37 protein-coding genes and 2 tRNA genes are annotated in these 42,007 nt (G+C 53.4%); 13 read left to right on the forward strand and 26 right to left on the reverse strand.

Features of this window, described 5'->3' with window-relative positions; all coding sequences use genetic code 11:
* Positions 1–709: 709 nt before the first annotated feature.
* The 7 genes from L2I46_RS25540 to aspA all read right to left on the reverse strand — a co-directional run bounded on the left by L2I46_RS25540 (position 710) and on the right by aspA (position 8,709).
* A tRNA-Phe gene (locus tag L2I46_RS25540) sits at positions 710–785 on the reverse strand.
* A 115-nt stretch (positions 786–900) separates the two neighbouring features.
* Positions 901–2,988 (reverse strand): DUF1176 domain-containing protein, encoded by a 2,088-nt coding sequence (locus L2I46_RS25545; protein ID WP_236948314.1) that lies wholly within the window; start codon positions 2,986–2,988, stop codon positions 901–903.
* A gap of 67 nt (positions 2,989–3,055) precedes the next feature.
* Positions 3,056–3,631, reverse strand: a complete 576-nt coding sequence (locus tag L2I46_RS25550; RefSeq protein ID WP_032429251.1) for a transcriptional regulator — start codon at positions 3,629–3,631, stop codon at positions 3,056–3,058.
* Between the two features lie 35 nt (positions 3,632–3,666).
* Positions 3,667–5,463: a protein-disulfide reductase DsbD gene (locus L2I46_RS25555; protein WP_048336472.1), complete on the reverse strand. Its 1,797-nt coding sequence runs from the start codon at positions 5,461–5,463 to the stop codon at positions 3,667–3,669.
* Positions 5,439–5,762, reverse strand: a complete 324-nt coding sequence (gene cutA / locus L2I46_RS25560) for a divalent cation tolerance protein CutA (RefSeq protein WP_004206404.1) — start codon at positions 5,760–5,762, stop codon at positions 5,439–5,441. Before cutA ends, L2I46_RS25555 begins: the two co-directional genes overlap by 25 nt.
* Positions 5,763–5,856: 94 nt before the next feature.
* Positions 5,857–7,158, reverse strand: a complete 1,302-nt coding sequence (locus L2I46_RS25565) for an anaerobic C4-dicarboxylate transporter (protein ID WP_080901621.1) — start codon at positions 7,156–7,158, stop codon at positions 5,857–5,859.
* A gap of 114 nt (positions 7,159–7,272) precedes the next feature.
* Positions 7,273–8,709 (reverse strand): aspartate ammonia-lyase, encoded by a 1,437-nt coding sequence (gene aspA / locus L2I46_RS25570; protein WP_004177762.1) that lies wholly within the window; start codon positions 8,707–8,709, stop codon positions 7,273–7,275.
* 337 nt (positions 8,710–9,046) lie between these two features.
* Between aspA and L2I46_RS25575 the strand changes: the two genes are divergently transcribed.
* Positions 9,047–9,523: an FxsA family protein gene (locus tag L2I46_RS25575; protein WP_085551715.1), complete on the forward strand. Its 477-nt coding sequence runs from the start codon at positions 9,047–9,049 to the stop codon at positions 9,521–9,523.
* Positions 9,524–9,573: 50 nt separating this feature from the next.
* On the opposite strand, the gene yjeH is transcribed toward L2I46_RS25575, so the two are convergent.
* Positions 9,574–10,824, reverse strand: a complete 1,251-nt coding sequence (gene yjeH, locus L2I46_RS25580; RefSeq protein ID WP_085551714.1) for an L-methionine/branched-chain amino acid transporter — start codon at positions 10,822–10,824, stop codon at positions 9,574–9,576.
* Between the two features lie 233 nt (positions 10,825–11,057).
* Here yjeH and L2I46_RS25585 point away from each other — a divergent pair, with 233 nt between their 5' ends.
* The 3 genes from L2I46_RS25585 to L2I46_RS25595 all read left to right on the forward strand — a co-directional run bounded on the left by L2I46_RS25585 (position 11,058) and on the right by L2I46_RS25595 (position 13,648).
* On the forward strand, positions 11,058–11,351 hold the full coding sequence (locus tag L2I46_RS25585) for a co-chaperone GroES (protein WP_004152420.1): 294 nt from the start codon (positions 11,058–11,060) through the stop codon (positions 11,349–11,351).
* A gap of 37 nt (positions 11,352–11,388) precedes the next feature.
* Entirely contained in the window at positions 11,389–13,035 is a 1,647-nt protein-coding gene (gene groL / locus L2I46_RS25590) for a chaperonin GroEL (RefSeq protein WP_023291693.1), read from the forward strand.
* Positions 13,036–13,294: 259 nt separating this feature from the next.
* A complete protein-coding gene (locus L2I46_RS25595; RefSeq protein WP_004152419.1) occupies positions 13,295–13,648 on the forward strand; it encodes a DUF4156 domain-containing protein in 354 nt (117 codons plus the stop codon).
* A 211-nt stretch (positions 13,649–13,859) separates the two neighbouring features.
* On the opposite strand, the gene yjeJ is transcribed toward L2I46_RS25595, so the two are convergent.
* From yjeJ to L2I46_RS25635, 8 genes are all read right to left on the reverse strand, one after another.
* Positions 13,860–14,717, reverse strand: a complete 858-nt coding sequence (yjeJ, locus tag L2I46_RS25600; protein ID WP_032454613.1) for a YjeJ family protein — start codon at positions 14,715–14,717, stop codon at positions 13,860–13,862.
* A 19-nt stretch (positions 14,718–14,736) separates the two neighbouring features.
* On the reverse strand, positions 14,737–16,863 hold the full coding sequence (locus tag L2I46_RS25605; protein ID WP_032454615.1) for a peptidase domain-containing ABC transporter: 2,127 nt from the start codon (positions 16,861–16,863) through the stop codon (positions 14,737–14,739).
* Positions 16,856–18,142 (reverse strand): HlyD family secretion protein, encoded by a 1,287-nt coding sequence (locus L2I46_RS25610; protein ID WP_236948315.1) that lies wholly within the window; start codon positions 18,140–18,142, stop codon positions 16,856–16,858. The genes L2I46_RS25605 and L2I46_RS25610 overlap by 8 nt, the downstream gene beginning before the upstream one ends.
* Before the next feature lie 158 nt (positions 18,143–18,300).
* Positions 18,301–18,666 (reverse strand): hypothetical protein, encoded by a 366-nt coding sequence (locus L2I46_RS25615; protein ID WP_032454617.1) that lies wholly within the window; start codon positions 18,664–18,666, stop codon positions 18,301–18,303.
* A gap of 343 nt (positions 18,667–19,009) precedes the next feature.
* A complete protein-coding gene (locus L2I46_RS25620; protein ID WP_071997582.1) occupies positions 19,010–20,029 on the reverse strand; it encodes a fimbrial protein in 1,020 nt (339 codons plus the stop codon).
* A 16-nt stretch (positions 20,030–20,045) separates the two neighbouring features.
* Complete coding sequence (locus L2I46_RS25625) at positions 20,046–22,571, reverse strand: fimbria/pilus outer membrane usher protein (protein WP_236948316.1); 2,526 nt, start codon at positions 22,569–22,571, stop codon at positions 20,046–20,048.
* A 30-nt stretch (positions 22,572–22,601) separates the two neighbouring features.
* Positions 22,602–23,294 (reverse strand): fimbrial biogenesis chaperone, encoded by a 693-nt coding sequence (locus L2I46_RS25630; protein WP_236948317.1) that lies wholly within the window; start codon positions 23,292–23,294, stop codon positions 22,602–22,604.
* A gap of 51 nt (positions 23,295–23,345) precedes the next feature.
* On the reverse strand, positions 23,346–23,909 hold the full coding sequence (locus L2I46_RS25635) for a fimbrial protein (protein WP_032454619.1): 564 nt from the start codon (positions 23,907–23,909) through the stop codon (positions 23,346–23,348).
* A gap of 477 nt (positions 23,910–24,386) precedes the next feature.
* On the opposite strand from L2I46_RS25635, the gene L2I46_RS25640 reads away from it, so the two are divergent.
* Complete coding sequence (locus L2I46_RS25640) at positions 24,387–25,031, forward strand: winged helix-turn-helix domain-containing protein (protein ID WP_032429255.1); 645 nt, start codon at positions 24,387–24,389, stop codon at positions 25,029–25,031.
* 129 nt (positions 25,032–25,160) lie between these two features.
* On the opposite strand, the gene epmB is transcribed toward L2I46_RS25640, so the two are convergent.
* Complete coding sequence (gene epmB, locus L2I46_RS25645) at positions 25,161–26,189, reverse strand: EF-P beta-lysylation protein EpmB (RefSeq protein WP_053810858.1); 1,029 nt, start codon at positions 26,187–26,189, stop codon at positions 25,161–25,163.
* A 41-nt stretch (positions 26,190–26,230) separates the two neighbouring features.
* Between epmB and efp the strand changes: the two genes are divergently transcribed.
* The 4 genes from efp to sugE all read left to right on the forward strand — a co-directional run bounded on the left by efp (position 26,231) and on the right by sugE (position 27,767).
* Complete coding sequence (gene efp, locus L2I46_RS25650) at positions 26,231–26,797, forward strand: elongation factor P (RefSeq protein WP_004206421.1); 567 nt, start codon at positions 26,231–26,233, stop codon at positions 26,795–26,797.
* A gap of 73 nt (positions 26,798–26,870) precedes the next feature.
* The gene (locus L2I46_RS25655) at positions 26,871–27,002 is read left to right on the forward strand and encodes an entericidin A/B family lipoprotein (RefSeq protein ID WP_004206422.1); all 132 of its coding nucleotides are present in this window, start codon (positions 26,871–26,873) and stop codon (positions 27,000–27,002) included.
* A gap of 157 nt (positions 27,003–27,159) precedes the next feature.
* Complete coding sequence (ecnB, locus tag L2I46_RS25660) at positions 27,160–27,306, forward strand: lipoprotein toxin entericidin B (RefSeq protein ID WP_004206423.1); 147 nt, start codon at positions 27,160–27,162, stop codon at positions 27,304–27,306.
* A 143-nt stretch (positions 27,307–27,449) separates the two neighbouring features.
* Positions 27,450–27,767 carry a quaternary ammonium compound efflux SMR transporter SugE gene (sugE, locus tag L2I46_RS25665; RefSeq protein WP_004206425.1) on the forward strand — a complete coding sequence of 106 codons (318 nt, stop codon included), beginning with the start codon at positions 27,450–27,452 and terminating at the stop codon, positions 27,765–27,767.
* On the opposite strand, the gene L2I46_RS25670 is transcribed toward sugE, so the two are convergent.
* The 5 genes from L2I46_RS25670 to frdA form a co-directional block, all read right to left on the reverse strand.
* Positions 27,764–28,297, reverse strand: a complete 534-nt coding sequence (locus L2I46_RS25670; RefSeq protein ID WP_049013722.1) for a lipocalin family protein — start codon at positions 28,295–28,297, stop codon at positions 27,764–27,766. The two genes, sugE and L2I46_RS25670, sit on opposite strands and share 4 nt — an antisense overlap.
* A 113-nt stretch (positions 28,298–28,410) precedes the next feature.
* Entirely contained in the window at positions 28,411–28,770 is a 360-nt protein-coding gene (gene frdD / locus L2I46_RS25675) for a fumarate reductase subunit FrdD (RefSeq protein WP_002885526.1), read from the reverse strand.
* A gap of 10 nt (positions 28,771–28,780) precedes the next feature.
* Positions 28,781–29,176, reverse strand: coding sequence for a fumarate reductase subunit FrdC (frdC, locus tag L2I46_RS25680; RefSeq protein WP_002885530.1), 396 nt, complete (start codon positions 29,174–29,176; stop codon positions 28,781–28,783).
* A 10-nt stretch (positions 29,177–29,186) separates the two neighbouring features.
* The gene (gene frdB, locus L2I46_RS25685; RefSeq protein WP_004177729.1) at positions 29,187–29,921 is read right to left on the reverse strand and encodes a fumarate reductase iron-sulfur protein; all 735 of its coding nucleotides are present in this window, start codon (positions 29,919–29,921) and stop codon (positions 29,187–29,189) included.
* Positions 29,914–31,704 (reverse strand): fumarate reductase (quinol) flavoprotein subunit, encoded by a 1,791-nt coding sequence (gene frdA / locus L2I46_RS25690; RefSeq protein WP_032454622.1) that lies wholly within the window; start codon positions 31,702–31,704, stop codon positions 29,914–29,916. Before frdA ends, frdB begins: the two co-directional genes overlap by 8 nt.
* A 274-nt stretch (positions 31,705–31,978) precedes the next feature.
* Here frdA and epmA point away from each other — a divergent pair, with 274 nt between their 5' ends.
* Entirely contained in the window at positions 31,979–32,956 is a 978-nt protein-coding gene (epmA, locus tag L2I46_RS25695; RefSeq protein ID WP_004206428.1) for an elongation factor P--(R)-beta-lysine ligase, read from the forward strand.
* 187 nt (positions 32,957–33,143) lie between these two features.
* A complete protein-coding gene (yjeM, locus tag L2I46_RS25700; RefSeq protein WP_032454623.1) occupies positions 33,144–34,646 on the forward strand; it encodes a glutamate/gamma-aminobutyrate family transporter YjeM in 1,503 nt (500 codons plus the stop codon).
* Between the two features lie 37 nt (positions 34,647–34,683).
* Here yjeM and mscM read toward each other — a convergent pair whose 3' ends face one another.
* The 3 genes from mscM to rsgA form a co-directional block, all read right to left on the reverse strand.
* Complete coding sequence (gene mscM, locus L2I46_RS25705) at positions 34,684–38,013, reverse strand: miniconductance mechanosensitive channel MscM (RefSeq protein ID WP_017900929.1); 3,330 nt, start codon at positions 38,011–38,013, stop codon at positions 34,684–34,686.
* Between the two features lie 23 nt (positions 38,014–38,036).
* On the reverse strand, positions 38,037–38,999 hold the full coding sequence (gene asd / locus L2I46_RS25710; RefSeq protein ID WP_032454624.1) for an archaetidylserine decarboxylase: 963 nt from the start codon (positions 38,997–38,999) through the stop codon (positions 38,037–38,039).
* Positions 39,000–39,159: 160 nt separating this feature from the next.
* Positions 39,160–40,221 (reverse strand): small ribosomal subunit biogenesis GTPase RsgA, encoded by a 1,062-nt coding sequence (gene rsgA / locus L2I46_RS25715; RefSeq protein ID WP_023291707.1) that lies wholly within the window; start codon positions 40,219–40,221, stop codon positions 39,160–39,162.
* 94 nt (positions 40,222–40,315) lie between these two features.
* Here rsgA and orn point away from each other — a divergent pair, with 94 nt between their 5' ends.
* Entirely contained in the window at positions 40,316–40,861 is a 546-nt protein-coding gene (gene orn, locus L2I46_RS25720; RefSeq protein ID WP_004206435.1) for an oligoribonuclease, read from the forward strand.
* Between the two features lie 43 nt (positions 40,862–40,904).
* Here orn and L2I46_RS25725 read toward each other — a convergent pair whose 3' ends face one another.
* Complete coding sequence (locus tag L2I46_RS25725) at positions 40,905–41,636, reverse strand: arginine ABC transporter substrate-binding protein (RefSeq protein ID WP_032454625.1); 732 nt, start codon at positions 41,634–41,636, stop codon at positions 40,905–40,907.
* Between the two features lie 294 nt (positions 41,637–41,930).
* On the opposite strand from L2I46_RS25725, the gene L2I46_RS25730 reads away from it, so the two are divergent.
* Positions 41,931–42,006, forward strand: a tRNA-Gly gene (locus L2I46_RS25730).
* Position 42,007 lies beyond the last annotated feature (1 nt).

Below are 42,007 nucleotides of genomic sequence, written 5' to 3' on the forward strand. Positions count from 1 at the left end.
CGCAGCGCCGCCGGGCGATATACATCAGACGCCGTACCCGCGGTTGTGCCGGATGGCGGCATAAATGCCTTATCCGGTCTACGGGTCCTCCCGCAGGTTCAAACAGCGTAGGCCCGCGCAAGTGCAGCGCCGCCGGGCGATATACATCAGACGCCGTACCCGCAGTTGTGCCGGATGGCGGCATAAATGCCTTATCCGGCCTACGGGTCCTCCCGCAGGTTCAAACAGCGTAGGCCCGCGCAAGCGCAGCGCCGCCGGGCGAGTTACATCAGATGCCGTACCCGCGGTTGTGCCGGATGGCGGCATAAATGCCTTATCCGGCCTACGGGTCCCCCCGCAGGCTCCAACAGCGTAGGCCCGCGCAAGCGCAGCGCCGCCGGGCGATATACATCAGACGCCGTACCCGCGGTTGTGCCGGATGGCGGCATAAATGCCTTATCCGGCCTACGGGTCCTCCCGCAGGCTCCAACAGCGTAGGCCCGCGCAAGCGCAGCGCCGCCGGGCGATATACATCAAACGCCGTACCCGCGGTTGTGCCGGATGGCGGCATAAATGTCTTATCCGGCCTACGGGTCCTCCCGCAGGCTCAAACAGCGTAGGCCCGCGCAAGCGCAGCGCCGCCGGGCAGGGGATCATAGAGTGGAGTTCGATGAAAAAGTCCGGATGCAGAAAAGCAAAAACCCGCCTTTTGGGCGGGTTCTTTAAATAGTGGTGCCCGGACTCGGAATCGAACCAAGGACACGGGGATTTTCAATCCCCTGCTCTACCGACTGAGCTATCCGGGCAACGGGGCGCATTAAACCGTAATCCGCCCACCCCGTCAACCAAATTTCTTAAATTACTTGTCGATTGCTTATCTTTGCGGCAATTCCGCGTTCAAAGGCGCATTTTGACTCAATATCACTGCATGCCGTTATCGCCTTCACGGCTTTTCCAGCCGCTGGTGACGGAGATAACGTGGCGCAACCCGGAGATCAGGTAATCACCAATGACCTCTTCATCTTCCCGCGGCGAGCTCAGCGTAATTTCCGCATCCACGCCGTGACGATAGGCGCCATGATGGCTGAAAATGGTGCCGATATAACATTTTCCGTTTAGCCAGACCGGAATATAGGCCACCGTCTCATAGATATAGTTAACGGCAACGCCGCTGTAATAGTTGTCCGCCTCGTCGGCGGAGGCGCCGGGCGGAATGGGGCAGATCGGCGCATCGTTGTCGCTGGCGGGTTTGTCTTTCAGCAGGTTGCCCTGCATCACCTCCAGCGAGCGCAGCAGATCCGCTTTATCGCTGTCGCTCAGGCTGGGGGTCAGCGGTTGGTCTTTCTCCGGGGAGCGGATGCTGTTCAGCGTATAGCGATAGCGAACCGTCACCGCGGGCGTCTGGCTGGCGGTGCTGAACGGGCGCAGCAGATAGAGATTATCTTCGCCAAACTGGCCGTTGTACCACAGGGCATACACCTGGCCGTTGATTTTGACCCAGTGGTTCCATTGGTTGGCCCCGCGGCCATTGATCGAAAAGAGGGCGCCGGGTACCCCGGCATCGAAATCATCGCCGTTATCACTGTCGCTATCGTTGACGGCGGCAAAATCATCATCGCCGCGCCGGAGCACCCCGGTGTAGCTGAAGAGCCCGGTGCCGCCCACGTAGCTATCGATGATCAGATCGCGTTTGCCGTCGCCGTCGAGGTCGATAAGCGTAAAGCTGACTTTACCGTTTTCTGAATCTGCGCTAATTGCGGAGCGCAGAAACGCCTGCCACTCGTCATCGCTGATATCCGGGGACGGTTTGCTGGTCGTCACCAGGCTGTCATCGGCGTAAGTGAGCGTGAAGTCGGTAATATGGCCGGTTAACGGAAACTGCTCGGCGACCCGGTTCAGCGCCAGTTCCGGATCGCTTTTTTGCGCTTTCAGCACCGCGTTGTACAGCGTTCGCAGGGCCAGGTTATCCGCTTCTTTCTGCTGCTTCGGGATCACCTGGCTGACAAAGGTCGGCAGCATCCAGGTGCCGCCCGGGGTGATTTCCCGGCACATACCGGTGCTGTACTTCAGGCTGGGAACGAAGGTTTTACCCTCCCAGACGCGAGTCTCGCCGGTTACGCAGTCGGCCATGCCCCGCTCTTTGTGCAGGAAGACCAGCGTGCCGTTGGCGTAGCTGGAGGCCTCGGTAGTGAGCAGCCGCGGTTTGCTCAACTGGGCGTTATCGACCAGCCACAGGGCATAGCCATCGTTATAGGGCGCTCGCCAGCAGAGCGCCTGCGCCAGCGAATGGGTTTTATCCAGCGCGGTGAGGGTGATCTGGCGCTCTGCCGCCGGAATGGCCGGGTTCTGCCAGTCTTCACAGCGCTGGTTCAGCAGCGGCGTCAGGGCGGGCAACAGCTTCTGGCGCTGGAGCATGCTCAGCGGTACAGGTTGCGCGTTGTGGATCACCGGCGCGGCGATGATTTCCGGGGCGGGGGCTGCGGGCAAAATGGCATCGTCGCCCGCGTCGCCTTTATCCAGCAGCGCGTCGGCGGTGCCGGTTCGTCGCTGAAACACATCCATTTTACTCAGCACCTCGCGGCTACCGGCGCTGGAAAGCGGCAGGTGCTGGCCGTTAAGCGTGAATTCGATTTTGCTCTGGTTCGCCAGGGCCTGCAGCACGGCGGAGGTCTGATCGCTGTCCAGACGGAAGTGGCTGTCATCCACGGCATCCAGCGAGCCGAGGTCCCGGTCGTCGATCAGCAGGCTGGCGGTGGAGTCGGCGGGGATATCGTGTTCGATCTGCGCGAAGGTGGCCGTGGCGGTGAGGTGCTGTTCGCTGCCGGCGTTGCGGGTCAACAGCACGCTGACCTCGCCCATGCGGACGCCGTAACCCGCCGCCCGGCAGGTGCCAGTGTTATCGCAGGCGAGCTCCCAGTCTTTTTGCGCAAAGGAAAAACCTTGCAGGGGCGCCGCCAGCAGAGGTGTGGAGCACAGCCCCAGCCAGGCAGCCCAGAAGAACGCGCGCATATCAATCCCTGTCAGCAATCAGTGAGGGGGAAATTATAGGCGCGACGTGGCGGTTAGGATATCAGAATCAGGTTAAGGCCCCGCCCATACGGCACTGGGCGAAGCGCAGAATATCTTCTGCCAGCCGCCGCGCCGTATCGACATCCGTCTGGCTACGCTTGATCAGCAGACGGCTCAGACAGCCCTCGACAATCAGCTCCATCTGCTTGGCGACCATTTCCGGATCATCCACCTCCAGCTGGGTCAGCAGCTCATGGGTGTAGGCCAGCGAAGCCTGCTTCTGCTGTTCCGCCAGCTGGTGGATCGGGTGCTGGGCATCCGGATAGAAGGTGCAGGCGGCGATAAATAAACAGCCGGGGTAGCGCTGGTTGCTGACGCAGGTGGTAAGCGCGCTATAGCGCGCCAGCAGCTTTTGCTCTGCGCTTAAGGTGTCGTCCAGCAGCAGCTGACGGCGCCAGGCATCCACCTGGTGGCTCAGATAGCGAAGCGCGTCGTAGAGCAGCGCTTCGCGATCGGGCCAGAAGCGTTTCAGGTCGCTCGTCGGACAGGACACGCGCTCAGCGACCATCTCCAGCGACGTGTTGGCGATACCTTCAATTTCAAGAATTTTAATGGCTTCTGCCAGGACGTCTTCACGTAGCACGGTGTTCTCCTCCATCTTTCCTCCTAAAGTGTCGCTCACGCTTGCCAATCGCGCAAATGGGCGCTGAATGCCGCAGCATCCATAAAGCCGGTGACCCGCCGGTCGGGTTGTTCCTGGCCCTGCGCGTTGAAGAACAGGATCGTCGGCAGACCGAGCACCTGCAGGCGCTTCAGCAGCGCGGCGTCTTGCGGACTGTTTTTTGTCACATCAACCTGTAATAACACGACGCCTTTCAGCGCCTGCTGCACGTCAGGTGAACGAAAGGTGTATTTTTCAAACTCTTTGCAGGCTACACACCAGTCGGCGTAGAGATCGAGCATCACCGGCTGGCCTTTTGCCTGCGCCAGCGCCCGATCAAGCTCGGTCACCGAGCTGACGCGGGTGAAGGCCAGATGCGCCTGCTGCTCGGGCGCCGGGGCGCCAAACGCCCAGTCCTGCAGCGGACGGGCGCTGACCAGCGCGGCGGCAAGAAGAATGATTTGCGCCAGCCGCATCCACGGCCGGGTCGCGCCCAGCGAGGTGATAAACGCCCAGCTGAAGAAGGCGACGCCAAGCATTGACCACAGACGTAATCCCCACTGGTCGCCGAGGATGCGCTCCAGCAGGAAAACGGGCAGAGCCAGGATCACGAATCCGAAGGCGGTCTTCACATGGCTCATCCACGGGCCGCTCTTCGGCAGCAGACGGTTGCCAAACACGGTGACGAGAATCAACGGCAGGCCCATGCCCAGCGCGTAGAGGTACAGCGTGCCGCCGCCCAGCCACAGATTACCGCTCTGGGCGATATATAACAGGATGGCGCTCAGCGGCGCAGTGGTGCAGGGGGAGCAGATCAGCCCGGCAATAGCGCCCATCGCAAAGACTCCGCCGGGCGAGCCGCCCTGGCGTTTATTGCTGAGCAGCGCCAGTCGGGTCTGCAGCGAGGAGGGCAGCTGTAGCGTGAACAGGCCGAACATGGAGAGCGCCAGCAGTATAAACACTGCCGACAGACCCACCAGCACATACGGGTGCTGCAGGGCCGCCTGGAACTGCAGCCCGGCGGCGGCCACCACCAGCCCCAGCGCGGTATAGGTTAAGGCCATCCCCTGGACATAAATAAAGGCCAGCAGCAGGGCGCGCGCGGTGGAAAGCCGCTGTTTGCCGCCCAGCACGATGCCGGAAATCAGCGGGTACATCGGCAGCACGCAGGGGGTGAAGGCGATACCAATGCCTATCAGCAGCGCCCACAGGGCGGTGAAAGGCAGGCGGGCGGGGGCGTCAGCGGGCGGCGCTGAGGCAGGCGCAGGCGAAGTGGCGACCTCCGGGGCCGGACGCGGCTCAACCGGCAGCGGCGGGTTGAACGCCGGACGGCTGCTCGCCGGCGGCGCAGGGGCAATGGTGGTCGCCCGGCCATCTGCCGAAGCCGCCAGCACGGCGCTCAGCGGGATCACTTTGGTCTCCGGCGGATAACAGAATCCGGCATCGGCGCAGCCCTGCCAGGTGACGGTGAGGGTGGCGTCTTTGTCCGCCTGCTTCACCGTCAGCGGGACGGTCAGGCGCTGGCGAAAGATCTCGCTTTTGCCGTAAAACTCATCCTCATGCCACTCGCCCGCCGGCAGCGCCGGTTCGGCGATCGTCGCCCCGGCGGCGCGGAAGGTAAACTGTTGACGATACAGATAGTAACCATCCTTGATTTGCCAGCTCAGGTTGAGGTCATGCTGTTGCTGCTGAAAGTCAAAGGCGAAGGCCTGGTCAGCAGGCACAAAGTTCGAGCGCCCCGGCGCGTCGAATAACCCGGCGGTGGCTGACGCGCTGCACAGCAGCAGGATCAGCGTAAAGATGCGGTAAGCCATGAGAGGTAATCGTTGTCTCCATACGTGACGGGCAGAACCAGCAGTTCAGGGGTTTGATACGGGTGGTGAGACTTCAGGCAGTCCAGCAGCGCCTGCTGATGGGCAAGATCGGTTTTGAGCAGCATCTGAACTTCATACTCCTGCTCCAGCTTCCCTTCCCAGTAATAGAGCGAGGTGGCGCCCGGCAGGAGCGTGGCGCAGGCGGCCAGCTTTTCGGCCAGCGCTTTTGCCGCCAGATCCTGGGCGGTCGCTTCATCCGGCGCGGTACAGAGCACAACAACAGCATCAGGCGTAGTCATCATGAACCTCGTATCAGCGAAAAGAGGCACTATAGCACGCAAGGTGGGGAGGATTAACGAAACGGGCCAGGATCTGGCCCGAATTTGAAGAGATTTACAGCATGATGCCGCCAAAAATAAACCCGAGGATCACGCACAGCGTAATGGCGATGACGCCGGGGATCAGGAAGGCGTGGTTGAAGACGTATTTACCGATGCGGGTGGAGCCGGTGTCATCCATTTCGACCGCCGCCAGCAGGGTGGGGTAGGTCGGCAGAACGAAAAGGGCGGAGACGGCGGCAAACGAGGCGATGGCAGTGAGAGGGCTGACGCCCAGCAGCAGCGCGGCGGGCATCAGCGCTTTGGTGGTAGCCGCCTGCGAGTAGAGTAGTGTGGCGGCGAAGAACAGCACCACCGCCAGCAGCCACGGGTAGTTATGCAGCAGGTCGCCGGCCACGGCCTGGATATCGCTGATATGCGCTTTAACGAAGGTATCCCCCAGCCAGGCGACGCCGAGCACGCAGACGCAGGCGCTCATGCCGGACTTAAAGGTGCTGGCATTGAGCACTTCGCCGGTGTCGATTTTGCAGGTGATGCTGATCAGCGTGGCGATGGTCAGCATAAACACCACGATCGCCTCGTTACGCGGTAGTACCGGGTTTTTGATCAGACCGACGGTATCGCTGATGGCCGTGGCGTAGAACATCACCGCCACGATGCCGATCAGAAACAGCAGAACGGAACGTTTGGCGTGCGGCTTCAGCTCAAACACCTGGCTGCCGCGCAGTCTGACCTCACCCTTGGCCAGCCGCTCCTGGTAAACCGGGTCGTCTTTCAGTTCGCAGCCGAGAAAATTGCAGACGATAGCGGTGAGCATCACCGCCAGCAGGGTGACCGGAATACAGATGGCCAGTAGCATCAGGTAGCTAACGCCCAGCGGCTCCAGGATCCCCGCAAAGAATACTACCGCGGCGGAGATGGGCGAAGCGGTGATCGCTATCTGGGAGGCCACCACCGCAATCGACAGCGGACGAGACGGACGGATGCCTTGCTCTTTGGCCACTTCGGTGATCACCGGCAGCGTGGAGAAGGCGGTATGGCCGGTGCCGGCGAGCACGGTCATAAACCAGGTCACCAGCGGGGCAAGGAAGGTAATATATTTCGGGTGGCGACGCAGCATCCGTTCGGCGAGGCTGACCAGGTAATCCATTCCGCCTGCGACCTGCATGGCGGCGATAGCGGCAATCACCGCCATAATGATTTCAATAACGTCGAAGGGGATCGCACCCGGTTTAATTTGAAAAATAAGCGTCAGGACAAGGACGCCAAGGCCACCGGCAAAGCCGATACCGATGCCGCCGAGCCGGGCGCCGAGATAAATCGCCAGCAGGACAATAACCAGTTCTGCACCAAACATATATGCCTTCCTTGTTTTTTAACAAGTTGATATTGGATTGTTGTATTTTAGTAAAACTAAAAAGCAAAAAGGCATGTCATCGCTGACATGCCTTTGAATGACTATCCGGAAAGATTACTGTTCGCTTTCATCGGTATAACGCTTCGCTTTATAAGCGGGATGCATCAGGTTTTGCGCGGAGAAAATGTCATCCAGCTCCGCCGCCGTCAGCAGCCCACGCTCCAGCACCACTTCCCGCACGCTCTTCCCGGTTTCGGCGCAGATCTTGCCGACGATATCGCCATTGTGGTGGCCGATAAACGGGTTGAGGTAGGTGACGATGCCGATGGAGTTATAGACGTAACCTTCGCACACCGCTTTGTTGGCGGTAATGCCGTTGACGCATTTCTCCAGCAGGTTGTAGCAGGCGTTGGTCAGAATGTGGATAGACTCGAACATCGCCTGGCCGATCACCGGCTCCATCACGTTCAGCTGCAGCTGCCCGGCTTCTGAGGCCATGGTCACCGTGGTGTCGTTGCCGATCACTTTAAAGCAGACCTGGTTGACCACCTCCGGCACCACCGGGTTAACCTTCGCCGGCATAATAGAAGAGCCAGCCTGCAGCTCAGGCAGGTTAATTTCGTTGAGGCCCGCGCGCGGTCCGGAAGAGAGCAGGCGCAGGTCGTTACAGATCTTGGACAGTTTCACCGCCAGGCGTTTCAGCGAGCTGTGAACCATGACGTACGCCCCGCAGTCCGAGGTGGCTTCAATCAGATCTTCCGCCGGAACGACCGGTAAGTTGCTCACTTCCGCCAGCTTCTGCACCGCCAGCTGTTGATAACCGTCCGGGGTGTTGAGGCGTGTGCCGATGGCGGTTGCGCCCAGGTTCACTTCCAGCAGCAGCTCCGCGGTGCGCAGAATGCTTTTGGTCTCTTCATTGAGCAGCACATTGAAGGCATGGAACTCCTGACCGAGGGTCATCGGCACCGCGTCCTGCAGCTGGGTGCGGCCCATCTTGAGGATGTCCTGGAACTCCTCGGCTTTCGCCTGGAAACCTTCGCCCAGCTGCTTAATCGCATCGATTAACTTGAGGATAGAGGCATACACCGCAATGCGGAACCCGGTCGGGTAGGCATCGTTGGTGGACTGGCATTTGTTGACGTGATCGTTTGGGTTCAGGTACTGGTATTCGCCTTTCTGGTGGCCCATCAGCTCGAGGCCGATGTTTGCCAGGACTTCGTTGGTGTTCATGTTTACGGAGGTGCCGGCCCCGCCCTGGAAGACATCGACCGGGAACTGGTCCATGCATTTGCCGTTATTCAGGACTTCGTCACAGGCGGCGATAATCGCATTTGCCGCGCTTTTGGGAATGGTCTGCAGCTCCTTGTTCGCCAGCGCGGCGGCTTTCTTCACCATCACCATGCCGCGCACGAATTCTGGTATGTCGCTGATTTTGCTGTTGCTAATGTAGAAGTTTTCAATCGCTCGCAGAGTATGAACGCCGTAGTAAGCGTCCGCGGGAACTTCCCTGGTGCCCAACAGATCTTCTTCGATACGAATGTTGTTTAACATGTGAACCTTCTTTTCAAGCTGCCAATGAATTCACCAAATACACAGAATATCCAGGATTCAGTATATTTTCTGGCCGACGATTATTTCCTTAACCGGCCCGGTGCCCAAGATCATATGCTGATGATAGCGAATATCAGTAAGCTTGATCACTTATTACATCGCGGGTGTGAGAAGATTTATTAATCTGTGAAATGGGTCACCGCTTTCCTATTCTTGGAAAAAATAAGCATTTCCGCTGATTGAAAAGCCGCTCAGCATCCCCATCTTAGTGGGATGCGATCAGCAAATTGATGACTACGGGGGCCGAATTCGGCGCCTGTCGATGAAGGAGACGCCGGTGCGTTGGATTCCGTTTATTGCCTTTTTTCTTTACGTTTACATTGAGATATCGATCTTTATCCAGGTCGCGCACGTGTTGGGCGTCTTTATGACGCTGATCCTGGTGATCTTTAGCTCGGTGGTGGGGATGTCGCTGGTGCGCAACCAGGGCTTCAAAAACTTCCTGCTGATGCAGCAGAAGATGGCCGCGGGCGAGAGCCCGGCGGCGGAGATGATCAAGAGCGTCTCGCTGATTATCGCTGGCCTGCTGCTGTTGATCCCGGGGTTCTTTACCGACTTCCTCGGCCTGCTGCTGCTTTTGCCCCCGGTGCAGAAGCACCTGACGATGAAGCTGATGCCGCATTTGCGCTTCAGCCGGATGCCGGGCGGCGGCTTTAGCGCCGAGACTGGCGGCGGAGAGACCTTCGAAGGGGAATACCAGCGCAAGGATGAACAGCGCGACCGTCTGGACCACAAGGACGATCGCCGCGATTAACGTTTATCGGCCCGGTCTGCAGACGCGACCGGGCCGCTTTCTTTTTGCGCCTATGCGCTTCCTGTCGCCAGCTTACGTCTCGGTAAAAACAACCACAGCACCGCCAGCATCACCAGCGCGTACAGACTCTTCCAGCCGACCATCGCCAGCAGCAGCAGACAGAGAATGCTGCCCACCGCCGCCAGCAGCCGATAGCGCCCGCGCAGCAAACGGCAGCCCGCCAGCATGCACAGCAGATAGATCATGATGAAAATGCCGTTGGCATAGACGATCAGCGCGTCCAGATTGATATCGAGAAAATAGATACACAAGGTGCTGACCACGCAGGAGCCCAGCACGGCGTTGAGGGCGTTGCGCGGGATCTGCCGCGGCGACAGCCTCGCGAGGTAGCTCTGTGGCTTATGCTGCGCCTGCGACCAGACCAGGCGGGCGAAGCTCTGAATATAGATATTGAGGCTGGCGAAACAGGCGAGGTAACCGATGACGCAGGCCACCCACAGCGCTTCGACGCCGAACAGGCGGACCACGATATTCGGTAATGAAGCCGCCGCCGCCATCTCCACGCCAAAGGCGTGGAAGTGCAACACCAGCACGGTGCAGGCCCAGTAGACCGAACCGGCAAGCAGCAGGCCTATCATCAGCGCGCGGGGAAAATCGCGCTCGGGGTGTTTAAACTCCGAGGCGAGGTGGGCAAAGGCTTCCAGGCCGACAAAGCACCAGAACATCACCGACAGCGCGGAGAAAAGCTGGCCGCGGTCGATCTCCGCCGGGGCGGGGAAGGGGATCTGCGCCGGACTTATCCCGCCGCGCCACCAGACGGCGACGATCAGCGCCACGATCAGCACGGCAACCAGCGTCTGCAGGTTGGCGCTGGAGCTGGCGCCACGTGAACCGACCCACCAGACGATGGCCAGGGTACCTAGCTCCGCCAGCAGCAGCTGCGCATCATGCCAGCCGAACAGCGCCTGGCCGAAGCCGGTGGCGATGTGCAGGGCGGCAGGGAGTCCGACCGGGATAACCGATAAAAACAGCCAGCCGGTGACGCTGGCCAGACGTGGGCCAAAGGCCATATCGACAAAGTGGGCCACGCCGCCCGCGCTGGGGAAATGGCGGCCCAGCAGGGCGAAGACGATGGCAATCGGAAAAACAAGGAGGATAAGCAACGGCCATGCCCACAGGCTGTTATCGCCAGCGACCAGCGCCGCCAGCGCCGGAACAGCGAAAACGCCGGTGCCCAGCAGTGAGGTGGAAAGCAACCCGACTCCCTGTCCCAGCCCTAACTCCTGTTTTAAACCACTCATGATTCCATCCTGCGCCAGTGAAAAGAAAGAGAGTATCACAATCGCTTTTCCTTATGACCGGTTGCCCGGTGGCGCCGCTTTTTGCGCGCCAGCGCAAAGGTAAAAATTTTTTTTTAATTTTGCCCTTGAAGCGGGAAATGGCCATCCCCATCTCTCTCTGCACTAGCCGGTAAACCGCGTTCGGCCCGGCGTCACCCATAACTGATAATGACTTTCTCGAAGGAGAGCTATCAATGAGTATTCGTCCGTTACATGATCGTGTGATCGTCAAACGTAAAGAAGTTGAAACCAAATCTGCGGGCGGCATCGTTCTGACCGGTTCTGCAGCAGCTAAGTCAACGCGTGGCGAAATCATCGCTGTCGGTAAAGGCCGCATCCTGGAAAACGGGACCGTGCAGCCGCTGGACGTTAAAGTTGGTGACATCGTGATTTTCAACGATGGCTACGGCGTGAAGACTGAAAAGATTGACAACGAAGAAGTGCTGATCATGTCCGAAAGCGACATCCTGGCAATTGTTGAAGCTTAATTCGCACGACCCTGAACGAATTTGAGGAATATAAGAAATGGCAGCAAAAGACGTAAAATTCGGTAACGACGCTCGTGTAAAAATGCTGCGCGGCGTAAACGTACTGGCAGATGCAGTTAAAGTGACCCTGGGCCCGAAAGGCCGTAACGTGGTTCTGGACAAATCCTTCGGCGCGCCGACCATCACCAAAGATGGTGTTTCCGTTGCACGTGAAATCGAGCTGGAAGACAAGTTCGAAAACATGGGCGCGCAGATGGTGAAAGAAGTTGCCTCTAAAGCGAACGACGCGGCAGGCGACGGTACCACCACCGCAACCGTGCTGGCGCAGGCTATCGTGAACGAAGGCCTGAAAGCGGTTGCTGCAGGCATGAACCCGATGGATCTGAAACGTGGTATCGACAAAGCTGTCGTTGCCGCTGTTGAAGAACTGAAAGCGCTGTCCGTTCCGTGCTCTGACTCCAAAGCTATCGCTCAGGTAGGTACCATCTCCGCTAACTCCGACGAAACCGTCGGTAAACTGATCGCGGAAGCGATGGATAAAGTTGGCAAAGAAGGCGTGATCACCGTTGAAGACGGTACCGGTCTGGAAGACGAACTGGACGTGGTTGAAGGTATGCAGTTCGACCGCGGCTACCTGTCTCCGTACTTCATCAACAAGCCGGACACCGGCGCCGTTGAGCTGGAAAGCCCGTTCATCCTGCTGGCTGACAAAAAAATCTCCAACATCCGCGAAATGCTGCCGGTTCTGGAAGCCGTAGCGAAAGCTGGCAAACCGCTGGTTATCATCGCTGAAGACGTTGAAGGCGAAGCGCTGGCGACCCTGGTGGTTAACACCATGCGCGGCATCGTGAAAGTGGCTGCGGTGAAAGCGCCGGGCTTTGGCGACCGTCGTAAAGCCATGCTGCAGGATATCGCGACGCTGACTGGCGGTACCGTTATCTCTGAAGAGATCGGTATGGAGCTGGAAAAAGCGACTCTGGAAGACCTGGGCCAGGCGAAACGCGTGGTTATCAACAAAGACACCACCACCATCATCGATGGCGTTGGCGAAGAATCCGCAATCCAGGGCCGCGTTGCTCAGATCCGTAAGCAGATCGAAGAAGCAACCTCCGACTACGACCGTGAAAAACTGCAGGAACGTGTCGCTAAACTGGCTGGCGGCGTTGCCGTAATCAAAGTCGGCGCGGCAACCGAAGTTGAAATGAAAGAGAAAAAAGCACGCGTCGACGATGCCCTGCACGCCACTCGTGCTGCGGTTGAAGAAGGCGTGGTGGCTGGCGGCGGCGTAGCGCTGGTTCGCGTTGCAGCGAAACTCGCTGGCCTGACCGGTCAGAACGAAGATCAGAACGTCGGTATCAAAGTTGCGCTGCGCGCAATGGAAGCGCCGCTGCGTCAGATCGTGTCCAACGCCGGTGAAGAGCCGTCTGTTGTGGCGAACAACGTGAAAGCCGGCGACGGTAACTACGGTTACAACGCGGCAACTGAAGAATACGGCAACATGATCGACTTCGGTATCCTGGACCCAACCAAAGTCACCCGTTCTGCACTGCAGTACGCGGCTTCCGTGGCTGGCCTGATGATCACCACCGAGTGCATGGTGACCGACCTGCCGAAAGGCGACGCGCCTGATTTAGGTGCTGCTGGCGGTATGGGCGGCATGGGCGGTATGGGCGGCATGATGTAATCGTGCGCTCTACGGCATAAAAAAGCAGAAACCCCTGGCCAGTAATGGCTGGGGGTTTTTCTTTTGGCGCGCTTTTTAGTATAAGGCTTATACATAAAAATCATTTAAGCTGCATCAGAGCGGCAAGCACCTCCGTATCGGAAGCGACTAACTAGCGCGACCGGCTAAGGAATGAAAGCGGCTCATGCCGACGCAGTTTGAAGGATGTCAGGTTTACATCCGGGCCAGTGCGTCCAGCTCATCGATCATGGGGATTAACATGCAGGTAAAATATTTAGCAGGGATTGTCGGCGCAGCCTTACTGTTGGCAGGTTGCAGTTCCAGCAATGAATTAACCTCTGCCGGCCAGAATGTGCGCTTCGTGCAGGAGAAGCCGGGCGCAGAGTGTCAGCTGTTAGGGACCGCGACGGGTAAACAGAGCAACTGGCTCTCCGGCCAGAATGGCGATGAGGGTGGCTCCATGCGCGGTGCGGCTAACGCCCTGCGTAACCAGGCGGCAGCCATGGGCGGCAACGTGATTTATGGCGTCAGCAGTCCGACGCAAAATCTGTTGTCGAGCTTTGTGCCCACCGACAGCGAGATGAACGGCCAGGTTTATAAGTGCCCGAACTGATTTCTTGAATTTCTGCTTGAATTTCTTTACGCGGGCTTTCTCATTAATAAAGGGAAACAGGCAGAATAGAAGACGGCAGTACTTATAAATAAGTTCTTTAGGGCTGAAGGCATATGCTGATCGGGTTGCCATTTTTCTGATAAAATGGCAACCCGAAAAACGACCTAAAAGCGAACTTAGTTCCGCTTTGCTATAAGCTGAATATCAAGCTCTAAAGAGTTTTCTGTGTTTCAAGGCAAAACTCATAGAGTGGGCGCATACATTCATCTAATGTAAGAACTTGAGTCTGATCTGCAGGTATTAATTTCATAAATGTCTGAGCTAAGTGTCTTTTTTCAACAATATCCCGGAGCTCTGGTACAAGAAGTGCGATCCGCTTGATAAGGTTCTTTGCTTCTTCCGTGTCCGGCTGCGCATTTGTTTTAATTACAGCGCCTGCTAAGATTTCTTCTCCCTGTTCCTTTTCAAAGCTATAAAGAACAGCAAAATGTTGAGTAAATAATGATTGCTTCCAGGGTTGGTGGTTTATTTCCTTATAGTTCAGATAACTTAAATCTGAAAGATCAACAAAATAAAGTATTAGAAAATCGAGAATCGATGCAATTTGCTTGAGTGTTTCAGTGTCATTTGTTGCACTAAGCGCTTGCTGGACTGCTAAAATGAAAAATTCTGCCTGTATGTCAGCAATATTTAAGGAAAGGATATTTTCATTTTGTAACATCACCATCAATGTGCAGCGTTCATCATCAAATTTCGGAGTAATAGAAGTAATCAGATTAGCCTGATTAGGTTGTTGTAGTTCTTCTTCTTCAAAAGCAGGAATATTCATTGCCAATTTTTCGTGCTCGGCAATGATCTTTGCTTTATAAATCTCTCCTTTATCTTGCAGTTTTTTTATTGCTTTATGTGCGCGATCGCGCATAAGAATAATAAAATCGAGCATAACGCTTAATTGCATATAATAAGTATTACAAGTAGAGTCCTCTACCTTGATTTTTACTGCCATCAGGAAAAACTTGTCATTAAATTTAATTGCGCCAGTGTTAATACCACTAATTTTTTGAGTCATCAGGTCATCCTTTTCCAGTTTAACAAGGCAATGAAATTGAGTTATTTTTTGACAGATCGATCACACGATCTGCTGAAGCAATTGTTGATGGACGATGTGCAACAATGACACGTGTAATACTTAAATTAGATATTGATTGGTTTATATGATACTCATTTTGTAAATCAAGATGGCTGGTTGCTTCATCCATAAATAAAATACCTGGTTTACGGTATAGCGCTCGTGCGATCAAGAGTCGTTGTTTTTGTCCGCCAGAAATACCCGTACCCAGTTCACCAATAAGTGTTTCATAACCCATGGGCATTTGCATAATTTCAGCATGTATATTGCTGTTTTTTGCGCACTCCATAATGAAATCGATATCTGCATTATCATCAAAACCGCTAATATTTTCAGCAATAGAACCAGAGAACAACCGATCTTCCTGAAGTACGCAAGCAGTGCTTAAACGATAATTATTTATACCAATTTTAGTGATATCAAGATTATTCACCAAGACATCACCACTTGTAGGAGATAGCAAGCCGCTCATTACTTTTAATAGGGTTGTTTTTCCAATACCTGATGGGCCAATTAAAGCAACAGACTCACCCGGTTCAATGGTAATATTCAAGTTAGATATAATAGGCTGTGAAAACGGATCATATTGATAGGTAAGATCTTTCACCTGAAGTTTCACCCCAATATTTTCTTCAAAAATACGCCGAGAGGGCAATTCTTTTTCCGGCTCGCAGAAAGCAATTTCAGAAATCCTTTCATTATGTAAGGAGAGCATTCGTACCTTCATAAAAAGATCGATCAAGTTGGAAGCTCTCTGAGAAAATTGGCCTCGGTAAGCATTAAAAGCCATAAACATACCTAGTGTCATATGGTTATCGATAACCATTAAAGCCCCTAGCCATAAAATTACCACCTGATCAATTGAGGATATAAGGGTATTGATTCCGCCAAAAAGCATATCAAAACGACTCTGTTTAATCGTTGCATTACAGGCATCGATATTTAAATTTAGCCAGTGCTTCGAACGACGCTCTTTTAAATTAAGAGCCTTAATTGTTGCAATGCCATATAACGACTCCATGAAATGTGAGCTAGAGCGTGCCCCTTTGATGACTTGTTCTTCTGATACGCGGCGATAAAAACGGTATGTGGCCAGGCGCATAATGCCATAACAAGCTGTAAAACCTACTACAACCCAGCACAGCCAGCCGCCATAAAGCGTTAGCATGATCAAAAGCCCGATAGTCATTATTGAGTCGATGATTCCTGTAACGATGCTATTGGTAAATGTCGATCTGATTGTTTCCAGGGATGAAAATCTTGATTGAATATCACCTAAATGGCGTTTTTCAAAAAAGGATAAGGGTAGTTTGAACAGATGATCAAACATACTGGTTTTCCATTGTATGCTTGTCAATGTATTCAGTGTCAAAGATGTCCAAGCTCTTAACATGCTGATGAAAGCACTAAAAAGTGTAAATGACACCAGCCCTATACAGATTACGGCAAGTAAACTTTCATCGTGTGCCATAATAACGTGATCTGTTACCAGTTGGGTACCAACAGGTAATAATAAACCAATGGCTTCAATAACTACCGAAAAAGCAAAAATCTTAAGCAGCGTACTTTTAAGTCCAACTATGTTGCTCATTAAATCTATCATGCGTAGACGAGATTTAACTGTTTCCTGTTGGAAATTTTGCTCCGGCCACAGTTCAAGCGCAATGCCTGTAAAATTATTAGACATCTCTTGAAGTCCAATCACTCGTTTACCAAGCGCAGGATCATGTACAATGAAACTGGATTTACGAACTTTAGTAAGAACAACGTAGTGATTCATTCCCCAGTGAATAACACAAGGCAACTTGAGCTGGCGCATTTCATCAAGATCCAGCGAAAGAGCTCGATTTTGTAGGCCGGCTCGTTCAGCAATCTTGCTTAATGATAAAAGTGTGACGCCCTGCGCAGGGGTTCCAAAGCGATCGCGAAAGTTCAGCAGATCAATATTGAGTCCATAATATCCGGAGATCATTGCCAGGCAAGCTATACCACATTCAGATGTTTCTGATTGTAAAATAACGGGTGTGCTCTTGCGTAATTTGAAATTGAGCTGCTTGGTAATGTTGTCAAATAATTCTCTAGTCATTGATCGGTTCACTTACGCTTTGCTTGATTTTGTGAAACGGGGCAAACATCCATAAATATAAAGGACGCTTTTCCAGGAATACAATAGCCTGAGCTTTTAGTCCATTTGAGAGCTCAAGCGTCTTTCCGTTATAATCAAAATTTTTATTCTTAATTCTAATAATTGCCTTATAAAGTGCGAGTTCCTGTTGGTTTGGATTACTCACTACGTTTGTATATTCGGACATCTCCTGCTTCGATGCTGGTACAGAAGAAATTGTTTCAACTATGCCAGGGAACTGGCCAAATTTATCAGAAGGAAATGCATCGTAGCGAATGTTAACAATGTCGCCTTTTTTAACATATGGGATGCTATTGTTTGGTAACCATAGTATAAGAAAATATTCGATATTTCCTGTAGGCTTGATCTGGGTAAGACTACTGCCTTTGTCAACCATTTGCCCTACGGTTACAGCTATGGACTCTATTTTACCATCCGAGGTGGCTTTAATAACCACATTGCCGTTAGCGTTTGATTCAACACGCTGATTTTTATAATCGTTTATTTGATTTTTTTGGCTAGAAATCTGATTGTCAAAATCTGCACTCTTTACAACCAGATCGCTTTTAAGCTGAGTAAGTTGAGTCTCAAGCTGCATTTTCTGGCTAACAAGTGATTGGTACGTACTTTGTTGTTGAAAATAGAGAGAATGCTGATAGTTGTATTGATCTTTGGTTATCAAGCCTTGTTTAAGATACTTATCATAGCTTGCAAGATTAGCTTTCATCTTTTGTAGACCAGTGTCTGTATCGTTCAGCATTTGCTTTGTTTCTTTTAACGAAGCTTCATACTGGCGCACTTGAGAATGAAGGGCTTCTAAAGTTTCACCTTTATTTTTTAATATTTTTACAATAATATCTTCGGCATTGGTTATTTTTTCGTTAATAACCGCATTCATCTCATCGGTCACATTACCAAATACTGTAGAACGAGAGACATCTATTTCATACAGAGGCGTTCCTTTTCGGACAATATCACCTGTCTCAATATATTTCTTTACTATGAATCCTTGCTGTGGTGCATATACGTTTATAGAATGTGGCAGAGTAATCACTTCCCCGCGTACATCAATACGCTGAGTGTAGTTACAAGTAGTCAGAGTAATGATTAGTACGCTTAGAAAAAGAAAGGAAAGTGTGCAAACCAACCATGCAGGAATTCCTGCCAACATAAGAGCTTTGCCCTTCCAGTGGTTCTTCTTGTATTCAATCGCTTCCTTGCGATAAAAATTATTTGCCATCAGAAATCACTTTTAAAATTAACCAAGGGATTAAGAAGTCCCAACAAATAGATAAAACATGTGATTGAGCAAGATAGTTTTTTAGAAACCTGCTAATAATATTAAACATACAGAACTCAAAGGTTCTGTATGTTTTTATTAAAAACTAATTATAAAAATCAGTTTGGAGTCCAGCCACCAATGGTGCCTGCGAACCAGGCGTCGACACCTTTCTTGATGTATTCAACGCTGGTATCGGCGCCAACATAAGCACCCCAGACTGCGCCAGTTACAGCACCCTGGATAGCTCCCCAAATTGAGCCGATACCGATAGTGATAACACCGAAGCCCAGAATACCGCCACCTGAACCGTTACCGGTTACACCGCCCTGCAGACCACCAGCACCAGATGCGCCGAAACCTAACAATACAGCACCGATTGCTGCATCCAACAGTCCAAACAGAACATTCTGGCTACCATCAATAATCTGCTGGATACCTGCACCAGATACGTCATTCATTTCAACAATAGTTAATTGCTTCATTTTATTTCCTTGTTTAATAATCCATCATAATCGATTTGTATCAAATTTTATTTTGCTACTTTCGGTTTTGAAATAGCACCATGATGAACAGTTCAGTGATATTTCGAAGGCTATTTTAACCATAAAAATCCTTTTTCCAATAGTTTGAATAAGAATTATATTTGAATTTTACAGGTTCAAGTATTAGATGAGTTTAGTTCACATATGAATCTTATCATCAAAAGCGAGGAGTTGTTTTTATAACTTGGTCTTTATTTGTAATAATAAAACTCCCCTCCTTGAACCTTGGTTCAGGGGGGGGAGGGAAAAGGTAAAATGATTTGAAAAGAGAAATAGATATATACTATCTTTCCTGAAGAACAATTTCGAAGTCTACTTTAACATCTCCAGTAACCCCTAGAGTTACTGGATTTGCTATCTTGTAATAATCGGCGGAAAAGGTCTGGCTTTGGTTCTTTGCCGTGGTAAAAGTATAACTCAAATCGTTGAATTTTATTGCACTAGAGCCTTTCTTAATAATGATACCTACGTTTGTTGCTCCATCTGTAAGTGAATTAAGTAAAACACCATCAGCTGAAGTTGAATTTAAAGAAACAGGGTTAAACCAATAAAGATAATTTTTGTTTATTTCTGTGGTTGGACAGGTTATGTCGACGGTAAAGTTTTTAGGTTTACCAGCAGCCTTGCCTGCAGAAAGTGAAGCAAGCTCTGATAAATCAATAGGTTGTAACCTCACGGTATTTCCGTCTCTGGGCGAAATTTCACATGTTGTTTCTTTAAATTTAATGTTCGTCAGGTCTATGTTAATTCTATACAAAGACGAATTATTATTAGCACCAGAACTCGTTTGGGCAGGAGTTCCTGCCATATAGTATACTGTAATATAATTGGTTAACTTTGTTTGGGTTATCGGCCCAGTTTTTACTAGCCATACCATGACTTGTTTTGATATATCTGACGAAGAAATGTATCGGCTTGTTGCTGACTCTGTTTGATCAATCACCGCAGGAATAAATCGCCCTTTAGGCTTTAATATATCAGATATTTGAAAACCAATACCTGGAATTCCTGTCTCGTAAACGACCTGCCCGTTAATTTTATTTACACTAGATTGATTTACGGTTGGGTTTGTTCTGACAACAAATATGTCTCCAGGGTCACAATTTGAAAATGTTTTTGGAACAATATTCCCACGGACTGCAGTGGATAAGATTGTCCCAACAGGTAACGTTGGATCGGCCAGGACAGCAGGTGTACCAAAACTCACCGTGATAGCACCGCTAGACGTACTGCTATAAGAGCAAGAGGCGTTAGCCTGAAAGCTTGAAAATAATATACCTATTAAAATAATAAATTTTTTCATCGCATGTACTTCCTCGTTAACGACAAACCGCTGTGGTTTGCGCGATACTTTCTGTTGCCGTAGCTAATGTATAAGTAGCTTTACATTGCTGATCGGTTTTTGCTCCCCATTGAGCATATACCTCACCTTTATCTTTTAGGCCTGACATATAAACCATACCGCCATCAGATACAATACTGGCCTGTGCTTTTTTATCAGTTGTTAAGGTTACGGTTGCACCATAAGGAACATTTTCACCGGACAATCTTTTGAGAATTAGAAACGCTCTACGACCGAAAGTACCTTCGAAATTAGCTCGTACGATAGCGCCGCGAGTAGGTACTACTTTTTGGGTTGTATTCGGAAGTTCCATATTATCGCTCAACGTTGTGTTATCTAACGTTACACTTGTACGATAGAAAGGTGTTGCATAAGGTATAATGGCATAACCTCGATAATCCGTTTCAATGCTGGTGTCGTTCTCCAGTCTAACATTATCCAACCCTGGAGCTTTAATTAATACGGCCGTGTCGGACATTTCCTGACCCAGAGTAATGCCATTTGCATGAACTAATGCACCTCCACTCAATCCGTAGTTTAATATTTGACTATGTTTATTGTAGCTGTAACCACCCGTTACCTGGCCTAACGAGCCTTTGTATGTAGCATTGACGCTGCCAGTGGCGTCTTCTCGGTTGCTATAGCCCTGCTGAACATTCCAGTCCAGATTGTTATTTTCCAGCGCTGAACCATTAAGAGATACGTATTGGTCGGTGGATCCCGGATTGCTATTATTTATACTATAGCTAGCATAAGTATTCGGAAGCCATTCACTTAAAGGTACAGATATAGTGAACGAAAGAAGATGATCATCTTCCACATTTCGGCCAGAACCACCATTACTCCATGAATAGCGATTATAACTATATCCGAAATAATAGTTGAAACGACGTGCTCCGCCATTATAGCCGATGTTTAGTGAGTTATTGCGTCGGCCACTATCCCAATAGTCTTCAAATAAACCTGAGATTGTCAGACTTCCCAAGTTCGCGCCCAAACTTTGGCTCACCGTCAGGTTAGTCCTGTTTCGCACAGAACGTGCAGAAGAAGTATTATAATGATCATTATAAGTGTTGAACGTATCCGATAGGGTGTTAAACCCTTTCGTTGAGTAACGATAACCTGCAACTGAAACATTCGTCCCGGTTTCGAGAATATTTTTACCGTAGCGAATACGCCAGGACTGTCCAGATGTTTTTTCGTTGTCTTGTTTTTTCGACCAGGCTTGAGTTACATCACTTGAAATGGCTCCAATCTCACCTAAGTTTTGGCCGACACCAAATGCAAGTGCTTGATAAGCCGATGCTGTTTGTAAACCACCATATAAGGTTGTATTATTTAATAACCCATAGCTAATTGTTGCTTGGGTAAATGGTTTTTCATCTGTATTGTTATCATATGGGCGATATTTACCACTGGTAATTTCGTATTCCATCTGGCCTTCACGAAGCATAAGTGGTAAAGAAGCAAAGGCGACGACAAAGTTTTGTTTGCTGCCGTCTGCTTCTTCAACGGTCACGTACAAGTCACCGTTACCGCCAGTAGAGTAGAGATCGGTGATTTCAAAGGCGCCTGGAGCAACAAATGTTTGATAAATTTGATAGCCATTTTGCTTAATGATGACACGAGCATTAGTTCTGGCAATACCGCGAACGACAGGAGCAAAGCCACGAAGGCTTTCAGGGATCATATCCGTGTCTGTCGCTAGCTGAATACCTGTAAAAGGAACACTATCAAATATACTTGAAAGTGAAGAGCTTTCCCCCATAACTAATGTACTTTTTAATGGAATGATACTTCTCTGAGCATAAAGATAAACGGAGTCCCAATTGCTTTTATCGCCGCCATTTTTATTCCATGCACTCAGGTTACGAATGCGCCAAGGGCCAACATTTAACCCGGACTGTAGATTAAAATTGTAATATTCTTGTTTTTCGTCAAAATCTTTTGAGCCGCTGAATTGATAATTTGCCAACAGCGCATTAATACCTTCATCAAACTCTTCAGGCGACACATATCCTTGAGCAATGCTTGATAACGCAGCTTGAGGGATAGATAGTAAAAGTTGCTGTGTATTAAAGTTGAGATCGGCTGTAAAGTTTGGTATGTCAGCTGTGTTCGCGCATCCTTTTGCATCATTTTTTAACGTTGGGAATGCGCTCAGTCGTAAACCATAGCTGGAGAGCTTTTCTATACTCAAGCAAGGTGACAACTCTCCATTTTGCTTTTCAACAAACAGGATACTAGTTGTTTCTTTAAGTTCATTATTCAAGACCACATCGACACGATATTCACCTGATGCTTGAGAATCCTTGGTTGCATAAACTGATAGATCTGGAATAGATGAAGAGTCCTGGCCAACCGATTTAATGAAATCAGGATCAAAAAAATCACGTGCCGTCGCGGTACCGCACAAACATAATGTCAGTGCAGGAATGAGAATAGCAACTGTGTAAGGAGCACCAGCAAGAATTCCAGCTCTTTTTTTTATAAATTTAGACATGTTATTACCCAAGCCAGTCAGTTAATCTCATTAGAATGATGAGGAGTAGGTAGACCCCGAGCCCCCGCTATCGGTTGCTATCATCCATGTTATTTCCGAGCCATTTATGCCTGCTGGTAAAGTGAATTCCACAGTAGAGTAGGCGGCTACGTGTGGGATTGAGCTGTTAATCTCTTTGTCATTTATTTTTACCGACCTAAAATAAAGAAAAAATGGTGTCGGATTTTTCAAGGTAATCTTGTTGTTTGTTTTTTGCCATTCTAATTTTTTAGCTTCAGTATCAGCTGATAATTCTTGAACACTTTTCGGTCGAAAGATCAGTCGCATTTTATGTCGAACAGCTAACTGAATCTTATTTTTAGCTTCATCACTATCGCTGGTCGGTGGTATCGACATGACATTAAAGAAGTAAACCGATTCACGATCTTTAGGTGCATTCGAAATATTTGCATTTGGAAAGATACGTAAGGTGTTTTTCTGTTTTCCTTCCAGGCGAAACAGTGGCGGGGTTACCATAAAATATGATGCGTCTTTTCCTTCTGGGGCTTCTACCCATGACTTGATTAAGTAGGGAGTGTCATCTTTGTTTTCAATGTGCGCGTTGATTTCGCGTGAGCCTTCTTTATAAAGATGACGAGTTGAGTCAACGACAATCCCGCTGTGGGCAAAGAAACTAGTTACTAATGAAAAAGCTATTACTGATTTTAATAATAATTCACGCATAATCCTTTCCTTGGATATAAATGGAGCCTGCCGGGCAGGCTCCATTTATTATTAGTAAGTGAGGGTAAAGGTAGCTACGCCTTTCACGTCACCGGTTGTTACGCCAGAACCTGTTCTGACGTATGCAGCTTTAAAACGCAGGTAAGACGGGGTACCTGCGGTATAAGCGACAGTTTGAGCAGCATTAACACCGCTTAAATCAACACGGCTCCAGTCGGTATTAACAACGGTTACAGCAGCGCTGTTGGCAGCGTTTGGTGCAAGGTTTTTCAGAACGTCGTTCATGCCGCTGACGTAATCGCCAGTAACGGTAACACTAATATTACCGGTGTAATCAGAAGCACCTTTCTGACAGTCTTCGACTTTATATTCAATATCTTTAGCCAGCTCTTTATAAGGAGAGTTCAGAGCAAAGTTTTCTAACTTGTCAGCTCGGATATCGTCCAGAGTTAAAGAGCCACCTGCGATCAGCGGAGCCGGGGTTACGTTACAGGATTCACCAGTTGCAGTAACTTTACCCAGAACTGTCAGGTTGGTGCTGTTCCCTGCCGCGAAAGCCTGAGCACTCAGAACTGCAGAAGCAGCGACCATTACAGCTACGATTGTCTTTTTCATTTAATTAATCCATATATAGATACTTAGTCCTGTGTAGAATCGATAACAGTTATCATGGGAATGGAGTATGCATTCATATTGATATTGAAAATAAGCGCCAGCATTCCTTATATAGTGCTGAAACCTACCTTCCTGTTGAACGACGCTACAATATCACTTGCCATAGCGAACCATGGAGAAGCGGGGGTAATTTAAAAGTCTGGTGCAAAAAATGCTTGTGAATTCTTGATGAAGCACGCGTGAATTTAATAATGACCTTTTCTAATGAGATGTTGAGTTAGGTTGAGATAAATTTAATCCGAAAATGTGGCTTTTAAACAAGATAACTATCGCTTGTCATTTTTTATGCGGTATCCTCAAAGCTGAAGTTCAATGTGAACTGACCCCGCTTCTGTCTGAAGCGATAATGTTCACGCCATGGTTTGGCTGGGATTATTTATTTTTGTTATGGATAATAGGGTTGCGTGGGGCAAGGATATGGATGATATTGCATTATTTAATGGCTGTATAATTAATCAGGAGATTATATTTAATGCCAATATGAATGAGCTGCGACCGCTTGCCGGGGATGGGGAGAGCATCAGCCTCAATGCGCCTACCGCCAGATGCTTGCTGCTGCTATTGCAGAATTGCGGCAAAGTGATTTCTCGGGATGAATTTCTGGCGGCTGTATGGGAAACACGGGGAGTGGTAGTTTCGCAAAATACATTTTATCAAAATATCTCTTTGTTGAGAAAATCGCTGCTCAAAGCCGGACTATCTGAGGATATCATTATCACCGTCAGACAAAAAGGCTTTAGCGTCGCCCCGGATACTTTAGTTATCCCGCTCTCGGATGAAGAGTGCGAGAATATGAATCGGGAAAGATTAACGCATTTTCACAGTAGTAAAACTGCTGATGTCATTTTCAATGATACGGGGAAAATTGACCATAAATTAAGTCTTCCACTACCAGTGAATTTAGCAATCCAGGAGAATGATAGGCGGGAAAATAGCGTGAAGGTGGCAGAGAAAGTATCGGAACGATTACATATAACCTTTAAAGTTCCCACCTGGTTAATCGCGCTGATTGTCGTGATGATAGTTATCAATGTTATCGTACTGATCGTGTTACATCGATAATACGCCGCCGCTGGGGTTTATATCGAGAAGGTAACGGTAAAGTGGATTGCCGAGTATGTTAGTCCCAACCTGGCTGTGTATTCATATTAAGATGTCTGCCAGCACGACCTGGCAGACAAGGGAGGGGAGCTAACGCTGCTTCAGTCCTAAATCCAGCGGCGTCTTGCTGGGTTCGCCGCCGATCTCTCGCGCCAGCTTCGGCACCATATAGCCGGAGATGAGGGTCAACAGTTCACGCATGATTTCACGGGCTTCATCATCGCTGACCATAAAGTGTGCCGCCCCTTGTACCCGGTCCAGCACGTGCAGGTAGTAGGGCATTACCCCGGCATTGAACAGCGCATTGCTGAGATCGGCCAGGGTTTGCGCGTTATCGTTCACCCCGCGCAGCAGCACGCTCTGGTTAAGCAGCGTGACGCCCGCCTGACGCAGCATGGCCATCGCCGCGCGAAACTCGCCGTCAATTTCATTAGCGTGGTTGACGTGGTTAACCAGGATCACCTGCAGCGACGAACGGTGGAAGCGGCTGACCAGCGTCTCGGTGATGCGCGCCGGGATCACGATTGGTAATCGGCTGTGAATACGCAGACGCTTAACGTGCGGAATGGCTTCCAGCTGGGTCATTAGCCAGTCAAGCTCATGGTCCTTCGCCATCAGCGGGTCGCCGCCGGAGAAGATGATTTCATCAAGCTGCGGATGCTCAGCGATATAGTTCATTGCCGTCTGCCAGTTGCGCCTGGTGCCCTGATTTTCGGCATAAGGGAAGTGGCGGCGGAAGCAGTAACGGCAATTGACCGCGCAACCGCCTTTCACCAGCAGCAGGGCCCGGTTGCGATATTTGTGCAACAGGCCGGGCACGACGCTGTGCTGTTCTTCCAGCGGATCGGTGGAGTAGCCGGGGGCGACGATAAACTCCTCTTCGGCGGTAAGTACCTGACGAAGCAGCGGATCGTCAGGGTTGCCTTTCTCCATTCTGGCAATAAACGCGCGCGGGACGCGCAGCGGGAACAGGCGTCTGGCCTCACGTCCGGCGAGCAGTTTTTCATCAGCATCTACATTTAAAAGACGCAGCAGTTCATCAGGACTGGTCACAACATTGGCAAGTTGCGTTATCCAATCTTCTCTGGATGGGGTATTTAGGGTTACAATATGCGCCATTTTGTGGCTTAGCTACCAGTTAAACAATTTCAGAGGGCCTTATGGCGACTTACTATAGCAACGATTTTCGTGCTGGTCTTAAAATCATGTTAGATGGCGAACCTTATGCGGTAGAAGCCAGCGAATTCGTTAAACCAGGTAAAGGCCAGGCGTTTGCGCGCGTTAAGCTGCGCCGTCTGCTGACCGGCACCCGCGTTGAGAAAACCTTCAAATCTACTGATTCTGCAGAAGGCGCGGACGTTGTCGATATGAACCTGACTTACCTGTATAACGACGGTGAGTTCTGGCACTTCATGAACAACGAAACCTTCGAACAGCTGTCTGCTGACGCGAAAGCGATCGGTGACAATGCCAAATGGCTGCTGGATCAGGCTGAGTGCATCGTGACCCTGTGGAACGGCCAGCCGATCGCGGTCACCCCGCCGAACTTCGTTGAGCTGGAAATCGTTGAAACCGACCCAGGTCTGAAAGGCGACACCGCGGGTACCGGTGGTAAACCCGCGACCCTGTCTACTGGCGCTGTGGTTAAAGTGCCGCTGTTCGTCCAGATTGGCGAAGTAATCAAAGTGGATACTCGCTCTGGCGAATACGTATCCCGCGTGAAGTAATTTCACGTCATGATGACTGGCGCAGCCTCTGTGCTGCGCCGCTCTTTCTGTACTGGCACGACGAGCACGACACATGAAGCGCAGCGTAAAACTCCTGGCGTTACTGTTTCTGAGCAGCGCACTGCTGTCTGGCTGCAATACCGCCCGCGGTTTCGGTGAAGATATTCAGGGCCTGGGTCACGCCATCTCTCGCGCTGTAAGCTGACTTCCTTCCGTTTCGCCTGCCGCGATCGCCTTGCGATGCGTCTGCTTCCTCCACGAATACTCCTTTTCTCTTAAAAAACGCAAAGATCCCTTCATCTGTGGACGGTTTGTCTATGCTTATAGGGCATGAAAACAAAACTGACACTAAGGATGACATTATGGTGAAAAAAACGATTGCAGCGTTCTTTACGGTTTTGGTCCTCTCTTCAGCACTGACCGCTTGTAACACCACGCGCGGTGTGGGTCAGGATATTTCAGAGGGCGGCAGCGCAATCTCTGGCGCAGCAACCAAAGCTCAGCAATAACAGCCTTCGACGGTACGGTTTTGCGCCGTACCGTTCTTCACTTCCCCCATCCTGTTGGATATACTCACTACGACTTTTCATCCACCTTACGGGACGACCCGTAAGCGTTTCTCATCCGGGGACGGCCCCAGCAAAGGAGCCTTATGTCCTGGATAGTCTTATTTATCGCTGGCCTGCTGGAAGTGGTGTGGGCCGTCGGCCTGAAATATACCCATGGCTTTAGCCGCCTGGTTCCCAGCGTCATCACCATCGTCGCGATGGTCGTCAGCATGGCGCTGCTTTCATGGGCGATGAAAACCCTGCCGGTGGGTACCGCTTACGCCGTCTGGACGGGGATCGGCGCCGTGGGCGCCGCTGTGACCGGTATCGTACTGTTAGGTGAATCCGCCAGCGCTATGCGTATCGCCAGTCTTGTCTGCATCGTGGTCGGCATCATTGGCCTGAAGATCAGCGCGCACTAGTTGTAGCGCTGATTAACCCAGACCAGTTTGCTGATATCAAAACCTTGCCGGGTGGCAATATCCAGCATCTGCTGCCTGACTTCCGGGGCGATGGTGGGGGCTCGCGCCAGTAGCCAGAGATAGTCGCGGTCGGGGCCGCAGACCAGTGCGTACCGATACTCCTTATCCAGCGCAATGACGTTATAGCTGCCATAGAAGGGGCCGAAGAAGGAGATCTTCAGCGCGGCGCGGCTGGGTTCGCCGGTAAAATACGCCACCCCGTCCGTTTTCTGCCACATGTCGCGGTCGGGGTTATAGCCTTTATTGACCACGTCCAGACCGCCGTCATCGCGCGGCTGCCAGGCGATCGTGACCTTTTCAAGCCCGCTTTCAAAAGGATGGTCGAAGCGGGCGATTTCGTACCAGGTACCCAGATAGCGCTGAACGTCGAAGGGGGTGACCACGGTGACGCCCGGCGGCGGGGCAGGGGGGCTGCAGGCGACAGACAGGAACGAGACGGCGACCGCGGTGATTATCGGCAGGATACGCATGGTATGCTCCTTGCTGGCTTTTAAGCTAAGTGTAGAGTCCGGCAGGGCAAAGGCGGCAAGATTTTTCTATGAAGCGAGCCCGGTAGCAGAATTGCTGCCGGGCTCTTGCAGGATCAGATAAACAGTACGCCAACGAGAGTAATGACGCTGAGGATCGCCGCCAGACCGTAGAAGACCCATTTACCGTTTGGCACATGGATTTTCAGGTCGTGCATGGCGTGGTGAATACGATGCAGCCCACACCACAGCGGCAGGACAATCATCAGAAAGATGAACGCGCGGCCGATAAAGCTTTGGGCAAAGGCCAGCACGCGCTCATAGCTGAAGGCGTCGGCCGGGGCGAGCCCCAGCGGCAGCAAAATGCCCACCAGCAGCACCATCACCGGCGCGACAATTGCGCCCCACATGCCGCCAGCGCCAAACAGCCCCCAGAAAACGGGTTCATCGGAACGTTTCGGATTGGGATTAATCATCTCAGCCTCCTTACCAGAACAGGGCGACAAACAGGATCACCACGGTGACCACCGCCGTCACCACCCAGAGACCTTTAATCACCGGCTCTGGCCCCATTTTTTCGCCTTTGATGATGACGTTGGCGGCTTTCGGCGCCAGCTCGAACCAGGTTTTGGTGTGCAGCAGCGCCGCCGCCAGGGTGATCAGATTGAGGATCACCACCACTGGATTTTGCAGGAATCCGATATATCCCGCCCAGCTTTCGGCGCCGTGCTTGAGGGCAAACAGCCCGTAAATCAGCACAATGCTAAACCAGACCGTCGGTACCGCCGTGCCTTCCCGCACCATGTAGAAGCGATAAAACGGCAGCTTTTTCCACCAGGTGGAGGTCATCGGCCGCACGTAGGGTTTGCGTTTCGTCGTCATAATGCACTCCTTAGCGTGGTTTCAGGGTGGCGATAAGAAAGTCTTTCGAACTTTCCACCTTGCCCTGCTGGATCGCGGCCGCCGGGTCGACGTGCTTCGGACACACTTCCGAGCAGTAGCCCACGAAAGTACAGGTCCAGACGCCGTTCTGGCCGTTAAGCTGCGCCATGCGTTCCTTTTTGCCGTGGTCGCGGCTGTCTTCGTTATAGCGGTGGGCGAGGGTGATCGCCGCCGGGCCGATAAACTCCGGATTCAGGCCGAACTGCGGACAGGCGGCATAGCACAGTCCGCAGTTGATACAGCCGGAGAACTGATGGTATTTGGCCATCTGGGCCGGCGTCTGCTTGTTTGGTCCCTGGTCCGGGGTGCGGTTATTGCCGATGATATACGGCTTAATGGCCTCCAGACTTTCGATAAAGTGGGTCATATCCACCACCAGATCGCGCTCGATCGGGAAGTTGGCCAGCGCTTCAACCTTGATGCCTTTGGTGTAATCCCGCAGGAAGGTTTTACAGGCCAGCTTCGGTACCTTATTGACCATCATGCCGCAGGAGCCGCAGATCGCCATCCGGCAGGACCAGCGGTAGCTCAGGTCGGGCGCCAGGTTGTCTTTAATGTAGCCCAGCGCGTCCAGCAGCGAGGTCTGCTCATCGTAAGGTACGTCATAGAACGCGCTGTGCGGTGCCGTGTCGACCTCCGGGTTGTAACGCACCACTTCGACTTTCAGGTTTTTCATCTCAGCCATGGGTGGTCTCCTTCTTCTCAGCCGCTTCCGCCTCAGCGCCATAAACACGTTTCGCCGGCGGCAGCGTGGTGATCTTCACATCGCCATATTCCAGGCGGGTGGTGCCATCAGCCTCGCGGAAGGCGAGCGTATGTTTGAGGAAGTTGACGTCGTCGCGTTCGGTACAGCCTTCATCCAGACGCTGGTGCGCACCGCGCGATTCTTTACGGGCGATGGCCGAGTGCGCCATACATTCGGCAACGTTTAAACCGTGTCCCAGCTCAATGGTGTAAAGCAGATCGGTGTTGAATACGCTGGAGTTGTCGGTAATGCGCACGCGCTTAAAGCGCTCCTGCAGCTCAGCCAGCTTGTCGATAGTTTTCTGCATCAGCTCTGGCGTCCGGTAGATGCCGCAGCCTTCCTCCATCGAGAGCCCCATTTCGTCGCGGATTTTCGCCCAGTTTTCGTTACCCTCCTGGTTGACGAGATCTTTCAGACGACGCTCCACATCGGCAGCCTGCGCATCGAGGGCGGAGCCGTTCGTCTCGCCCGCTTGCGCGGCGCGCTGCATGGCCTGTTCCCCGGCCAGGCGGCCGAAGACCACCAGCTCGGCCAGCGAGTTGGAGCCCAGGCGGTTGGCGCCGTGCAGACCAACGGACGAGCATTCGCCCACGGCAAACAGCCCTTTGATGCGGGTTTCGCACTGTTGATCGGTTTCGATGCCGCCCATGGTGTAGTGCGCGGTCGGGCGTACCGGAATCGGTTCTTTCACCGGGTCGACGCCGACGTAGGCCTTCGCCAGCTCACAGATAAACGGCAGGCGCTCCAGCAGCTTTTTCTCGCCGAGGTGGCGCAGATCGAGGTAGACCACGTCGCCGCGCGGCGTGGGAATGGTGTTCCCTTTCCGCCATTCGTGCCAGAAGGCCTGGGACACTTTGTCGCGTGGGCCCAGCTCCATATATTTGTTCTTCGGTTCGCCGAGCGGGGTTTCCGGGCCCATGCCGTAATCCTGCAGATAGCGATAGCCGTTTTTGTTGACCAGAATCCCGCCTTCACCGCGGCAGCCTTCGGTCATCAGGATCCCGGAACCCGGCAGGCCGGTCGGGTGATACTGCACGAATTCCATATCGCGCAGCGGCACGCCGTGGCCCAGCGCCATACCCATCCCGTCACCGGTAACGATGCCGCCGTTGGTGTTGTAGCGATAGACGCGTCCGGCGCCGCCGGTGGCCAGCACCACCGCGTTGGCGCGGATCTGCACCAGCGTGCCTTCCATCATATTCATCGCCACCAGGCCGCGGGCCTGGCCGTCATCGACCAGCAGATCAAGGACGAAATGTTCATCAAAGCGTTGAATTTGGGGAAACTGAAGGGAGGTCTGGAAGAGGGTATGCAGCATGTGGAAGCCGGTTTTATCGGCGGCAAACCAGGTACGTTCGATCTTCATGCCACCGAAGCGCCGGACGTTAACGCTGCCGTCAGGGCGGCGGCTCCACGGGCATCCCCACTGTTCCAACTGGGTCATTTCCGTCGGGCAGTGGTGAACGAAATAGTCGACGACATCCTGCTCGCACAGCCAGTCGCCTCCGGCGACGGTGTCGTGAAAATGGTACTCAAAGCTATCGTGATCCTGGGCAACGGCTGCGGACCCCCCTTCTGCAGCGACCGTATGGCTGCGCATCGGATAGACTTTAGAAATCAGGGCGATTTTGGCATTGGGGTTGGCCTGGGCGGCGGCGATAGCGGCGCGAAGGCCTGCCCCGCCGGCGCCAATTACGGCGAGATCGGCTTGAAAAGTGTGCACGACATTCCTCCAGTTTTAGTGTATTTCGCCGCCGGGCTGGCGAAAAAGTATCACTGCTCCTTTATAGGTACAGGAGTATAGCCGTAGGGTCAGTATGGAAAATTGACGTGTTCGATTTTTTTATCGATATGTGCGGTTATTTATCAGTGATATTTATGCATTTAGGTTAACGATAGATTAATGGCATGTAATCTGCCGGGGATTGCACAAAATTTGTTTCACTCGCCGGTTGCGAGTAGACTTCGTGCCCTTGTTTGCAATCGGAGAAAGTACCATGAGCGAGACGGCAACCTGGCAGCCGAGCGCACCCATTCCCAATCTGTTGAAACGCGCGGCGGTGATGGCGGAAATCCGCCGGTTCTTTACCGATCGCGGCGTGCTGGAGGTGGAGACGCCTTGCATGAGTCAGGCGACGGTAACGGATATCCATTTGTTCCCGTTTGAAACCCGTTTCGTCGGCCCGGGCCACTCACAGGGACTCAATCTGTACCTGATGACCAGTCCGGAATACCATATGAAGCGCCTGCTGGCGGCGGGCTGCGGCCCGGTTTTCCAGCTGTGCCGCAGCTTCCGTAATGAAGAGATGGGGCGGCATCACAATCCGGAATTCACCATGCTGGAGTGGTATCGTCCGTGCTATGACATGTATCGTCTGATCAACGAGGTGGACGATCTGCTGCAGCAGGTGCTGGAGTGCCAGCCGGCGGAAAGCCTCTCCTATCAGCAGGCGTTCCAGCGTCATCTGGATATTGACCCGCTCTCTGCCGATAAAGCGCAGCTGCGCGAAGTCGCGGCGAAGCTGGATCTGAGCAATATCGCCGATACTGAAGAAGATCGCGACACGCTGCTGCAACTGCTGTTCACCATGGGCGTGGAGCCGCACATCGGCAAAGATCGGCCGACGTTCATTTATCATTTCCCGGCGACTCAGGCCTCTTTAGCGCAGATCAGCCCGGAAGATCATCGGGTCGCTGAGCGCTTCGAGGTCTATTACAAAGGAATTGAGCTGGCGAATGGTTTCCACGAGCTGACCGACGCCCATGAGCAGCGCCTGCGCTTTGAGCAGGACAATCGCAAGCGGGCCGCGCGCGGCCTCCCGCAGCAGCCCATCGATAACAACCTGCTGGCGGCGCTGGAGGCAGGTCTGCCGGACTGCTCCGGCGTGGCATTGGGCGTTGATCGCGTGGTGATGCTGGCGCTGGGCGCTGAAAGCATCGGCGAAGTGATCGCCTTTACGGTCGACCGCGCCTGATGGCGCTGTCACCTCCCGCCGCCTGCGGGCGAGGGAGGTGACAGGCCTCTCCTGACCTATACCTCGCACGGTATCCCGGCATTCGCCCGAATACCCACAATCTCTCTCCGTGATTTTGCTACTATCCGCGCTCTTTTTATGAGACCAGGCGTTGCCCGTCGGGCGATGCTCACGTTTGGATAGGTTTATGCATCAACAACTCAAGAAGATGAGCCTGATTGGGCTGATTCTGATGATCTTCACCTCGGTGTTTGGCTTTGCCAACAGCCCGTCGGCGTTTTATCTGATGGGCTACAGCGCTATGCCGTTTTATCTTTTTTCCGCACTCTTTTTCTTCATTCCGTTTGCGCTGATGATGGCGGAGATGGGCTCAGCCTTTCGTCGGGAAGAGGGCGGCATTTACTCCTGGATGAACCACAGCGTCGGGCCGCGCTTTGCGTTTATCGGCACCTTTATGTGGTTTGCGTCGTACATCGTCTGGATGGTGAGTACCGCGGCTAAGATCTGGGTGCCGCTATCTACCTTTTTGTTTGGCGCCGACAAAACCCAAAGCTGGGCGCTGGGTAGCCTGACCCCGACGCAGACGGTGGGCATTCTGGCGGCCTGCTGGATGGTCGTCGTGACCTTTATTGCCGTCAAAGGGATCAATAAAATCGCCAGGATCACCGCCGTCGGCGGTATCGCGGTGATGGGGCTTAATCTGGTGCTGCTGCTGGCGAGCGGGGCGATCCTGCTGCTCAACGGCGGCCATTTCGCCCAACCGTTAAACTTCGCCCTTTCGCCTAATCCGGGCTATCAGTCGGGTATGGCAATGCTGTCATTTGTGGTATTTGCCATCTTCGCCTATGGCGGAATTGAGGCAGTCGGCGGCTTAGTGGATAAAACCGATAAACCGGAAAAGAACTTTGCCAAAGGGATTATTATCGCGGCGATCGTGATCTCGGTTGGTTATTCGCTGGCGATTGTGCTGTGGGGCGTGAGCGCTAACTGGCAGCAGGTGCTCGGTGCGCGTTCAACCAACCTCGGCAACATCACCTATGTGCTGATGACCAGCCTCGGGAACACGCTCGGCCAGGCTCTGCACATGACGCCAGAGGCGGCAGCCCTGACCGGGATCTGGTTCGCCCGTATTACCGGGCTGTCGATGTTTCTCGCCTATACCGGCGCGTTTTTCACTCTCAGCTATTCGCCGCTGAAAGCGATTATCCAGGGCACGCCAAAAGCGCTCTGGCCATCGGTGATGACCCGTCTCAACGTTAATGGTATGCCCGCCGCGGCGATGTGGCTGCAGTGTTTGCTGGTCGGGGTGTTTATTGTCATGGTGTCGTTCGGTGGGGACAGCGCTTCCGCGTTTTATAACAAGCTGACGCTGATGGCCAATGTCTCCATGACTTTGCCTTACCTGTTCCTGACCATCGCCTTCCCGTTCTTCAAGTCAAAAGCGCATCTCGATCGGCCGTTCGTGATTTTCAAAAACCGCCAGTCGACGCTGCTGGCGACCGGCGTGGTGCTACTGGTGGTGACCTTCGCCAATATCTTCACCATTATTCAGCCGGTCATCGACAGCGGGGACTGGAACAGCACGCTGTGGATGGTCGGTGGGCCGATCTTCTTCTCGCTGCTGGCGTTGGCCATTTACGAAAGCTACCGTCGGCGCCTGGCGTCCGGTGTGCTGGTAATGGAGAGCTAGAAAGCCTGCCCGGCGGCGGCGCCGGGCAGGGTATGGCCTACAGGCTGCCAGCCGTACGTCGGCTGGTTTTCCCGGCCGAGGTCATGGTTTTACTGCTTTGCCTGCCGTCGATACTTTCCAGCCGCATCTGGAACGGAGGGAACGGCATATCAATGCCATGCTCGCGGAAGCCCGCCAGGATCAGCTGATGCATCTCATGGCGTAGCGGCATGCGGTGCCCCATCTCGGCGGCAAAAATACGCAGCTCGAAAATCTGGATCCCCTGCTGCAGGTCGACGAGAAACGCCTCCGGCGCCGGGGTATCGATGACCAGCGAACAGCGATGCGCCGCGGCGATGAGGATCTTGGTCACCTCTTCGGTATCGGCGTCCACCGGAGCCGGCACCGTCAACACCACGCGGGTGACCGAGTCCGACAGCGACCAGTTGATAAACTGTTCGGTGATGAACGCCTTGTTCGGCACGATAATCTCTTTCCGGTCCCAGTCGCTGATGGTGGTGGCGCGGGTATTGATGCGGGTGACGCTGCCCGTCAGGTCGCGGATGGTGACCGTATCGCCGATGCGGATCGGCTTTTCAAACAGGATAATCAGGCCGGAGATAAAGTTAGCGAAGATCTCCTGCAGGCCAAACCCGAGACCCACACCCAGCGCGGCGACCAGCCACTGCAGCTTCGACCACTCAATGCCAATCATCGAGAAGCCCACCAGCCCACCGATCAGCATCAGCAAATACTTGGTGATGGTGGTGATGGCGTAGCCGGTGCCGGGCGTTAAATCGAGGTGCTGGAGGATCGCCAGCTCCAGCAGCGCCGGCAGGTTGCGCACCAGCTGAGTGGTGATGATCAGCACCAGAATGGCAATCAGCACTGCGCCAAGGGTGATGGGCTCGAGGCTTTCCACCCCCTGCACCGTCGAGGTGACGTCCCACAGCGAGATATTCTCAAGGAAGCCAAACGCCGAGTGAATTTCCGACCACAGCACGATGACTGACAGCAGCGCGATCAGCATCAGCAGAGAGCGCACGAGACGCAGCGACTGGGTACTGATGGCATCGAGATCGACCTCGCTGACCTCCGTCTCCACCGACCCTTCCGGGCTGCTGACGTGAACAGGCTCATCTTCGCCGCGGGCGCGCTGGGCGAGAATTTCCGCGCGACGATGGCGGGCCCGGTCGAAGGCCAGTCGGCGCCGCTGGATCAGCATCCAGCGGCGGATAATGTGATAGACCACCAGCAGCAGGAACCAGATGGCGACGGAGGTTTCCAGACGTGCCAGCAGCGCCTGAGCGGTAGCGAGGTAGCCGACGGCGGCCGCCAGCATGGCCACCAGCGGGGCGCCAAGCATCAGGTTCCACAGCAGGCGGTTCACCATATTGTCGCCATTCCCCTCTTTATCCAGGTAGAGCGGGATGCCGGCATGCTTAAGGCTGAGGGTGACCACCGCCAGCGCGCCGCAGATCAGCAGGAAGCACAGGCGGCCCAGCGAGGCGGAGAACTCGCGGTCGTTAAGATTATCGAACATGATCAGCGCCATTATCAGCGGCACAATTAGTCCGATGCTCATCAGGTAGTAGCGCATCGCTTTCGCCACGCGGTTACGCGGCCAGCCGAAGTGGGCGATAAACAGCCCGTTTGGCCGGGCGAAGGTGGCGCAGATCATCACCACCCACAGCAGAGGCACCGTCGCGGTGACCCCATCGCCAATCGCCACCGCCAGCGGGAAGGGCCAGGCGGACTGCAGACCATAGCCGAGCGTCATCCACAGCACCGGCAGCGGCGAAGCTACCAGTATCGACCAGAAGACCGTGCGCAGCGTCAGCCAGAAGTGATCCTGGGTGACTTTCCCCACCCGAGCGCTGGAGCGCTCAAGGAAGCGGGTGAAATGGCGCCGCGAGCTGATGCTGAAGCCAACCAGCAGCAGGGCGGCAAACAGCGGTAGCAGGGTCTCTTTGCTGGTGAGCATCATCGCGCTGGCTTTACCCAGCTCGCTGATGGTATCCAGGGAGATCAGGCGCCGCAGATCCTGGACAATCTCCAGCGGCCAGGAGAAGCCGATGGGGCTGACGTCCGAAGTCCAGAACAGATAGCGGTGGGTAGCTTCGTTGATCTCCTTCAGCGCGTCTTCCAGCTGGCCGTTGGCGACCTTCAGCTTGGTGAGCTCCAGCATCAGGGTATCGCCGCCGCGCAGCAGCGAGTTCAGTAGCTCGTTCTGCGTGCGTAGCTGCGCCTGCAGGATCTTGTTCTGCTCGCTGGTCAGCGGTTCGCCGTCGGCCTGACGGATCTGCCGCAGCTGCGGCTGCTTACTGAGTAAATCCTCAAAGCGCAGACGCTGCACGCGCAGCTGCGCCATTTCCGTATCCAGCTGCTGCGGGCGAGGGCGCTCCGGCAGCCGCGCCACCTGGGCGCGCAGGGCTTCGCCCAGCAGATTGGAGGAGCCCAGCCACTGCGACTGCTCGCGCAGGGTGTTTAACGCCTGGCGCACCTGCAGCGTTTGATTCGTCGCCTGCCGCTGCTGGGACGCCACCAGATCCATACGCTGCGCCTGCTGGTTCAGCGCCTGGGAGAGTTCGCGGTTGACTTTAAACTGGGCGGTGATGTCCGGCGGCAGGTTTTCACTGTTCTCCGCCAGCAGTTCGGTACTCTCCAGCGCTTTTTCCGCCTCCCGCTGGCGCTGGCTGTTCTGCAGATTACGCAGCGCCTGCAGATAGGCATCCAGCTGCTCGCTCTGCTTTTGCGCCAGTTCAGAACGGGCGCGCGACAGCTCCTGGCGGTTATTGGCGGAAAGCTGGGCAAGGTCGAGCTCATCCACCAGCGCCTTCAGGCGCGCCGATTCCGCCTGCAGGGCAAGATTTTGCGCCTGGGCGAGAGCATTGTTGCCGGTTTGCGTGCCGATGCGGCGCTCAACCTCATTGAGCTGACGCCGGGCGTCGGTTTGCTGCTGCGGCAGCTGGTTCAGGGAGTCGGCGATTTCACGCGCGCGATCCTGCTCCTGCTGCGCCTGACGGCTTGACTCCAGCAGCTGGCTGCTGACCTGGAGGATCTCCTGGTTCAGCGCATCGGCGGTCAGGCCGACTGGCACCTGGCGCGGCTCTTCGCTCAGATTGTTGAGCTGGGCACGCAGGCTTTGAAACAGTTTGGGGAAATTGTCGATAACGTCCTGATACTGACGGGCGCGCTCGAGAGACGATTTTCGCTCCTCAAGCGCGTTCAGGGCGGACTGCAGAACTTCAACGGTTTCAGGCTGGGCGGGCTTTGCCGCCTTCGCCTGTTCCAGTTCCTGGGTTATTTGTTTAGCATCCGGGGCTGTCGCAGCGTACGCCCCGAAACTGAGGCTCAAGGCCAACAGGAAAGTGTATATCAGGCGCACGGCATAACCCTTTTGCTGAAGAATTAACCTTGGTCTTGTTTATCGTCAACCAGCGGGCTGGCGCGATGTTCGGCGCGGATCTCTTCTTCCGGTAACGGCGCCGGTTCAGCGGCGGTGGTTACTTCCACCGTTGTCGCCAGCGGTTGGCCGATTTTAGTCACGGACAGGCTTTGCAGCGTGTCGACCAGCTTCACCTGGCCCGGGGCAAACAGGTTGATCACGGTGGAGCCCAGTTTGAAGCGGCCCATCTCCTGGCCTTTCAGCAGGGCGACGGAGCCTTCGCTGTCGCCAGCGGGCCAGGTCCAGCGTTTAATAATGCCTTCGCGCGGCGGGGTTACGGTGCCGGACCACACGGTCTCGATGCTGCCGACGATAGTCGCACCCACCAGAATTTGCGCCATCGGGCCAAACTCAGTATCAAACAGGCAGATGACGCGCTCGTTACGGGCGAACAGGTTCGGCACGTTCTGCGCCGTCAGATGGTTAACGGAGAACAGGTCGCCAGGAACGTAGATCATTTCGCGCAGGATACCGTTGCACGGCATGTGCACGCGGTGATAGTCGCGCGGCGACAGATAGGTGGTGGCGAAGCTGCCGTTACGGAACAGGTCGGCCATCTGGTAGTTGCCGGCCAGTAAGGCTTCCAGGCTGTAGTCGTGGCCTTTGGCCTGCAGAATTTTATCGTTCTCAATGGCACCAAGCTGGCTGATCACGCCGTCGGCCGGCATCACCAGTACGTTAGGATCGGTATTCAGCGGGCGAACGTCGTCGCGCAGCGGGCGCACAAAGAAATCGTTGAAGGTGCGATAGGCCGCGGTATCCGGCTTCTGCGCCTCTTTCATATCGACCTTGTAGTATTTCACGAACAGATCGATGACCAGCTTCGTCAGCCAACCTGCGCGTTTGCTCGCACCCCAGCCTGCGAGGCGGGTGAGCCACAGTTTAGGCAGAATGTATTGCAGTGAAAGTTTAAGATCGTTTAACAAAGTAGCCTCCAGGCCATGATATGTCGTTCCTGACCCCGCCTGCGGGCGGGGACCTGAAAAAAGGGGACGATTCTATACGTAAAACTCGCCAAATGGCATCCGCGTAAGCCGCGTCATCACCGCTGCCCGGCAGCGCCTGACGTGACGCTCAGCTTAATGGTCAGTCATCGGTCGAGGAAAAGTTTTTACGCGTTTTTACCTGTACCTGCGCCATGCTTTCCAGGATTCGGTGGTAGTTCTCGAAACGGCTTTCGGCGATTTTGCCGCTCTCTACCGCTTCGCGAAGCGCACAGCCAGGATCGGTATCGTGTTTACAGTCGCGATATTTGCAACGGCCTAAATAATCATGGAATTCGACAAAGCCGTTGGTGATTTGTTCCGCTTCCAGATGCCACAGGCCGAACTCACGTACCCCCGGTGAATCAATCACATCGCCGCCGTGCGGGAAGTGGTAGAGGCGCGCCGCGGTGGTGGTGTGCTGGCCTAAGCCGGAAACGTCCGAGACATCATTGGTGAGGATCTGATCCTCATTCAGCCCCAGCAGGGCGTTCAGCAGGCTTGATTTACCCACCCCGGACTGCCCGGCGAAGATGCTGATGCGGTCGGTCAGGGCCGCTTCCAGCGGCTTGAGGCCGTCCTGAGTACGGCTGGAGACCAGCAGTACGCGGTAACCGATGTTGCGGTAGATGTCCATTTGCTCATTGACGAAGCGCAGGCCATCGTCATCCAGCAGATCGATTTTGTTCAGGACAATTAACGGCTCGATATCCTGCGCCTCGCAGGCCACCAGATAGCGATCGATAATATTCAGCGACAGCTCAGGCAGGATCGCGGAAACTACCACGATCTGGTCGATATTGGCGGCGATAGGCTTCACTCCGTCGTAAAAATCCGGGCGCGTCAGGACGGAGGCGCGATCGTGAACCGCTTCGACGATCCCTTTGACGCTTACGCCGTCGGCGGCGTCTTTACCCGGCCGCCAGACCACGCGGTCGCCGGTGACCAGCGAACGGATCGTCCGGCGGATATTGCAGCGATGCACGCTGCCGTCAGCGGATTCGACGTCGGCATGCATGCCAAAGCGACTGATGACAATGCCTTCCGACGTGTCGCCAAACAGGTTGTCATCGTAGTCGGCCTTCTCCGCAGTGGTTTTCAGACGGCGCTGGTGGTTGGCTTTGACGCGGCGCTGCTGGCCTTTGGAGAGTTTATTTTTACTCAATCGAACTGGCTCCTGGTCGCCCTGATGGGGCAAAACCTCTATGATACACGCTATTTTAGATGAATATAGTCACGCAAGAAGGGTGGAAAATAGCATGAGTGCAAATGAAAACAACCTCATTTGGATCGATCTTGAGATGACAGGGCTGGATCCGGAGCGCGATCGCATTATTGAAATCGCCACCCTGGTGACCGATGCCAACCTGAACATTCTGGCCGAGGGGCCGACCATCGCGGTGCATCAATCGGATGCCCAGCTGGCGCTGATGGACGAGTGGAATGTGCGGACGCATACCGGCAGCGGGCTGGTGGATCGCGTGAAGGCCAGCGCCGTCAGCGAGCACGACGCCGAACTGGCGACCATTGAGTTTCTTAAGCAGTGGGTGCCGGCGGGCAAGTCGCCGATCTGCGGCAACAGCATCGGCCAGGATCGTCGCTTCCTGTTTAAGTACATGCCGCAACTGGAAGCCTATTTCCACTATCGCTATCTGGACGTTAGCACGCTGAAAGAGCTGGCGCGTCGCTGGAAGCCGGAAATTCTCGACGGCTTTAAAAAGCAGGGTACCCATCAGGCGATGGACGATATCCGCGAGTCAGTCGCCGAGCTGGCTTACTACCGCGAGCATTTCATTAAGCTGTAAACCGCGACCGGGCCCTGTGCGCGGCCCGGTACACCTTTCTGCGTTATTTAAACCACTTCTGCTGCATCTGCTGGAAGTCAGGCGTCGCCATGACCGCGGTCAGGGCATCGTTGATCGCATTCAGTAGCTCCGGATCGTCTTTGCGCACCGCAATTGCATACTGCTTACCGTAATAAACCGGGTCAGTGGCCCGTTCATCCATGATGGCGTAGTCAGGGTTCTCCTGCTGCCAGGCGTCGAGGGTGGCGAAGTCGCCCATGACGCCGGTTATTTGCCCGGCCTTCAGCGCGGCCAGGGCGCTGGCGACGTCGTCGTAAGGAACAGCCTGTACGGCTTTCTGTTTATCACGCAGATAGTGCTGATGCAGTGTGCCTTTCACCACGCCGACTTTTTTGGCTTTCAGGTCGGCAAAGGTATGGGCGACATCTTTGTTGACGATCACCACCCCGGAGAGCGACTGGCGATAGGGACGGCTGAAGGCGACCTGCTTCTCACGCATCGGGATCACTTCCATGCCGGCAATCACCGCGTCAAATTTCTTGAAGCGTAAAGCCGGGATCAGCGTATCGAAACGCTGCGCCGTGAACTGGCACTGCGCCTGCATCTGCTGGCACAGGGCCTGGGCAAGATCGATATCGAAGCCGACAGGCTGATTTTTGCCGTTGGCGGTGACAAACGGCGGATTGGCCGTGCTGGTGCCAAAATGGAGCGTCTCGGCTGACGCGGTTCCGATGGCCAGCATGCTCAGCAGCAGGACGGTGAGGACTTTTCTCATTCTAATTCCCTGTTTGGCGGCGTGGTGGCCTCGTTTTACGTCGCGCCACCGCTGTATGATGCGAGCGATTTTGCGTCATTCAGGCGGGCGGAAAAAGCGATTTTGCCCGAAATGACGCTTATTTATACAATTCAGCGGCGTAGGTGGCGAGAAAATATCCATTTAAACAAAAAACGCAAAAAAGTGATGAACAGGGGGTTGCAGGGGCATCGAATTCTCGTATAATGCGCCTCCCGTAACGACGCAGAAATGCAAATTACGACGCCATCGAAATATGGCAAAAAATGCAGTAACGCGGGAATAGCTCAGTTGGTAGAGCACGACCTTGCCAAGGTCGGGGTCGCGAGTTCGAGTCTCGTTTCCCGCTCCAA

Source organism: Klebsiella sp. 2019SCSN059 (assembly GCF_021739525.1).
Taxonomy (GTDB): domain Bacteria; phylum Pseudomonadota; class Gammaproteobacteria; order Enterobacterales; family Enterobacteriaceae; genus Klebsiella; species Klebsiella quasipneumoniae.

Excerpts from the sequence above, each read along its gene's own strand:
- L2I46_RS25545 (WP_236948314.1), bottom strand. The coding sequence starts at position 2,988 with ATGCGCGCGTTCTTCTGGGCTGCCTGGCTGGGGCTGTGCTCCACACCT.
- L2I46_RS25555 (WP_048336472.1), bottom strand. The coding sequence starts at position 5,463 with ATGGCTTACCGCATCTTTACGCTGATCCTGCTGCTGTGCAGCGCGTCA.
- cutA (WP_004206404.1), bottom strand. The coding sequence starts at position 5,762 with ATGACTACGCCTGATGCTGTTGTTGTGCTCTGTACCGCGCCGGATGAA.
- L2I46_RS25565 (WP_080901621.1), bottom strand. The coding sequence starts at position 7,158 with ATGTTTGGTGCAGAACTGGTTATTGTCCTGCTGGCGATTTATCTCGGC.
- aspA (WP_004177762.1), bottom strand. The coding sequence starts at position 8,709 with ATGTTAAACAACATTCGTATCGAAGAAGATCTGTTGGGCACCAGGGAA.
- yjeH (WP_085551714.1), bottom strand. The coding sequence starts at position 10,824 with ATGAGTGGTTTAAAACAGGAGTTAGGGCTGGGACAGGGAGTCGGGTTG.
- L2I46_RS25585 (WP_004152420.1), top strand. The coding sequence starts at position 11,058 with ATGAGTATTCGTCCGTTACATGATCGTGTGATCGTCAAACGTAAAGAA.
- groL (WP_023291693.1), top strand. The coding sequence starts at position 11,389 with ATGGCAGCAAAAGACGTAAAATTCGGTAACGACGCTCGTGTAAAAATG.
- L2I46_RS25595 (WP_004152419.1), top strand. The coding sequence starts at position 13,295 with ATGCAGGTAAAATATTTAGCAGGGATTGTCGGCGCAGCCTTACTGTTG.
- yjeJ (WP_032454613.1), bottom strand. The coding sequence starts at position 14,717 with ATGACTCAAAAAATTAGTGGTATTAACACTGGCGCAATTAAATTTAAT.
- L2I46_RS25605 (WP_032454615.1), bottom strand. The coding sequence starts at position 16,863 with ATGACTAGAGAATTATTTGACAACATTACCAAGCAGCTCAATTTCAAA.
- L2I46_RS25610 (WP_236948315.1), bottom strand. The coding sequence starts at position 18,142 with ATGGCAAATAATTTTTATCGCAAGGAAGCGATTGAATACAAGAAGAAC.
- L2I46_RS25615 (WP_032454617.1), bottom strand. The coding sequence starts at position 18,666 with ATGAAGCAATTAACTATTGTTGAAATGAATGACGTATCTGGTGCAGGT.
- L2I46_RS25620 (WP_071997582.1), bottom strand. The coding sequence starts at position 20,029 with ATGAAAAAATTTATTATTTTAATAGGTATATTATTTTCAAGCTTTCAG.
- L2I46_RS25625 (WP_236948316.1), bottom strand. The coding sequence starts at position 22,571 with ATGTCTAAATTTATAAAAAAAAGAGCTGGAATTCTTGCTGGTGCTCCT.
- L2I46_RS25630 (WP_236948317.1), bottom strand. The coding sequence starts at position 23,294 with ATGCGTGAATTATTATTAAAATCAGTAATAGCTTTTTCATTAGTAACT.
- L2I46_RS25635 (WP_032454619.1), bottom strand. The coding sequence starts at position 23,909 with ATGAAAAAGACAATCGTAGCTGTAATGGTCGCTGCTTCTGCAGTTCTG.
- L2I46_RS25640 (WP_032429255.1), top strand. The coding sequence starts at position 24,387 with ATGGATGATATTGCATTATTTAATGGCTGTATAATTAATCAGGAGATT.
- epmB (WP_053810858.1), bottom strand. The coding sequence starts at position 26,189 with ATGGCGCATATTGTAACCCTAAATACCCCATCCAGAGAAGATTGGATA.
- efp (WP_004206421.1), top strand. The coding sequence starts at position 26,231 with ATGGCGACTTACTATAGCAACGATTTTCGTGCTGGTCTTAAAATCATG.
- L2I46_RS25655 (WP_004206422.1), top strand. The coding sequence starts at position 26,871 with ATGAAGCGCAGCGTAAAACTCCTGGCGTTACTGTTTCTGAGCAGCGCA.
- ecnB (WP_004206423.1), top strand. The coding sequence starts at position 27,160 with ATGGTGAAAAAAACGATTGCAGCGTTCTTTACGGTTTTGGTCCTCTCT.
- sugE (WP_004206425.1), top strand. The coding sequence starts at position 27,450 with ATGTCCTGGATAGTCTTATTTATCGCTGGCCTGCTGGAAGTGGTGTGG.
- L2I46_RS25670 (WP_049013722.1), bottom strand. The coding sequence starts at position 28,297 with ATGCGTATCCTGCCGATAATCACCGCGGTCGCCGTCTCGTTCCTGTCT.
- frdD (WP_002885526.1), bottom strand. The coding sequence starts at position 28,770 with ATGATTAATCCCAATCCGAAACGTTCCGATGAACCCGTTTTCTGGGGG.
- frdC (WP_002885530.1), bottom strand. The coding sequence starts at position 29,176 with ATGACGACGAAACGCAAACCCTACGTGCGGCCGATGACCTCCACCTGG.
- frdB (WP_004177729.1), bottom strand. The coding sequence starts at position 29,921 with ATGGCTGAGATGAAAAACCTGAAAGTCGAAGTGGTGCGTTACAACCCG.
- epmA (WP_004206428.1), top strand. The coding sequence starts at position 31,979 with ATGAGCGAGACGGCAACCTGGCAGCCGAGCGCACCCATTCCCAATCTG.
- yjeM (WP_032454623.1), top strand. The coding sequence starts at position 33,144 with ATGCATCAACAACTCAAGAAGATGAGCCTGATTGGGCTGATTCTGATG.
- orn (WP_004206435.1), top strand. The coding sequence starts at position 40,316 with ATGAGTGCAAATGAAAACAACCTCATTTGGATCGATCTTGAGATGACA.
- L2I46_RS25725 (WP_032454625.1), bottom strand. The coding sequence starts at position 41,636 with ATGAGAAAAGTCCTCACCGTCCTGCTGCTGAGCATGCTGGCCATCGGA.